This is a genomic window from Streptomyces sp. NPDC005266, from assembly GCF_040607655.1.
Lineage (GTDB): Bacteria > Actinomycetota > Actinomycetes > Streptomycetales > Streptomycetaceae > Streptomyces.
Window position 1 is genome coordinate 155,486 of the sequence record NZ_JBEXHC010000010.1, and the last position, 57,671, is coordinate 213,156.

44 protein-coding genes and 4 pseudogenes (2 of these 48 running past the window's edge) are annotated in these 57,671 nt (G+C 70.1%); 34 read left to right on the forward strand and 14 right to left on the reverse strand.

The features are described from left to right. The 6 genes from ABZU99_RS20225 to ABZU99_RS20250 form a co-directional block, all read left to right on the forward strand. Window positions 1-709: the 3' portion of an ABC transporter permease gene (locus ABZU99_RS20225; protein ID WP_355944319.1), read on the forward strand. 245 nt of this gene lie to the left of the window's left edge; 709 of the gene's 954 nt are visible here — the last part of the coding sequence; its start codon lies beyond the left edge, outside the window; the stop codon is at window positions 707-709. A 67-nt stretch (window positions 710-776) separates the two neighbouring features. Then, window positions 777-2,132: an LLM class flavin-dependent oxidoreductase gene (locus ABZU99_RS20230; RefSeq protein WP_356046149.1), complete on the forward strand. Its 1,356-nt coding sequence runs from the start codon at window positions 777-779 to the stop codon at window positions 2,130-2,132. Continuing rightward, window positions 2,129-3,724, forward strand: coding sequence for an FAD-binding protein (locus ABZU99_RS20235; RefSeq protein ID WP_356046151.1), 1,596 nt, complete (start codon window positions 2,129-2,131; stop codon window positions 3,722-3,724). Before ABZU99_RS20230 ends, ABZU99_RS20235 begins: the two co-directional genes overlap by 4 nt. Further along, window positions 3,721-4,089, forward strand: coding sequence for a ferredoxin family protein (locus ABZU99_RS20240; RefSeq protein WP_355944325.1), 369 nt, complete (start codon window positions 3,721-3,723; stop codon window positions 4,087-4,089). Before ABZU99_RS20235 ends, ABZU99_RS20240 begins: the two co-directional genes overlap by 4 nt. A gap of 26 nt (window positions 4,090-4,115) precedes the next feature. Continuing rightward, the gene (locus ABZU99_RS20245; RefSeq protein WP_355944327.1) at window positions 4,116-5,015 is read left to right on the forward strand and encodes a TauD/TfdA family dioxygenase; all 900 of its coding nucleotides are present in this window, start codon (window positions 4,116-4,118) and stop codon (window positions 5,013-5,015) included. A 104-nt stretch (window positions 5,016-5,119) separates the two neighbouring features. Then, window positions 5,120-5,740: an L-threonylcarbamoyladenylate synthase gene (locus tag ABZU99_RS20250; protein WP_355944329.1), complete on the forward strand. Its 621-nt coding sequence runs from the start codon at window positions 5,120-5,122 to the stop codon at window positions 5,738-5,740. Between the two features lie 36 nt (window positions 5,741-5,776). Here the strand turns inward: ABZU99_RS20250 and ABZU99_RS20255 are convergent, their stop codons facing one another. After that, window positions 5,777-6,223 (reverse strand): DUF4231 domain-containing protein, encoded by a 447-nt coding sequence (locus tag ABZU99_RS20255; RefSeq protein ID WP_355944331.1) that lies wholly within the window; start codon window positions 6,221-6,223, stop codon window positions 5,777-5,779. Beyond that, window positions 6,223-10,695, reverse strand: a complete 4,473-nt coding sequence (locus tag ABZU99_RS20260; RefSeq protein ID WP_356046154.1) for a hypothetical protein — start codon at window positions 10,693-10,695, stop codon at window positions 6,223-6,225. Before ABZU99_RS20260 ends, ABZU99_RS20255 begins: the two co-directional genes overlap by 1 nt. Before the next feature lie 150 nt (window positions 10,696-10,845). Between ABZU99_RS20260 and ABZU99_RS20265 the strand changes: the two genes are divergently transcribed. The 3 genes from ABZU99_RS20265 to ABZU99_RS20275 all read left to right on the forward strand — a co-directional run bounded on the left by ABZU99_RS20265 (window position 10,846) and on the right by ABZU99_RS20275 (window position 16,668). Then, the gene (locus tag ABZU99_RS20265) at window positions 10,846-12,168 is read left to right on the forward strand and encodes a hypothetical protein (RefSeq protein ID WP_356046156.1); all 1,323 of its coding nucleotides are present in this window, start codon (window positions 10,846-10,848) and stop codon (window positions 12,166-12,168) included. Between the two features lie 497 nt (window positions 12,169-12,665). Continuing rightward, on the forward strand, window positions 12,666-13,556 hold the full coding sequence (locus tag ABZU99_RS20270) for a hypothetical protein (RefSeq protein ID WP_356227916.1): 891 nt from the start codon (window positions 12,666-12,668) through the stop codon (window positions 13,554-13,556). 553 nt (window positions 13,557-14,109) lie between these two features. Then, window positions 14,110-16,668, forward strand: a complete 2,559-nt coding sequence (locus ABZU99_RS20275; RefSeq protein ID WP_356046160.1) for a polysaccharide lyase family 8 super-sandwich domain-containing protein — start codon at window positions 14,110-14,112, stop codon at window positions 16,666-16,668. Between the two features lie 30 nt (window positions 16,669-16,698). On the opposite strand, the gene ABZU99_RS20280 is transcribed toward ABZU99_RS20275, so the two are convergent. Then, window positions 16,699-16,839, reverse strand: coding sequence for a hypothetical protein (locus tag ABZU99_RS20280; protein ID WP_356046162.1), 141 nt, complete (start codon window positions 16,837-16,839; stop codon window positions 16,699-16,701). A gap of 101 nt (window positions 16,840-16,940) precedes the next feature. After that, window positions 16,941-18,620 (reverse strand): helix-turn-helix domain-containing protein, encoded by a 1,680-nt coding sequence (locus tag ABZU99_RS20285; RefSeq protein ID WP_356046164.1) that lies wholly within the window; start codon window positions 18,618-18,620, stop codon window positions 16,941-16,943. Window positions 18,621-18,791: 171 nt separating this feature from the next. Here ABZU99_RS20285 and ABZU99_RS20290 point away from each other — a divergent pair, with 171 nt between their 5' ends. Then, window positions 18,792-19,031, forward strand: a complete 240-nt coding sequence (locus ABZU99_RS20290; RefSeq protein WP_355944345.1) for a hypothetical protein — start codon at window positions 18,792-18,794, stop codon at window positions 19,029-19,031. 26 nt (window positions 19,032-19,057) lie between these two features. Here ABZU99_RS20290 and ABZU99_RS20295 read toward each other — a convergent pair whose 3' ends face one another. Both ABZU99_RS20295 and ABZU99_RS20300 read right to left on the reverse strand, forming a co-directional pair. Beyond that, window positions 19,058-19,624 (reverse strand): GNAT family N-acetyltransferase, encoded by a 567-nt coding sequence (locus ABZU99_RS20295; protein ID WP_356046166.1) that lies wholly within the window; start codon window positions 19,622-19,624, stop codon window positions 19,058-19,060. Between the two features lie 127 nt (window positions 19,625-19,751). Beyond that, the gene (locus ABZU99_RS20300) at window positions 19,752-20,261 is read right to left on the reverse strand and encodes a hypothetical protein (protein WP_355944411.1); all 510 of its coding nucleotides are present in this window, start codon (window positions 20,259-20,261) and stop codon (window positions 19,752-19,754) included. A 493-nt stretch (window positions 20,262-20,754) separates the two neighbouring features. Here ABZU99_RS20300 and ABZU99_RS20305 point away from each other — a divergent pair, with 493 nt between their 5' ends. The 6 genes from ABZU99_RS20305 (at window position 20,755) to ABZU99_RS20330 (ending at window position 26,101) form a co-directional block, all read left to right on the forward strand. Then, a complete protein-coding gene (locus ABZU99_RS20305) occupies window positions 20,755-22,140 on the forward strand; it encodes an FAD-binding oxidoreductase (protein WP_356046168.1) in 1,386 nt (461 codons plus the stop codon). Between the two features lie 31 nt (window positions 22,141-22,171). Further along, window positions 22,172-23,473 (forward strand): SUKH-4 family immunity protein, encoded by a 1,302-nt coding sequence (locus tag ABZU99_RS20310; protein WP_355944350.1) that lies wholly within the window; start codon window positions 22,172-22,174, stop codon window positions 23,471-23,473. A gap of 273 nt (window positions 23,474-23,746) precedes the next feature. Further along, window positions 23,747-24,382, forward strand: a complete 636-nt coding sequence (locus tag ABZU99_RS20315) for a ParA family protein (protein ID WP_355944352.1) — start codon at window positions 23,747-23,749, stop codon at window positions 24,380-24,382. Continuing rightward, on the forward strand, window positions 24,379-24,648 hold the full coding sequence (locus ABZU99_RS20320; protein ID WP_355944354.1) for a hypothetical protein: 270 nt from the start codon (window positions 24,379-24,381) through the stop codon (window positions 24,646-24,648). Before ABZU99_RS20315 ends, ABZU99_RS20320 begins: the two co-directional genes overlap by 4 nt. 162 nt (window positions 24,649-24,810) lie before the next feature. Then, complete coding sequence (locus ABZU99_RS20325; RefSeq protein ID WP_356046171.1) at window positions 24,811-25,752, forward strand: NAD-dependent epimerase/dehydratase family protein; 942 nt, start codon at window positions 24,811-24,813, stop codon at window positions 25,750-25,752. Between the two features lie 154 nt (window positions 25,753-25,906). After that, window positions 25,907-26,101 (forward strand): DUF4236 domain-containing protein, encoded by a 195-nt coding sequence (locus ABZU99_RS20330; RefSeq protein WP_355944358.1) that lies wholly within the window; start codon window positions 25,907-25,909, stop codon window positions 26,099-26,101. A gap of 347 nt (window positions 26,102-26,448) precedes the next feature. Here ABZU99_RS20330 and ABZU99_RS20335 read toward each other — a convergent pair whose 3' ends face one another. Beyond that, a complete protein-coding gene (locus ABZU99_RS20335) occupies window positions 26,449-26,859 on the reverse strand; it encodes a Fur family transcriptional regulator (protein WP_355944360.1) in 411 nt (136 codons plus the stop codon). Between the two features lie 290 nt (window positions 26,860-27,149). On the opposite strand from ABZU99_RS20335, the gene katG reads away from it, so the two are divergent. Next, entirely contained in the window at window positions 27,150-29,381 is a 2,232-nt protein-coding gene (gene katG / locus ABZU99_RS20340; protein ID WP_356046173.1) for a catalase/peroxidase HPI, read from the forward strand. A gap of 238 nt (window positions 29,382-29,619) precedes the next feature. Beyond that, window positions 29,620-31,068: an FG-GAP and VCBS repeat-containing protein gene (locus tag ABZU99_RS20345; RefSeq protein ID WP_356227918.1), complete on the forward strand. Its 1,449-nt coding sequence runs from the start codon at window positions 29,620-29,622 to the stop codon at window positions 31,066-31,068. 54 nt (window positions 31,069-31,122) lie between these two features. Here ABZU99_RS20345 and ABZU99_RS20350 read toward each other — a convergent pair. After that, window positions 31,123-31,617, reverse strand: a pseudogene (locus ABZU99_RS20350) (transcriptional regulator); the annotation flags it as partial. Between ABZU99_RS20350 and ABZU99_RS20355 the strand changes: the two are divergent. Further along, window positions 31,615-32,220, forward strand: a pseudogene (locus ABZU99_RS20355) (SDR family NAD(P)-dependent oxidoreductase); the annotation flags it as partial. The pseudogenes ABZU99_RS20350 and ABZU99_RS20355 sit on opposite strands and share 3 nt — an antisense overlap. Before the next feature lie 442 nt (window positions 32,221-32,662). Here ABZU99_RS20355 and ABZU99_RS20360 read toward each other — a convergent pair. From ABZU99_RS20360 to ABZU99_RS20370, 3 genes and pseudogenes are all read right to left on the reverse strand, one after another. After that, window positions 32,663-33,064 carry a hypothetical protein gene (locus ABZU99_RS20360; RefSeq protein ID WP_356046179.1) on the reverse strand — a complete coding sequence of 134 codons (402 nt, stop codon included), beginning with the start codon at window positions 33,062-33,064 and terminating at the stop codon, window positions 32,663-32,665. A gap of 353 nt (window positions 33,065-33,417) precedes the next feature. Next, window positions 33,418-33,603: pseudogene (locus ABZU99_RS20365) on the reverse strand (lipase); the annotation flags it as partial. A 183-nt stretch (window positions 33,604-33,786) separates the two neighbouring features. After that, window positions 33,787-33,914 (reverse strand): annotated as a pseudogene (locus ABZU99_RS20370) (D-2-hydroxyacid dehydrogenase family protein); the annotation flags it as partial. A gap of 202 nt (window positions 33,915-34,116) precedes the next feature. Here ABZU99_RS20370 and ABZU99_RS20375 point away from each other — a divergent pair. From ABZU99_RS20375 to ABZU99_RS20385, 3 genes are all read left to right on the forward strand, one after another. Next, the gene (locus tag ABZU99_RS20375) at window positions 34,117-34,428 is read left to right on the forward strand and encodes a hypothetical protein (protein WP_355944369.1); all 312 of its coding nucleotides are present in this window, start codon (window positions 34,117-34,119) and stop codon (window positions 34,426-34,428) included. Between the two features lie 176 nt (window positions 34,429-34,604). Beyond that, the gene (locus tag ABZU99_RS20380) at window positions 34,605-35,015 is read left to right on the forward strand and encodes a hypothetical protein (protein ID WP_356046181.1); all 411 of its coding nucleotides are present in this window, start codon (window positions 34,605-34,607) and stop codon (window positions 35,013-35,015) included. After that, window positions 34,997-35,632: a cytochrome P450 gene (locus ABZU99_RS20385; RefSeq protein ID WP_355944373.1), complete on the forward strand. Its 636-nt coding sequence runs from the start codon at window positions 34,997-34,999 to the stop codon at window positions 35,630-35,632. Before ABZU99_RS20380 ends, ABZU99_RS20385 begins: the two co-directional genes overlap by 19 nt. A gap of 25 nt (window positions 35,633-35,657) precedes the next feature. Here ABZU99_RS20385 and ABZU99_RS20390 read toward each other — a convergent pair whose 3' ends face one another. Next, window positions 35,658-36,512 (reverse strand): calcium-binding protein, encoded by an 855-nt coding sequence (locus ABZU99_RS20390; RefSeq protein ID WP_355944375.1) that lies wholly within the window; start codon window positions 36,510-36,512, stop codon window positions 35,658-35,660. Window positions 36,513-36,876: 364 nt separating this feature from the next. On the opposite strand from ABZU99_RS20390, the gene ABZU99_RS20395 reads away from it, so the two are divergent. From ABZU99_RS20395 to ABZU99_RS20425, 7 genes are all read left to right on the forward strand, one after another. Then, the gene (locus tag ABZU99_RS20395) at window positions 36,877-37,515 is read left to right on the forward strand and encodes an HAD family acid phosphatase (protein WP_355944377.1); all 639 of its coding nucleotides are present in this window, start codon (window positions 36,877-36,879) and stop codon (window positions 37,513-37,515) included. Window positions 37,516-38,068: 553 nt separating this feature from the next. Continuing rightward, on the forward strand, window positions 38,069-38,803 hold the full coding sequence (locus ABZU99_RS20400; RefSeq protein ID WP_355944379.1) for a hypothetical protein: 735 nt from the start codon (window positions 38,069-38,071) through the stop codon (window positions 38,801-38,803). A 194-nt stretch (window positions 38,804-38,997) separates the two neighbouring features. Next, window positions 38,998-39,927: an ATP-binding cassette domain-containing protein gene (locus ABZU99_RS20405; protein WP_355944381.1), complete on the forward strand. Its 930-nt coding sequence runs from the start codon at window positions 38,998-39,000 to the stop codon at window positions 39,925-39,927. 29 nt (window positions 39,928-39,956) lie between these two features. Then, on the forward strand, window positions 39,957-41,030 hold the full coding sequence (locus ABZU99_RS20410) for a pyridoxal-phosphate dependent enzyme (protein ID WP_355944383.1): 1,074 nt from the start codon (window positions 39,957-39,959) through the stop codon (window positions 41,028-41,030). After that, on the forward strand, window positions 41,027-42,511 hold the full coding sequence (gene argH / locus ABZU99_RS20415) for an argininosuccinate lyase (protein ID WP_356046185.1): 1,485 nt from the start codon (window positions 41,027-41,029) through the stop codon (window positions 42,509-42,511). Before ABZU99_RS20410 ends, argH begins: the two co-directional genes overlap by 4 nt. After that, window positions 42,508-43,779 carry an ATP-grasp domain-containing protein gene (locus ABZU99_RS20420; protein ID WP_356046187.1) on the forward strand — a complete coding sequence of 424 codons (1,272 nt, stop codon included), beginning with the start codon at window positions 42,508-42,510 and terminating at the stop codon, window positions 43,777-43,779. The genes argH and ABZU99_RS20420 overlap by 4 nt, the downstream gene beginning before the upstream one ends. Then, window positions 43,776-47,027, forward strand: a complete 3,252-nt coding sequence (locus ABZU99_RS20425) for an amino acid adenylation domain-containing protein (protein WP_356046189.1) — start codon at window positions 43,776-43,778, stop codon at window positions 47,025-47,027. The genes ABZU99_RS20420 and ABZU99_RS20425 overlap by 4 nt, the downstream gene beginning before the upstream one ends. A gap of 163 nt (window positions 47,028-47,190) precedes the next feature. Here the strand turns inward: ABZU99_RS20425 and ABZU99_RS20430 are convergent, their stop codons facing one another. Both ABZU99_RS20430 and ABZU99_RS20435 read right to left on the reverse strand, forming a co-directional pair. Then, window positions 47,191-48,135: a TauD/TfdA family dioxygenase gene (locus ABZU99_RS20430; RefSeq protein WP_356046191.1), complete on the reverse strand. Its 945-nt coding sequence runs from the start codon at window positions 48,133-48,135 to the stop codon at window positions 47,191-47,193. A gap of 55 nt (window positions 48,136-48,190) precedes the next feature. Next, window positions 48,191-49,021, reverse strand: a complete 831-nt coding sequence (locus ABZU99_RS20435; RefSeq protein ID WP_356046193.1) for an ABC transporter permease — start codon at window positions 49,019-49,021, stop codon at window positions 48,191-48,193. A 395-nt stretch (window positions 49,022-49,416) separates the two neighbouring features. Here ABZU99_RS20435 and ABZU99_RS20440 point away from each other — a divergent pair, with 395 nt between their 5' ends. The 5 genes from ABZU99_RS20440 to ABZU99_RS20460 all read left to right on the forward strand — a co-directional run. Then, the gene (locus ABZU99_RS20440) at window positions 49,417-51,192 is read left to right on the forward strand and encodes a fatty acyl-AMP ligase (protein WP_356046195.1); all 1,776 of its coding nucleotides are present in this window, start codon (window positions 49,417-49,419) and stop codon (window positions 51,190-51,192) included. After that, a complete protein-coding gene (locus ABZU99_RS20445) occupies window positions 51,189-52,955 on the forward strand; it encodes an acyl-CoA dehydrogenase (RefSeq protein WP_356046197.1) in 1,767 nt (588 codons plus the stop codon). Before ABZU99_RS20440 ends, ABZU99_RS20445 begins: the two co-directional genes overlap by 4 nt. Further along, complete coding sequence (locus ABZU99_RS20450) at window positions 52,952-53,869, forward strand: hypothetical protein (protein WP_356046199.1); 918 nt, start codon at window positions 52,952-52,954, stop codon at window positions 53,867-53,869. Before ABZU99_RS20445 ends, ABZU99_RS20450 begins: the two co-directional genes overlap by 4 nt. A 44-nt stretch (window positions 53,870-53,913) precedes the next feature. Further along, the gene (locus ABZU99_RS20455; RefSeq protein WP_356046201.1) at window positions 53,914-54,186 is read left to right on the forward strand and encodes an acyl carrier protein; all 273 of its coding nucleotides are present in this window, start codon (window positions 53,914-53,916) and stop codon (window positions 54,184-54,186) included. Between the two features lie 95 nt (window positions 54,187-54,281). Then, window positions 54,282-57,671, forward strand: partial view of an amino acid adenylation domain-containing protein gene (locus ABZU99_RS20460; RefSeq protein WP_356227920.1) — the beginning only. The gene runs 6,498 nt beyond the window's last position; the window shows 3,390 of its 9,888 coding nt (coding positions 1-3,390); it begins with the start codon at window positions 54,282-54,284; its stop codon lies off the right edge, out of view.

Here is a 57,671-nt window from a genome sequence, read left to right on the forward strand (position 1 = left end):
CGTATGGGAGATCGCGCCCCGCGCCGGCCTGGTGGACGGCACCTTCCTGCCGCCCTTCAACGAGGTCGCCCGCGCCTGGTGGGAGTTGCTGGCTGACGGGCAGCTCGCCGACAACGCCAAGGCCAGCCTGTCGCGTTCGTTCACCGGATTCGGTCTGGCCGTCGCCATCGGCGTCCCGCTCGGGCTGCTGATCGGCCGGTATCGGCTGGTCGCGGATCTGCTGGGACCGCTGCTCGAACTGTTCCGCAACACCGCCGCCCTGGCGCTGCTTCCGGTGTTCGTCCTGCTGCTGGGCATCGGCGAGACGTCCAAGATCTCCATCGTGCTCTACGCCTGCACCTGGCCGATCCTCCTCAACACCATCAGTGCCGTGCGCCAGGTGGATCCCACGCTGCTCAAGTTGGCGAAGTCCATGGATCTGTCCGCGCCCCGGCTGTTCCAGAAGGTGATCCTGCCCGCCTCCGTACCGACGATCTTCACGGGGATACGGCTGGCCGGAGCCTATTCCATCCTGGTGCTGGTGGCCGCGGAGATGGTCGGCGCCAAGGAAGGGCTCGGCTATCTGATCAACACGTCCCAGTACAACTTCGCGATCCCGCAGATGTACGCCGGGATCCTCACCATCTCCGTCATCGGCGTCGCCTTCAACCAGCTGCTCGTGACCGTGGAACGCCGGCTCGGCTCCTGGCGCGTCCCCGCACAGAGCTGACCCGCGCCCGGCGCCCCCCGGCACGCCTTCGCATCCCCCTGCTTGTGACGTCACCCGAGAGGTCCTCATGGCCAGCAGACGCCGCCAGTTCCATCTCAACGCCTTCCTGATGAACGCGGGCCACCACGACGCCGCCTGGCGGCACGCCCGTACGCAGCCCGAGCGCATCACCGACCTGAGCTACTTCCAGGAGCTCGCGCGGACCGCCGAGCGCGGAAGACTCGACTCGCTCTTCCTCGCCGACGGCCTCACCCTGTGGGGCAACGCCCGCTACAACGCGGTGGGCGGATTCGAACCGCTCACCCTGCTGTCCGCGCTCGCGGTCACCACCGAGCACATCGGGCTGATCGCGACCGTCTCCACCACCTTCGACGAACCCTTCCACGTCGCCCGCAGGTTCGCCTCGCTCGACCACCTCAGCGGCGGTCGGGCCGGCTGGAACATCGTGACCTCCGGCAACGTCGCCGAGGCCCGCAACTTCGGGCGCGAGGAACACCTCGCACACCGGCTGCGCTACGAGCGGGCCGCCGAATTCCTCGACGTGGCCACCAAGCTGTGGGACAGCTGGGAGGACAACGCGGTCGTGCTGGACCGGGAAGGCGGCGTCTACGCCGACGGAGACAAGGTCCGCGCCATCGGCCACCGCGGAGTCCACTTCCGGGTGGACGGCCCGCTCAATGTGCGGCGCTCACCCCAGGGCCACCCGCTGCTGGTCCAGGCCGGGTCCTCGGAGGACGGCAAGGAGTTCGCCGCCCGGCACGCGGAGGCGGTCTTCACCGCCCAGCAGAACCTCGCCGACGCGCAGACCTTCGCCAAGGACCTGACCTCCCGGCTGGCACGGCACGGCCGCACCCGGGACCAGCTGAAGATCCTCCCCGGAATCTGCCCCGTCATCGGCTCGACCGAGGCCGAGGCCCGCGCGCTAGACGCGGAGCTGACCGAGCTGCAGGTTCCGGAATACGGGTTGCAGCAGCTGTCCGGAATGCTCGGCATCGACCTGACCGGCCTCCCGCTCGACGGTCCGCTGCCAGAGCTCCCGGAGGAGCGGGACATCAACGGCAACAAGAGCCGCTTTACCCTCGTCGCCGAACTCGCCCGCCGCGACAACCTCACCCTGCGTGAGCTCATCGCCCGGCTCGGCGGTGGCCGCGGCCACCGCGTCTTCGCCGGCACCCCGGAACAGATCGCCGACGAGCTGGAGGAATGGTTCACCGAAGGCGCCGCCGACGGATTCAACATCATGCCGCCCCATCTGCCCGGCGGACTCGACGACTTCGTGGACCACGTCGTCCCGATCCTCCAGCGGCGCGGCCTGTTCCGTACCGAGTACACCGGCCGCACCCTGCGTGACCACTACGGCCTGCCCCGGCCCGCCGGCGCACCGGCATCGGCAGCCGCCGGAAGCGAGAGGGGCACCGCGTGACCACGCTCGATCTGACCACCGACGTCCTTGTCGTCGGCGGCGGCCCGGCCGCCACCTGGGCCGCCCTGAAAGCGGCCCGGGCGGGTGCCGATGTCGTCCTCGCCGACAAGGGGTACTGCGGTACCAGTGGCGCCACCGCCTCCGCGGGCACCGGCGTGTGGTACGTACCGCCGGAGCCCGCCGCTCGCGACGCGGCCATGGCGAGCAGGGAGGCACTCGGCGGCCACCTCGCCGACCGGCGCTGGATGGCACGTGTCCTGGACCGGACGTACGAGGGGGTCAACGAGCTTGCGAGTGAGGCCCGTTACCCCTTCCCGACCGGGCCGGACGGGCAGCCGCTCAGGAACGGCCTGCACGGTCCCGAGTACATGCGGCGGATGCGCGTCCGCGTCCGACGCGCCGGCGTACGCGTGCTGGACCACAGCCCGGTCTGCGAACTGCTCACCGACACCTCGGGCGCGGTGGCGGGGGCCGGCGGCTACCGGCGCCAGGCCCGGGAGCCCTATCGGGTCCGCGCGGGGGCGGTGGTCCTGGCCACCGGCGGCTGTGCGTTCCTCAGCGGCGCCCTCGGCTGCAACGTCAACACCGGCGACGGCGCCCTGTTCGCCGCCGAGGCCGGAGCCGAGCTGTCCGGCATGGAGTTCTCCAACGCGTACGCCATCGCGCCCGAGCACACCTCGGTCACCAAGACCGCCTTCTACACCTTCGCCACCTTCTTCCACGAGGACGGCACGGTGCTGGAGGGCGCGGCGAGCCAGGGCGGACGCTCGGTCATCGCCCGGGCGCTGCTGCAGGAGAAGGTGTACTGCCGCCTCGACCGCGCCGACGCGGACGCCCAGGCGGCCATGCGCCTCGCCCAGCCCAACTTCTTCCTCACCTTCGACCGGCTGGGCATCGACCCCTTCACCCAGCGCTTCGCCATCACGCTGATCGCCGAGGGCACCGTGCGCGGCACCGGAGGGATCCGCGTCACCGGGACCGACTGCTCCACCACGGTGCCCGGCCTCTACGCGGCGGGGGACGCCGCAACCCGCGAGCTGATCTGCGGCGGCTTCACAGGCGGCGGCAGCCACAACGCGGCCTGGGCCATCTCCTCCGGCAGCTGGGCAGGTCAGGCGGCGGCGCGCCACGCGCGCTCGCTGTCCGCCGGCGCCCGCACCCGGCGTACCGCCCCGGTGGGCGGCGCGGGACTGCGTCCGACCGGCACACCGGGCCCCGCCGACGGCTTCCGCGAGGTCGTCGCCGCCGTCCAGGGCGAGGTCCTTCCGTACCAGAAGAACTATCTGCGCCACGGAGACGGGCTCGCGGCCTCGCTGCGGACGCTGGACGACACCTGGCAGCGGCTGCGCGCCACGCTGCACGCTGAGGAGGGGGACGTCGTACGGGCCCGGCAGGCCGCGGCGATGGCGGCGCACGCCCGCTGGATGTACACCGCCGCGCTCACCCGCACCGAGACCCGGGGCATGGCCAAACGGCTCGACTTCCCCGCCCAGGACCCGGAACAGCACCACCGCATCGTGACGGGCGGTCTCGACCGCGTGTGGACCCGCCCGGAGCCCCTGACGACCGCACCGCTGGAGGTGGCCTCGTGATCGAACTGGTCTCGGCCGAGCGCTGTATCGCCTGTGACAAGTGCGTCGCGGTGTGCCCGACGAATGTCTTCGACCGGGGCCCGGACGGCGTACCCCTGCTCAGCCGCCAGGAAGACTGCCAGACCTGCTTCCAGTGCGAGGCGAACTGCCCGGCGGACGCGCTGTTCGTCGCGCCGGTCACCCACCCCCTGCCCGACGACCACGCGGCGCGCGACGAGGGCCACCTGCACCGCACCGGCCTGCTCGGCAGCTACCGCCGCCACATCGGCTGGGGCCGCGGCCGGACGCCCGCGCCGCTGCGGGCCGTGGGTCCGCCGCTCCCCGCACCGGGCGCCACCCGCCCCTCACCGCCCATCACCTCCTGAAAAGACCACCGAAGGGACAAAGCCCCATGACCACCAGCACTGGATTCGACATCCGAAGGATCGGCGGCCGGATCGGCGCCGAGGTCCTCGGCGTACGACTCTCCGACGACCTCGACCCCGCGCTCGTCTCCGACATCAACGCCGCGCTCCTGGAACACAAGGCGCTCGTCTTCCGTGACCAGCATTTGGACGACGCCGCCCAGCTCCGCTTCGCCTCCCTCTTCGGAGAGCTGACCACCGCGCACCCCACGGTGCCGTCCGTCGACGGGCAGCCCAGCATCCTGCCGGTCGACGCCGAGGAGGGCATCCGCGCCAACCACTGGCACACGGACGTCACCTTCGTCCGTACCCCGCCGAAGGTGTCCACCCTGCGCGGCATCGTGGTCCCGCCCTACGGCGGCAACACGCTCATCGCCAACGCGGCCGCCGCCTACCGGGACCTGCCCCAGCCGCTGCGCGAGCTGGCCGACGAGTTGTGGGCCGTCCACACCAACGACTACGACTACGCGGCCCCCAGGAACGAGAAGGCGGCCGAACACCGCAAGCGGTTCGTCTCCCGGAAGTACCGGACCGCCCACCCCGTCGTCCGCGTCCACCCCGAGAGCGGCGAGCGCGGGCTGTTCATCGGCGGCTTCGCCCAGAGCCTCATCGGCCTCGGCCCGTCCGAGTCCCGTGATCTGCTGCGGATCTTCCAGTCCTATGTCATCCGCCCGGAGAACATCGTGCGTATCGCCTGGTCCCCGGGCGACGTGGTGCTCTTCGACAACCGCATCACCCAGCACTACGCCCCCGACGACTACGGGGACCTGCCACGCCTGCTGCACCGGGTGACCGTCGCGGGCGATGCCCCGGTCGGTGTGGACGGCGAGCGCAGTCACGTCCTCGAAGGGGACGAGGCCGGCCACTACACCCCGGCCGCCGCCTGACGGACCACCGTCCTCCTGCGCCAGGAGAGTGCCCGCCCGGTGTGCCCGCACACCGGGCGGGCCGTCGCCTGAGCACGGGCGTTCCGATCACGTAGGCTCGGCGGATGGCGAAGTACTTCGACGTGCACCCCGAGAATCCTCAGCGGCGCACCATCAGCAATGTGGCGGACAGCATCCGCTCCGGCGCGCTCGTCGCGTACCCGACGGACTCGTGCTTCGCACTGGGATGTCGGCTGGGCAGTCGCGACGGCATCGACCGGATCCGGTCCATCCGTGACCTCGACGATCGTCACCACTTCACCCTTGTGTGCCAGAACTTCGCGCAGCTGGGTCAGTTCGTGCACGTCGACAACGACGTGTTCCGCGCGATCAAGGCAGCGACACCCGGTAGTTACACGTTCATCCTCCCCGCCACCAAGGAGGTGCCGCGTCGGCTGCTGCACCCGAAGAAGAAGACGGTCGGAGTCCGGATCCCGGACCATGCCGTCGCTCAGGCCCTTCTCGCCGACCTCGGTGAGCCGCTGCTCTCCAGCACCCTGATCCTGCCCGAGGAGGACGAGCCGATGACTCAAGGCTGGGAGATCAAGGAACGGCTCGACCATGTGGTGGACGCGGTGATCGACTCGGGGGACTGTGGCACAGAGCCGACCACGGTCATCGACTTCTCCGGCGGCGAGGCCGAGATCGTACGCCGAGGGGCAGGCGACACCGCGCGATTCGAGTAGCCGCGCCGATGGCATGACGCCCGTGCCCGGCGCAGATCAGAAGATGTTCCGCTCCCGGTGGCGCTGGCGCAGTTTGAGGAACCTGGCCCGTACCTCGTCGCCCGGTAGGCCGGCCTCGGCCTGTACCAGCAGGTCGGCCAGCGCGTCACGCGACTCCATGAAGCCCCGCCACTTCTGCTGCGGTTTCAGCCAGGTGTCGACCGCCGTCATGATCGCGACAGCAAGCGAAAGGGTCGGTATCCACGTGAGCAGCCAACTGCCCCTGGCCCCTCCCAGATTCTGATCCGCGGCCACGACGGCGCTGGTGACGATCAACACGATGCGGAGACCGTAGTACGTGCTGCCGTAGGCGTTCGTACCCACGCGCCAGCGGCGCAACTCCCTGCGCAGTTCGCGCTGCAGGACGGGCGATAGTGCATGGAGGCCGTCCGGCGAGGGGGAGTCGGGCGCGTCGGGCGCCGATTGCCGGCCCGTAGCTGTCATTATGTGCCCTCTCTGCGCGGGGCGTTGGTCGACTGCAGCAGTTCCACGACGTGGACCGTCGGCCCGGCGCCCACCGCGAGCAGTGCTTGGGCGGAGCCGTTCGGATCCCGGATCATGCTCACGGTCGACACCTCATGGGGAAATCCGCGGACGACGGTGAGCCGCTCCGCGGCGTGCGCGTCCCAGACATCCACGGAGCGATCGGGCGTGGCCGCGGCGACCAGTACCCGCTCGTCGGCGGTGGTCAGGGCGGCGATCTCCTTCGCAGGGCCGCAGCCGAGGTCGGCCCGCGCCGTTCGGGAGGTCAGGTCCCAGACTCGAACGGCGTCGTCTCCGGCGCTTATCAGCAGGGGGCCCTCGATGCCGCGGACGGCGGTGAGGCTGTGCACCGGCCCTTGGTGTGCTTTGCCGGTGTCACCGGGACCACGTAGTTCTCCAATGTGCTTGCCGGAAGGACACTCCCACAACTTGATCCGGCCTCCTTCGTCCGCGCTGGCCAGCCAGAGCGTGCCGTCGGTGAGTCGGAGGAAGGCCACGGCACGGACAGAGCGGCGATGGCCCAGCAGTCTCATGCGGAGGGCGGGCTGGGTCGGCAATGTGTGGCCCATGCCGGTGCACAGGGCGATGGTGCCGTTTGTCCGACCGATCGCTGTGAGGCCGTGGCAGGCACCGGGCCCGGGGCCGGTTGTCGCCAGGGCGGTCACCGAAAATTCAAGCGGGGCGACCCATGAAGAGTTGAGTCTGAGCAGAGGGTGGCCGCTGTCGCTCCAGATCTGGATGGTTGAGGACCGGCTGCCAGAGATCAGTCTCATGCGGTCCCCGTCAGTCGCGGGCGCCCAGCGGACTCCGACGACGCGCTGCTCGTGACCGGACAAAACCTCCCGGCGCGTATAAACAGTAGGTGGTGACATGTCGTTCGGGGCCACATAGGTGCGGTATGCCCACTTGGCCGTGCGCCGAGCGGTCCTGCGTCCTGTTGTTCCGTCCCAGATGCGTACCGTTCCTTTTGCGCTGCCCGTGGCGAGCAGGACCCGACCGCTGGGAAGCGAGGCCAGAGCCGCTTTGGTGACGTGGTCGTCATGGTGTTCGTCGCGGGCTTCGAGTTCGGTCTCGGCGGAGACGGCCGTGTTCCACAGCCGCACGGTTCCGTCCTTGCTTCCGCTGACGGCGAGGATGTCTCCGCTCGGGTTCCGTGCCCCCGCCACGGCGCGCACATGGGCGGAGTGACCGGTCCATCGGCCCGCGCAGATGCTTCCGCGTCTGAGGTCGACCCTCCCTTCCTTCCCGCCCGTCACATAGGCGGTCGGATCGTCCTTGACCCAGCCGACGGCCTCGGCCGCGGACGCGTCGTCGACCATGTCCTCCTCGGTCAGCTTTCCGGTTGCCAGGTCCAGATAGCGCACCGTGCCTGACTTGCCGCGACGGCGGCCCACTACGACGGGACGTCCACCGATTTCCGATACGGCGATGCCGTGAGCGGCCCTGAGCATCCTCCGCCCGCTGCGCCACCAGACAGGCGTGGCGGAGGCACGTGCCGAGCGGCCCAGTTTCCAGACGCTCACCCGTCCCGCGGCATCGACGCCGATGAGCAGGCCTCCGCTACCGGGCATGTCGGCCAGGGCCAGAGCGCGCGTGCGGCGGGACCTGCTGGGCCAGGTCCTCAGCGATGTGCCGCGCTCGGCGTCCCAGAGGTGGATACGTCCGTCACCGGAGCCGGTCGCGAGCAGCAGCCCCCCTTCGGCGGTGGCAGTGAAGGCCATCGCCGTCACTTTCCGGCGGTGCCGGCAGGGTGTGGGCATTGGTCGGCCGTTGGCGCAATCCCAGAGGCGGACCTCTCGCTCCGAAGTGACGGCGAGCAGCAGTCGCCCATCGGTGCGGGCCAACTCCACCGAGCCGACGGGGTAGCGGCCGGTGGAGAGCCTGTGCAGCAGTTCACCCGAGCCGCCGTCCCAGAGGTAGACCCGGCCGTCGTCGGTGCCGGCCGCCACGGTGAGCGAGCCGTCGGGGTCGATGTCGATCGCGACGGATCCGACGGAGCTTGTCGGGCCGTCGGCGAGCACCCCGTGGAAGTTCGTCCTGCGGCCGTTGCCCCACAGGACCCGCCAGCCCAGCTGGGAATCGGTCTTCAACTGGGGGAGTGCGTCGGGTTCGTCGATGCCCGCGCGGATCTGCAGGACGGCCGCCCGGTCCCCAGGCGACGACAGGCCACGCAGTTCGTCCCAGACCCGCAGATACAACCGCGGTAGCGGGAGGCGCTGCTGCGCGGGGTTGTTGAGGACACGCAGCAGCCGGATCGGATCCGCGTGCGTGAGGATGCCGCTCTCCTGTACGAGATGATCAAGCCGACCCGCCGCGACGGCGTACGCGGGCAGATGACTCAGGACGTACGGATTGGCGCGGGCCCAGTCCCGCCGGCCGTCGGCGCGGCAGGGGACGGTTTCCAGCACCGCTTCGTAGAGCAGGGCGGGCGCCCGGTCGGCGCCGGTGGCGGTCTCGCGCAGATGGTCCGCGTAGGCCTGGTGGTAGAGGCGGTAGACACTCTGCCCGTCCTCGCCGGTCTCGATGAGATGGGCGCCCGCCTCAGCCATGACCCAGGCCAGGTCCTCCGTGGTGTAGGTCCTCTTCCCGCCGTTCAGAGCCGTGGCCGCGGCAGCCCACACCGTACGCTTGGGAAGGCCCGCCCCCTGCGCCCAGGCGAGGGGCATGAGCAGGTCGCGCACTTTCCGCTCCCGCCCTCCGTAGCGGGCGAGGTCGGCAGCGAAGACCTCGGCCACATCGCGGCTGCGGAAGATGTCGCCGGCCTCCGGGCTGTCCATGTCCAGGAGGTCGTCGCGGCGGGCCAGCGCCCGGGTGAACAGCCGCGCCATCAGGAACACCGACTCGCTCTCCCGGGCGACGCGCCGTGCGGCCCGCCGGACGAGTTCGTCGTCGCCCAGGGAATAGGGGGACCCCTCCAGGTCGGTGAGACGCTTGTGTGCGTATGCCTCGATGTCCCTGGAGACGTCGGCGTCCTGGTCGAGGTGGACGAGCCGGCCCGGTTCCGGAGCGAGGGCCGAGAGCAGGGACCGGGTGCTGGAGTCCGCCCCGACGGCACGCGGACGGGTGCCCACGAGCACCTTCACCCCGGGCTGGTCGGCAAGTGGGCGCAGCAGCCGCTCGGCGATGACGCCCGCCTCGCCGGGGAGGGCTTCGTCCAGCGCGTCCAGGAGCACGGTGAGCTTGACGTCCGTCCGGCCGATGGCGGCGAGGAGCTGCTCCGGGTCACGCCAGCCGCCGCGGGGGTGGCGCAGCTTCAGAGTGTCGGTCAGCTCCTCCACGCACTCCAGCACACCTTTGCCACGTGCGTGGATCCCCACGTTGATGTCACCGACCTCGGGCAGTGTCATGGGGTCGGCGGCGCGGATGGCATGCGCGTCGCATGCGTCGATGGCCTTGCGGTGGTAGGCGTCGGACAGGACGGCGATGCGCCCGAGCAGTGCCGACTTCCCGCTCCCCGGCGGTCCTGTGACCACGAACATGCCGGAGCCCTCCGTGCGCAGCCACGTGACGATCGACCGCAACGGGCGGACGCGTCCCTGGAAGAAGTAACCGCTGTCGTCGGCGGTGTCGATGCCCCTGAACTTGAGCATGAAGTGCTCACGGACATCTTTGGGCTTCAGCGCGGGTACGGTGCGGCGCCGTTCGAGGTCGTGGTCCGGGGCCTGGGGATCGTAGAGCGGGTTGGGGAAGAAGGGAGTGCTGATGACGCCGGTCGTCATCACGTCGGGGGGCTGGCTCGCCCCGAGCCGAGCCTCCAGTGCCTTCGTCAGTTCCTCGACGGTGATCCACCGGTCGTGCGGCCCCCAGCCCCGGTGGGCAGCCACCTTCTCATCCTCGTCTGCAAGGAGGGACCGCAGCGCTTCGCTGAACGTCCGCTCTTCCGCGACTCGCTCCGGGGCAGCGGAGCCCATCACGACCAATCGAGGGGGGTCGGTGGTCCGGCGCCCCGCTGCCGCATTACGGAAAGCGACCACCGCGTCCTCCGCCCCGCCACCGGCGCCGCACGCGTCCATGATGAGCACGATGTCGCGGGCGCCGCAGAGTGCCAGTCGCTCGCCCAACACCGCGGGCGCGATGGCGTTGGTCTGGCTGATCGCGGAGTCGTGCTCGGAGCTGTAAGGGGTGTCGGAGCACAGCAGGAACAGGCCTCGGGGGCGGTCGGTCCACCCGTGTCCTGCCCAGTAGAGCAGTAGCCGCTCGGTGCCGGACGGCAACCGCAAGCCACCGATGAGCTCGCGCAGCTCCCGACTGCGCAGGGCTCCCACGTCTGCCGGGGGGCTGGGTAACCGCCCGAAGCCGCCCCTCTTCAGCAGCCCGGCCACCATGCCCACTTGGGCACGCATGTGCGCCAAGTCCAACAACCTGTCCGACTCGTAACGGTCCACGACGATATCCAGGACCGTTCCCCATTCCGCCCCCGTTACCTCCGGCATACCTCTATTTTGGTCTCTCCCGGTCTTCAAGACCAGGTCATTTCATGGCTTCGACGGGTTTGGCCCGTCATGGAAGACCGAGGCGGTATTGTGCCTGCGCAGCGTCAAACGCGTGACCTCGTGGTGGTGGTACCAGGCATTCTCGGTAGCGTGCTGCGCACCCGGGACGGCCGTCGCGACGCGTGGAACGGCTCGCTCGCCATGGCCTCCGACGTCCTGCTGCGCACCTGTGAGGTGCTGGAAGCCCTCAAACTCCCACCCGATCTGGGAGAAGGCGCGCCGACCGGGCGCCACGCCCTGCGGCCGACGGGGTTGATGCCAGGCTGGCAGATCTGGCCCGGTTTCTGGGCAGGGGCCGGATACCCGGCTCTGGTACGTGCCTTGCGGGGCTGTCTTCCCCACCCGGACAAGCAGCTGGTGATTCACCCGTACGACTGGAGGCTGTCGAACAGGTGGAACGCGCAAGTGCTCCTGGATCGACTGGAACCGCGTCTGGCTGAATGGCGCCGTGACGGCGGTGGCCCCGGTGCCCGACTGCAGCTCGTCTGCCATTCCATGGGTGGCCTGATCGGCCGCTACTTCCTGCATGCGCTGGGCGGTAAGGAACTCACCCGACGGGCGTACACCGTGGGCACCCCCTACAGCGGTTCAATGAGAGCGCTGCGCGTACTGACCGGTTGTCTGGTCCCGTCCGCCTTCGGCCGGTTCAACGAGCGGCTGCGCGAGGTGGCGCAGACCTTCCCCTCGATCGCGGAGCTCCTTCCGGCCTACGCCTGCGTCACAGGAACCGATGACAGCGGACACACCGACGCCGGCCGCCTGCTGGATCACGTCGTTCCGGGCCTCGACCAGCAAGCGGTACAGCGCTCTGCCGACTTTCACGCCGAACTGGCAGCGCAGGAGGAGAGCGCACCGCACGGGCTGCTGCACGTGTTCGGCGGCGACCAACAGCCGACGGAACAGGGCGTAGTGATCGCCCCACCGGAGATCCGCTTCGTCCGGCGCCAGCGCGGCGAGGACTTCGGCGGGGACGGTACGGTGCCCCGGTTCAGCTGCTTCCCACCGCACTGGGAGGACGACTCCGCGGCGACCTTCTACCCGGCCAGCCATATCGGACTGACGCGCCACGAGGACCTGCTGCGGAACCTGGTCAACAAGATCAACGCAGTACGTCCCGGGAGGGCCCTGAGCCCGCCCCGCCCGCTCTCCCTCCTGCTGCCACCGGTCGCCCCGGCCGGTCGCAAGGTACCGATCCACGTCCGCGCGGACGACGCGGAACTGGTGCTCGACGCCCGTCTGCGCAGGGCCGACGGAACCCCCTACGGCCACCCGGTGGCGCTCCTGCCGGACGGTGCGGGGAACTACACGGCCGACCTCGCCCCGCCGCCCGGTGTCTGGCATGTGACCGTGGAAACCTCGACCGAGGACCCCAGCGGCCGGGTCGACGACCTCCTCGTCGTCGCCCAGCCCTGATCCGGCGCCGAACTCCCTCAGGGCCCCGGTACGCGGCGGCCCCGCGGCACCTTACGAGCCAGAGCCTCAGCGGCAGGCTTCGGAGATCCCTTCGAGCCAGTCGCGGATCGCGCCTCGCTGCTCCGGTGTGAACGCGGCTTCCGATGCCGATCGCGTATCGACGCGGGATCGAAGCCTCGCTGCACGGTGTGCCCGGCCCAGTGCGGGACCAGGCGCGGGTCTCCGCGGAACAGGCCCGGCAGGCCGCCACCGCGATCCACCGGCCCGCCCTGGCGCACGCCGCCGACGACGCGTTCATTCACGCCATGCACGTCAGCGCGGTCTCGACCATGCTGATCGCACTCTCCGGAGCAGTCCTGCTGGTGATCGCCTTGCGCCCTACTCGAAAGCACATGGAGCGCAGGGATTCCCCGCCTGTGCACACGACACAGCATTTATCTCGCTATACGGTAAAAGCGGGGCATACGAAGCATTCACCAGCGCTCTCAAGGGGCAGCATGCACGACGACGCCGAGAGCACGCATGAGCCGGATGAGACATACGCGTACGACGAGAGCGACGAGCGTGTGGATCAGCCATCCGCAGAGCCGGACGTCCTTCTCGACGTACCGCAGCTCAAGGTCGACGAGATCGCTCTGGATGTCGAGGATCTACGGGCACGCGTGTCGTTGCGGGCGGATGTGCTCGACCTGCTCAAGCTCAGCGTGGGAGCGGATGTGTCGCTGGGCGGCGTCCACCTGGACATCAAGGGTGTGGAAGCTCAGGCGCTGCTGAAGGTCCGGCTCGACAACGTGGCGGAGGTCATCGGCAGGGTGCTGACGACAATCGACCGCAACCCGCAGATCCTGGAGCAGATCACCTCTGGCCTCGGGGCCGCCGCGGAAGAGCTGGGAGGCGGCGCGGGACGTGCCGTCGGCGAACTCGGTCGCGGTGCGGGGGCAGCGGTGGAGGGCGTGGGGGAGGGTGCTGGACGGGCGGTCGAGGACGTGGGGGAGCGTGCTGGACGGGCGGTGGAGGGCGTGGGGGAGGGTGCTGGACGGGCGGTCGAGGACGTTGGTGAGGGTGCTGGACGGGCGGTGGAGGATGTTGGGGAGGGTGCTGGACGGGCGGTGGAGGATGTTGGGGAGGGCGCCGGACGGGCGGTCGAGGACGTTGGAGAGGGCGCCGGACAGGTGGCGGGGGAGGGCGCCAGGAAGGCGGTCGGGGGCGTCGGAGAGTCCGCCAGGAGGGCTGCCGGGCCGGGGCGGAAGACCGCGGGTGGAACCGGCGCGGCCAAGCGGGCCCGGGAACGCCGCGAGAAGGCCGACCGAGCCAGGGGCGACGCGGCACCGCGTCGCCCGCTGCGCAAGCGGGCGGGAGAGGACAGGTCCGAGGGTCACCCGCCGTGAACGTCGGCGTCGGCCTCCCCCGGCCGGCTGTCCGGTGAGATGGGCGGCCCGCCGTCTCGGCGGCGGCCGGACCCGGGCCTCGGCTCCGCGGACATCGAGATCACCTGCACCGTGAGCGCCGCTCACCTACGCTTTCGCGCACCACCGCACTCGGACGTCCGATTGAGCGGCATCCCCGGCAGGCGGTCTGAGACGAGCAGCAGCCGCATCAACCTTGGCGACCCGGTGTCCCAGGGAGTGGGCTACCGCGACGTGCGGGCCACATACACACTGGCGAACCGTCTCAAGCATGATGAGTGCCCCGGCGGCGATCACGCGGGCCCGCCCCGCCCCGCCGCGTCACCGGAACCGCCGCCCGACCGGGATCGGCCGGTCCGCAACCGGTCGCAGCCTGATCGCGGCGGTCGCGGTCGGTGACAACGACCCTTGGCTCTGTCGGGTCGCGGACCCGCCGCGAGCGCCCATGCGGCGTCTCCTAGTGACACGGGGAGTCGGGGTTGCTTCAATGCTGAAAGCGCTTTCCGGTCGAGCCTTCGAGCCTTGGAGCGTCCCCGTGCCGATCTCGCGTCGTGCCCTGTTGTCGACGGTCCCGGCAGCGACGCTGCTGGCGGTGGCGCAGCCGCTGCGCGGACGGGCGGCGAGCCGTCAGGGCGCGGTGACCGCCGGGGCGGCCGCGAACCGGGCCGTGCTGATCGGGAACACCATCGCGAACTTCGCCGGCACTGCCGCCTCCAACGCCCGGCCCGAGGCGGCCCCCAAGCTCGCGGCCATCGACGCGATCGCCAGGGCCCGGCTCACCGCGATGGACCAGGCTGGCGAGGGCGAGCTCTTCCGGGGCGTCCCGCTGGGCACGAGTGATCCGAACCTGGCGACATCGTTCCAGTACCTCTACGAGATCGCCCTCGCCACCCGGACTCCCGGCGATACCGCGTCCGAGCTCCGCGACAACGCGACCGTCCAAAGACGGGTCCTCGACGGTCTGGTCCGGCTCCACGAGGGCTACTACGGCGACCAGTCAACGGGCTACTACGGCAACTGGTTCACCTGGGAGATCGGCATCTCGTCCCACGTGAGCAAGATCCTCGTCCTGCTCAAGGAGGAGCTCGCGAAGTACAGACCCGACCTCGCCGCCACCTACATCGCCTCGATGGACGCCTATCTGCGCAACGGCAAGGCGGGGGACGTCGATCTCGACTCGCGTTTCCACACCGGCGCCAACCTCGCCGACATCACCACGAACCGGATCCTCCAAGGTGCCGTCCTCGCCGACGACACCCGCATCAGCAAGGCGGTCGCCGACCAGCTGACGGTCCTCGCGACGGTCGACCCCTACCACCTCCGGCACGGCGTCACCGACGGCTTCTACGACGACGGTTCCTTCATCCAGCACGCCTCCGTCGCCTACACCGGCTCGTACGGCAAGGGTCTGCTCACCCGCGTCGTCCAGACCATCAAGACGCTCGAGGGCACGAGCTATGTGCAGGGCGACGATCTCGTCGGCGTCGCGCAGGGCTGGATCGAGGGCGGCTTCGCCCCGCTGGTCTTCGAGGGCTGGATGATGGAGATCGTCAAGGGCCGTGGGGTGTCCCGGACCTCGACGGGATACGCCGATGTCGCCGAGATCGTCGAGGCAGTCGTCGACCTTGCCCGATACGCACGGGGTTCCGACGCCATAGCCCTCAAGGGCTATGTGAAGTTCGTACGGCAGACATCGCGGGCCGCCCTCGATCCGACGAGGTTCGTCTCACCGGTGAGCATCGTCCACTACGCCGACATCCTCACCGACTCCTCGGCCCCGGCGCGGGACCTCAATCCCCCCGAGCGCAACGTCGCCTTCAACGCGATGGACAAGACGGTCCACCGGCGCCCCGGCTACGCCTTCGCGCTGGCCCGGAGTTCGACGAGGATCAGCAAGTACGAGTACATGAGCGGCGAGAATCTCATGCCGTGGTTCCAGGGCGATGGTGCTCACTACCTCTACCTCTCGGGCGAGGACCAGACCCAGGCCTTCGGCGTCGACTACTTCACCACGGTCTCGCCCTACCGCCTCGCCGGAGTCACCGCCCCGGTGGAGACCCGCCGTACGGTCCCCGAGCTCTACGGCACCGCGTGGTACGACAACCCGGAGCGCGGGTTCACCTCCTCCTCCAAGGCACAGAACACCTATGTCTACTTCCCCCGCGGCACCAACACGTTCTCCGGCGGTGCCGGCCTCGGCGCGTACGGCGCGGCCGGGCTGGTCCAGGCCGGCGATGCGGCGTACGCCGCCAAGCAGGCCGGCACGCTTCCCCAGGACTTCGTCGTCTACCGCAACGCCGAGGCCACCAAGTCGTGGTTCATGCTCGACGACGAGATCGTCGTCCTCGCCGCCGGGGTGGGCGACTCGGCGGGCCGCGCGGTGAGCACGACGATCGACAGCCGGATCGCCGACCCGTCGGACGCCATCACTCTGACGGGGCAGCTCCACAGCGGTGCGGCCTGGTCAGGGACCGGCACCGCCCCTTTGACGTGGCTGCTCCACCGCAATGCCACCCGGTCGACCTCGGTCGGATACGTCCTCCTGGACCACCAACGGCCAACCGTCGCCCTCGACACGGTCACACGCAGCCGCCGCTCCATCCGCACCGCCAACCCCGACACCATGGTGGCCAAGCAGGTGTTCTCCCTCTCCGTCGAGCAACCGGCCGCCGCCCCACGCACCTGCATGGCCTACGCCCTGGTCCCGAACGCCACAGCACGACAGCTGAAGGCGTACGCCCACGGGCCGGTGTCCGTCCTGGCCAACACCACCCGGGTGCAGGCCGTGAATCACCAGGGCTTGGGCATCATCGCCGTCAACGTCTTCGCCCCCAGCACCCACCGTGCCGGGCGGCTCTCGCTCGAGGGCCCGGCATCGGTGATTCTCCGTGAGGCATACGACGGCACCGTGTCGATCGCGGTCTGCGACCCCACCACGAAGCGGGACAGGGTCTCGATCCTCGTCCACGGCCGCACGATGAGGGCGCTGTCGGCGGACGACGGTGTCCGGGTCAGCCGGGCGCCTGGCGGCACGCGTATCCACGTCACCACGCATCATGCCTACGGCAGGAGCTTCACGGCGACGCTGCGGTGAGACACGGCCCACGGGGAATGGTCCGTTGAGTCAGACGATCACCGCCCGCCTCCCGGTCTGCGCCAGGACGTTGGTCCGCGCGGCGGGTGCGTCCTGCGGGCACGGCCAGTGAAAGACCAGGCGCGAGTGCCGCGTCGTCGCGGTGGACAGCGCGTCCACGATCCGTGCCATGTACCGAGGTCCCGGCCGCCACGGGTGGGCCGTCGAGCAGACCATGTCGACCGGCTACCGCAGACTCAACCACCGCTGCGAACGCCGCGCCCGCAAAGGTCTCAGCCCGGTACGGGGGCCGGGGCTTCCTTTCTTCTTCTGGTCCGCCGGGGTGTCGCCCGGGCCCTGCGGAACTGCTTGAGCGCCTCCATGCGGAGTTCGGCGTGTTCGGCGCGGTATCTGATCAGGCGCAGGCCGACGTTCTGCCTCTGCTCATCGGGAAACGTCGGGACGAAAGGCCGGAAGACCCGGCAGGAGGCGTTCTCGGGTCGATTGCGGAAGCTTCCTCCGACCAGGCGGAGGCTGGTCAGGGTGGGCTTTGCGCGTTGCAGACCGCCCAGTTGCCACTCGACGACTTCGTGGACGTTGCCGCAGCAGTCCCAGACCCCGGCAGGTGACTTCCCGGCGTGGAGCAACCCCACCGGCCGCACTTTTTGGGAGCGGCCTGGGAAACGGAGGTTGGCGTGTTGGGGTGTGGGCGGCTCCGTTCCCCAGGGATAGGGGCGGCCGTCGGCCGCACATCCGGAGAGTGCCAGCCATTCGGGCGCCGTGGGCACGGCCCAGGTCCAGTCCTTGTCGGGTTCGGAGTCGGTCTTCATCAGGCAGCGGCCGATCAGATCCAGGAGGAAGCTCCCCAGGGCGTCATCCCTCTCGTCGCCCAGCCCCCCGAGGACGTAGGGGAGGCGGGGATCGGCGCCTTTGGGCACCCTGTCGGGCCAGAGGATCGCCATGTCGCCGACGGTGAGTGGGTGGCACATCGCCTGGAAGGAATAGCGGCGGGGTTCATCCCCGGGGGCGGGGACGGCCAGGGGGCCGATGGTCACGAGCTGAGGGTCGAACGACCGTGAGCCGGCGTTGTGCAAGCCCGGAAACTTCGCGGACACGTACCGCTCCCACGCCCGTCGCAGGCTGCTGCTCACGACGCGGTCGTCGGAGAAGACGTCAAGAAGCCAGTCGATGATCCTTCTGCTGCGTTTGGGGCTCGAGACGGTACACGTGTCGACGTCCTCGACCAGCTGTCGCGGCGGCCAGTCGCACCGCTCCGGTGTGTCGGAATGGAGCAGCAGCTCGAACAATGCCAGCCAGACCAGCCGGAGTTGTTCCAAGTGTTCTTGGTTGTCGTCCCTGATGATTTTCTCGGTCTGTTTGAGCAGCCAGTGACGGGTACCCTCGAACCGCCGGAGCACGATATCCGCCGCCACCAAGGTCCAGAAGCGCTCCGAAGACTCGACCAGCACGGTGATCCCGCGGTAGTGGGTGACGACCTCGACCGTCACCAGGCAGTCCGTCAGCTGCTTCAGGACCAAGGGGAATTCGCCCAGGTGGCCACCGGTGGCCTGGCCCTCCGTCAACGGGTTGGGTACACGCCGGAGCAGATCATTGGAGTATGGGCTTCGGCCGTAGAACGTCACCCACGGTTTGAGCCTGATGGACACGTCCGCGCCGGAGCGGGCGGGGTGCGGAGTCGGCTCGCCCCGGGGTCGCCTGGATGTGACTCGCCTGAGGGCCTCGGCCCATGCGACCGGATCCGCGCCGCAGGTCTCGGTGAACGCCATCAGTGATTCCCGCCGGGGGAGCGCCTGCCCGCTACACATGCTGTGCACCGTCGACGGGGACAGATTGGCGATCTGAGCGATGCGGACGTAACTGAGTCCTCTTCGCTCGTACAGCTGCCGCAGGCCGAAGGCCAGTTCGGCTGGGGTCTGGATAATTTCCGGATCCGGCGACGGCTCGCTCCCCACCGCTCCTCCAGCCCGTTCGGTATGCCTTCCGTTCCATTCGGAACCGTACTGACTTCACAGGGTCCGCGAGCCCGACTTCCGAAGATTTCCCCATTGCGCGATGCAGTCGAACGGCCGCGCCCCCCATGGTGGTTGGAGAACCGCGCCGAGCTTGCGCAAAAGGAGCACACGATGAGCCACCCAACGCCCCAGCCCCCGAACGACCACCAGCCTCAGCGTCGGCCGCCGTCAGGGCCCGCGCTCTTCAGCGTGCGCACCGCGGTGGTGCTCCTGATCTCCGCACTCGCCGGGCTGGGAGCCGGCGTGCTTCGGCTCCGCACCGGCCCTTCCTGGCCCGAAGCGGTGGAGGCTGCCGCGGTCACGTTCGGCGGGACGCTTGTGGTGGTGGATCAGCTCATCAAGAAGGAGTGACGGGGCCGGGCCGGGCATCGGCGGCGTCAGGGGCTTGGTGAGGGGCTTGGTAAGGGGCGGGTCTGCAGGCGCCAGATCACATCAGTGCCCGTCTCACGCGGGGCCGCAGGCCCTTCCGGCACCTGCACGCGCTCAACGTCGGTGAAACCCAAGCGCCGGGCGACGGCTCCGCTGGCGGGGTTGGCCTCGTCGTGATGGATCTCGATGCGATCGATGTCAGGCATCCGGCGTCCCGCCTTCACCAGGGCAGCGGCAGCCATGGTGGCCAGCCCTTTCCCCGTCCACGCCTGGTGGAGCCAATAGCCGATATCCAGCCCGCTCGGGCCGATCCGGCGCATCAGACCGCAGCTGCCGATCACCACACCGCCCGAGGTGATCGCGTAGTAGTACGCCTGCCCCGAGGCCCACTCCTCCTCGCACCGGGTCAGAAACGCTTCACCCCGCTTCCAGTCGTGGCTGGCCGCAAAGGGCATCCAGGGGATCAAGTGATCACGTGACTCGGTGATCAACCGGTGCAGGATTTCGATGTCTTGTACACGCCAACGGCGCAGCTCGACCTGGTCCGAGCGGAGGATTTCAGCGGGCTGTTCCATGGCCAAGAGCCTGACGAAGCCACGTCGGATCGACAACGCGATTACCAGTGCTCAAAGAGCCGGTCCCGCTGCCTCCGTCATCGCGTGGCCACCGACGCTGTCGTCCTGGGCCGCCCGCTCGGACGGGTCAGTGCTGGAGCGCGACCTTGAAGACGACGATGACCAACCCGAGGAGAAGGTTGACCGCACCCGCGACCAGGATCAGACGGCGTGAGGCGCCGGCGCGAACGGCGGCCAGGGTCGCCCAGCCGACCTGCCCGGCCAGAGCGACAGTGAGCGCCAGCCATGCCGTCCCCTGAAGTCCCAGTCCGAAGAGTGGGCTGATCACCACGGCGCCGGCCGGTGGGACGGCCGCCTCGAGGATCGGCCGCTCGTCGGCGCCCACGCGGCGCACCTCCTCCCGGCTCACGGGCTGGTGCACCATCCGGGCCCCGAAGAGGCGGGAGAAGACGTGCGCGGCCCAGAACACCACGGCGGTACCAAGCAGCAGCACCACGAGTTCCAGCCGCGGATACGAGCCGAGCGTCCCGGCGCCGACCACCACGGAGGCGGCGAGCAGCGAGCCGTATACCGCGCCGCTGTAGTCGACGCGGGCGGCACCGGTCGGCGGTCGAGGCTGCGAGTCCTGCGCGCGGATCCGGTGTGTCACACCCCCAGGGTCGCCGAGCAGACCGCGCTTCGCATGGTCACAGCCTGTGACAGCCGGTGGAGCGGCCGACGCTGATCGGCCGGTGTTACGCCCCGCCGCGGCCGGTCCCACCGCCAGGGCGGCCCGTCCCACCCGCCAGGGCCGGCCTTCCCGCGCCGATTGGTCGGCGGCGTGCCGCGCGGTACGCCGGGACGGTGACAGGGCAGCCGGGGGGCGTAACGCGCAGGGTGCCTGGTCGATCCGGCAGCGTACCGGGGGCGGGCACGCACCGCGAATTGCATGGCTACGTAGCCGGCGCGATCCTGGTGATGTCAGACCTCCGGCGTCCGTTCGCCCCTCGGGCCGATGAAGGGTGCCCGGGTGCTGACACAAACAGACCGTCGGCGGCTCGGACCCTGGAAGGTGACCCTGCCCCCATCCAACCGTTGAGAACGCCGGAGCCGGGTGGGATGTGGTCCGCGCCTCCCGTCAGGAGATCGTCATGGACGCCGCAATTTTGGAAGCGATGCGGACCACGCTGCGCGGGCCGGTCCTGGGTCCCGAAGACGTCGAGTACGCCCAGGCCCGCAAGGTCTACAACGCAATGATCGACAAGCGTCCCGCCGCGATCGTGCGGTGTGCGGACGCCGCGGACGTGATGGCTGCGGTCACCTTCATCCGCGACAACGGACTGGAACTCGCCGTCCGGGGCGGCGGACACAGCGGCCCAGGCCTCTGCCTGGTGGACGACGGCGTCACCATAGACCTTTCGCCGATCGACCGGGTACGTGTCGACCCTGCCGCCAGGACCGCCGAGGTCGGCGGCGGCAGCCGACTCGGCAACCTCGACCACGCCACCCATGCCTTCGGGCTCGCCACCCCCACCGGCATCGTCTCCATGACCGGCGTCGGGGGCCTGACCCTCGGCGGCGGCCACGGCTACCTCACCCGCAAGTACGGCCTGACCGCGGACAACCTGCTGGCCGCGGACGTCGTGCTGGCCGACGGCAGCTTTGTCACCGCGAACGAGACCGACAACCCGGATCTGTTCTGGGCACTGCGCGGTGGCGGCGGCAACTTCGGCGTCGTGACCTCCTTCACCTACCGGCTCCACCCGGTGGACACGGTCGGGTCCGCGATCACTGTGTGGCCGGTCGATCGCACCCGCGAAGTACTGGCCTGGTACCGGGACTTCCTCCCGCAGGCCCCCGAGGACGTGTACGGCTTCTTCTCGCTCTTCACCATCCCGCCCGGACCACCGTTCCCCGAAGAACTCCACGGGCACAAGATGTGCGGCATCGTCTGGTGTCACACCGGTGATCTGACCCGCTTCGAAGAGGCATTCACCGCGGTGCGCGAGCCCGGACCTCCGGCCTTCCACTTCACGACACCGATCCCCTACCCAGCGTTGCAGAGCCTGCTCGACCTCGTGATCCCCGCCGGGTACCAGTGGTACTGGCGCGGCGACTTCTTCGACCGGATCCCGGACGCCGCGCTGGACGTGCACCTGAAGTACGGGGAGAACCTCCCCACCCCGCTCTCGCTCATGCACCTCTACCCGGTCGACGCGGCTGCCCATCGGGTGGGCCGGGACGACACGGCGTGGGGCTACCGCGATGCCGTCTGGTCCGGCGTCTTCGCCGGTGTCGACCCCGATCCGGCCAACGCCGAAACCATCAAGCAATGGTGCGTCAGCTACTGGGAGGAGATGCACCCGCATTCGATGGGCGGCTCGTACGTGAATTTCATGGGTGCGGGAGAGGGCCAGGAGCGGGTCCGGGCCACGTACCGGGATCACTACGACCGGCTCGCACAGGTCAAACGGACCTATGACCCTGACAACCTCTTCCACGCCAATCAGAACATCGAGCCGGCCCATCAGCCATGACCATGTCCGCCCATCCTGCCAGCATGAGCACATGAGCGGAGAGATGGTTGACGTCCTGGAAGACCCGGCACGGCTGCTGAGCACCGAGCGGTCGGTGGTGCGAGCCGCAGAAGGCGCGGGAGGGGTGCGCGGCGTGGGCTGGGAGGTGTTCCAGCAGGCCGAGGCCACCTTCGGCGGGCAGGAGGTGCCGCGTGCCGAGTTGGCGTCCTGGTTGCATTTCGCGGCGACCGTGCTCGGTCATGACGCGTACGCCCGACGGATCGAGGCCGCCGAGCCGGGCATGCCGTGGCGAGCGGTGTGGGCCTGGTGGCGACCGGTGGGCCGGTGTGTCGCGCACCCGAACCTGGGCGGGAACGGCTCGGCCGAGCTCCATGTGCACGAGGGCCGGGGGATCATCCGGGTCACGGCCTACTGGGAGAACACCTGGCTCGACCTGGAGACGGGCAGGCAACTGCCGGCCCCGGCCGAGGGCAGCGCGGCACCCCTGGAGCGCGGGGGGCCGCGGGACAACGTGGACCACTTCCGCGACCGGCAGCTCTTCGCGCCCGAGAGCTGGGCCAACGCCGAGCCGCTCGTCGGCGAGGACGGCCGGACCCGGTACCTGGTGACCGACGTGCACGGCATCGCCTTGCTCGACACCGATCCAGCGGTGCTCCGCGACTGGCCGCGCGGCATGATGAACCACGAATCGGCGGAAGGCGGCTCGCCCGGTAGGACGCCGGTGTACGAGGACGCGGACGGGCCGCTCACCGCCATTCGGCTCGACGAGGCGTTCGCGCCCGTCCCCGTGGCCCGCATACCGGAGGACGAACTTCCGTCCGCTCTCGCACACGCCCCGAGCAGAGCGCACTTGCGAGACGTCGGGCTGCCGAAGTGGTGGGCGTGCGGCTGGACCACCTTCCAGCCGCACCCGGCCGACGAGATCACACCGCTGAACGCCCCCGACGCACGCGGCGTCCAGATGCCCGACGGCCTCGAAGCCGCCGACCTCCTGGCCTTGGGTACCTGCGAGCACGGTGACATCTATCTGCACCGGCGCGACGGCACGGTCCACATCAGCGCGTCCGTGCACGAGAGCGACGCGGCGGGTGCGGCCATCGTCCTGCTGGCACCGGACCTCGACTTCTTCACCCGGTGCCTGGAAGGCGTGCGCCGGTATATGAACGCCAGCTGGCACCCGTATCCGGGTGAGGGGCACATGGGCGAGATATTCGTCATGGAGATGGACGGCCTCGCAGCACCGTTGGAACTGTTCGATCCGGACTCCCCGAGCGGCACCATCTGGGGATATTTCCTCGCCGGTATCACCGAGCTGGACGAGGAGGGCTTCTAGCGGGTGCCGCCGTCCCGCAGCCGCCTCCGCGTAGGGTCGGCAGGGCGTTGAGGCGGCCATCCCCTATCTGGGTGTCCTCCCGCTGGCCCTGGGCGACAACATCGGCGTGTATGTGGGGGTGCGCGCGACGATCGATGACTGCCAGGGGGACGATGACGGCGACCGTGCCGAGCGGGTGACCGGGCTCGTTTCTGACTACGTACGAGTGAACGACGAGACTCCACCCTGGCGTCGTTCAAAAATATTTGATCACACCCATTATCGTTGGCTCTCGTGTCGCTGAGCTTTGCGTTTGTGAACCTCAAGCCCGGGGTCGGAAAGACGACCAGTGCCGTGTGGCTGGCCCATGCGCTTCACGAGTCGGGCTTCTCGCCGTTACTGGTTGACGGTGACCCTGCCGGCTCCGCGTTGCGCTGGAGCGAATTGGCCGATGGCTTTCCCTTTCCCGTCATCGCTTTGCCGGTGGGCGACGTGCACCGTCGTGTGAACGACTTCCTCGGGAATCGGCAGGCCGTCGTGCTCGACGCGCCGCAGTTGGAGGACCATCCACGCATCGCCCGCAGCATCATGAGGTACGCGGGGGAGTGGATCGTACCGGTGACTCCGGCTCCTATCGAACTGGACCGGATGGCACCCATCCGGTCCGAGATGGGCGACGTGCAGTCCTTGCGCGCGACGCCGGCCCGCACCGCGGTCCTGCTGAATCGGACCAACCGCCCCGACGCCACGCGCACCGGCCCCGACGCCGACGCTCGCGAGGCGCTCACCGAGCGAGGCTTCGAAGTACTCGACACCCAGATCGCGCGACTCGACCTGTACGCCCAGTCGTTCGGGAGCCCGGTGAAGGCCAAGGGCTCGGCGTACATGGAACTCGCCGACGAACTCATCAAGCGTCAGGACGCGGCATGAATCAGCGCAAGGACAAGTACCGCGCGGCGTTGCAGCGCGAACAGGACCTTGGCGAGCCCCAGCCCGCCACGGTCACCACCCTGCACGGCAGATACTTCCGGGTGACCATCGAGGTGGCCCCGGACCTGCAGCTCGACCTGACGCGGTGGGTGAGCCTGCCGATTTCCGCGCTTGTGCTCGCGGGCGCGAGTGTCCTGCGCGCCCTGGCCGAAGCCGCCGCCGGGGTATCCCGATCCGTTGAAGGCGCCGGACGGGCGGCGCCATAGACGATTCGCCCGTGCCGGTCCCGTACCAATGCACCGAACGCGACATCGTCACCTACCTCAAAGGCGACGGCCCGCGCGCGAGGTCAAGCGACAGGACCCGCGTCTCCGAGTTCGAGGAGCGGCCGCAGCTTCGGTCCGGCCCACTCGCGCTAGTGTTCGCATGTGAGCCTTCATGTCGTTTTAGGATTCGGGCCCGCCGGGGCGGCCACTGCTCGACTGCTGGCCGAAAAGGGTCATACGGTACGGGTTGTCACCACGTCGGGCCGAAGCCCGGAGCCCGGCATTGAGCACGTCGCGTTGGACGCGAGGGACCGCAGGCGACTGAGCGCGGCCACGCGGGCCGCGGCCGCGATCTACAGCTGTGCCGCACCGCCCTACCATCGCTGGGCGAGTGAATGGCCACCGCTGGTCTCGTCGGTCTGCGCGGCGGCCGAGGCGACCGGGGCCGTCCTGGTCATGCTGGGCAACCTCTACGGCTACGGTCCGGTGGACGGTCCCATGACCGAGGGGCTGCCGCTCGCGGCGACCGGCCCCAAGGGGCGGGTGCGCGCCGCCGTTTGGGAGCAGGCGCGGACCCTGCATGAGCAGGGTCGTATCAATGCGGTGGAGGTGCGGGCCTCGGACTTCTTCGGGCCCGGCGTGACCGTCGGCGGGCACCTGGCCGCTCGGGTCATGCCACGACTGCTGCGCGGCAAGCCGGTCTCCACGCTCGGGGATCCGGACGCCCCGCACAGCTGGAGCTATCTCCCCGATGTGGCCAGGGCCCTGGTCGAGGTCGCGGGCGAGGAACGGGCCTGGGGGCGGGCCTGGCACGTCCCGACGGAGCCCGCGCTGTCCACGCGGGAGATGGTTGACCGCCTTGCCGCTCAGTCGGGAACGGCGCCGGTCGCGGTGCGCGGGCTGTCGCCGGCCTTGCTGGGTGTCGTGTCGGTGTTCTCCCCGCTGATCCGCGAACTGAAGGAGATCCGTTATCAGTTCGACCGGCCGTTCATAGTTGATTCGAGCGCCTACGAAGCGGAATTCGCGGTGCGAGCCACCCCCATCGATGAGCAGGTCAAGGCGACGGTGGACTGGTGGCGTGAGCCGCCGCCCGCCACCGGGTGACATCTGTGACAGGCAAAGGCACGGTGGCCCACGGTGCCGCCACCGCCCCCCCAGCAGCGACACGGGCCGCACCGCCGGTCGAGCCGTCACTCCCGTCCGGGCCGCGTACCAACGCGCGGGTGGGGCAGGCGGAGGGGCAACGAAAGGAGTCACCGTGCCCGTTACCTTCCGCAAGAGCTTCCGCATATGGCCCGGCGTCCGGCTCAATATCAACCGAAAGTCCGTCTCCGTCACGATCGGAAAGGGCGATGCCAAGCGCACCTACTCCTCCACCGGCCGCAGGACGACCTCGATGGACCTCCCCGGACCCTTCGGCTACCGCAAGACCACCTCACGCCGCCGTGGCTGACCTCTCGGATATGGCGAACGGTGCCTGGTAGGGCTTGGTCAGGTTCACTCGCTGGTGGCGTGTCCGTTTGATCGGGTGTGCCGTTGACCTGTTGTGATGGGTGGGGAGTTGGCTGCGGTCCGGTGTGATCTCGAGGACTTCGCGGCGGAGGTGTTCGAGCCGTTCGCGCGGGCGGATCAACGCCGGTGGGGCGAGGCACCTGTCATCGCAACCGCCAGAACCCCGTACCAACCTGACCAAGCCCTACTAAGCGGATGCGGTGAAGTTCGCCGCTGATCCCTCGTCGTTCGGCCTGGCCGAGGGCTTGGACGCCGAGAAGGATCAGCACTTGACTTCGCCGTAACCGCTTAGGCGCAGGCTGGGCACAGCCCGCGGTAGGTGACCTCGACCTCGGACACCGTGAAGCCGAACCGTCCCTCCGCCGGGAGGTCGGCCAACGGATTGCCGGTCGGGTGGACATCGCGGATGGTGCCGCAGTCGCAGCACACCAGGTGCTGGTGCGGCTGGTGTGCGTTGGGGTCGTAGCGCTTGGCGCGGCCGTCGATGGGGACCTCTATGACCTCGCCGAGAGCGACCAGTTCGCCGAGGGTGTTGTAGACGGTCGCCCGGGAGATCTCGGGCAGTCGCCGTGTCGCGCGGGCGTGCACCTCGTCGGCTGTGAGATGCACGTGATCGCCGTCGAGGACCTCCGCAACGACACGCCGCTGGGCGGTCAACCGCCAGCCACGCCCTCGCAGTCGCTCCAGCAGGTCACTCATATCGGTTCACCCATTCAGGTTCGGTGCGGCACTCGAAATTTACCAGGGGATGTCCGGGCTCCGATTGGCTACGGATTTGGCGTGGATCTTGACTTAGACCCTGTCCATCGTAGGATCGGTTCCGGCGATAGCCAAGGGACAGGAACACTCCAGTACGGCAGGAGACAGATCGCCTCCGAGGTGCGCGATCGCCTGGGCCATGTCTCCCTTCACATCGTGACCTGTGCCCCGACTGTTCCACCGCCCGCAGTTCCTGAGCACCGCGATCCGCCTGTTCCGGAAGGATTCCCATGTCTGAGAACCATGATGCAATCGTCGTAGACGCGAAGACGGAGGGCGGAGGTGGCTGCCCGGTCGCGCACGGGCGCGCCCTGCACCCCACTCAGGGCGGCGGAAACCGCCAGTGGTGGCCGGAGCGGCTCAACTTGAAGATTCTCGCCAAGAACCCCGCCGTGGCCAACCCCCTCGGCGAGGAGTTCAACTACGCCGAGGCGTTCAAGAGCCTCGACCTTCCGGCCGTGAAGCAGGACATCCTGGAGCTCCTGACTACCTCGCAGGACTGGTGGCCCGCCGACTTCGGCCACTACGGCCCGTTCCTCATCCGGATGGCATGGCACAGCGCGGGCACCTACCGGATCAGCGACGGCCGCGGCGGCGCCGGGGCCGGCCAGCAGCGCTTCGCCCCCCTCAACAGCTGGCCGGACAACGGGAACCTCGACAAGGCCCGCCGCCTGCTGTGGCCGGTGAAGAAGAAGTACGGCCAGAGCCTCTCGTGGGCCGACCTTATGATCCTCGCCGGCAACGTCGCCCTGGAGTCGATGGGCTTCGAGACGTTCGGCTTCGCCGGCGGCCGTGAGGACGTCTGGGAGCCGGAGGAGGACGTCTACTGGGGCCCCGAGTCCACCTGGCTCGACGACGAGCGCTACACCGGCGACCGGGAGCTGGAGAACCCCCTCGGCGCGGTCCAGATGGGCCTCATCTACGTCAACCCCGAGGGGCCGAACGGCAACCCTGACCCGCTCGCCGCGGCCCGCGACATCCGTGAGACGTTCCGCCGGATGGCGATGAACGACGAGGAGACGGTCGCCCTGATCGCGGGCGGTCACACCTTCGGCAAGACCCACGGCGCCGGCCCGGCGGACAGCGTCGGCCCCGACCCCGAGGCCGCCCCGATCGAGGAGCAGGGCTTCGGCTGGAGCAACTCCTTCGGCACCGGCAAGGGCGGCGACACGATCACCAGCGGTCTCGAGGGGATTTGGACGAACACCCCGACCGCATGGGACAACAGCTTCTTCGAGATCCTGTTCGGCTACGAGTGGGAGCTGTTCAAGAGCCCCGCCGGCGCGCACCAGTGGCGGCCGAAGGCCGGCGCCGGAGCGGGTACCGTCCCCGACGCCCACGACCCGTCGAGGAGCCACGCCCCGACGATGCTGACGACCGACCTCTCGCTCCGGTTCGACCCGGCCTACGAGCAGATCTCGCGGCGCTTCCTCGAGAACCCCGACGAGTTCGCGGACGCCTTCGCCCGCGCGTGGTACAAGCTGACCCACCGCGACATGGGCCCGATCGCCCGCTACCTCGGCCCGGAGGTCCCGTCCGAGACGCTGCTGTGGCAGGACCCCCTGCCCGAGGTGACGCACGAGCTCATCGACGCCGGGGACATCGCCTCCCTCAAGAGCCAGATCCTCAGCTCGGACCTGTCGGTGTCTCAGCTCGTGTCCACCGCGTGGGCGTCGGCCTCGTCCTTCCGCGGCAGCGACAAGCGCGGCGGCGCCAACGGTGCGCGCATCCGCCTCGAGCCGCAGCGCGGATGGGAGGCAAACGACCCCGACCAGCTCGCGACGGTGCTGCGCACCCTGGAGGGCATCCAGAAGTCCTTCAACGCCGCCCAGACCGGCGGCAAGCAGGTCTCGCTCGCCGACCTGATCGTGCTCGCCGGCGGTGCGGCCGTCGAGCGGGCCGCCAAGGACGCCGGCTTCGCAATCGAGGTCCCCTTCACGCCGGGCCGCGTGGACGCGTCACAGGAGCAGACCGACGAGGAGTCGTTCGCCGCGCTCGAGCCGACCGCCGACGGGTTCCGCAACTACCTCGGGAAGGGCAACCGGCTGCCCGCCGAGTACCTGCTGCTCGACCGGGCGAACCTGCTGACCCTGAGCGCCCCCGAGATGACGGTCCTCGTCGGTGGCCTCCGCGTCCTGGGCGCGAACTACCAGCGGTCGCCGCTCGGTGTCCTCACCACGACCCCCGGGGCTCTGACCAACGACTTCTTCGTCAACCTGCTCGACCTGGGCACGACGTGGAAGGCGACGTCCGAGGACGAGACCACCTTCGAGGGTCGCGACGCCGCCACGGCCGAGGTCAAGTGGACCGGCAGCCGCGTCGACCTCGTCTTCGGGTCGAACTCCGAGCTGCGTGCGCTCGCGGAGGTCTACGCGAGCGATGACGCGAAGGAGAAGTTCGTGAACGACTTCGTCGCGGCGTGGGACAAGGTGATGAACCTGGACCGGTTCGACCTCGCCTGATCACGAGGTCCAGGTCGGCCCGGGCGGGCCGACCTGGACCTCCTGGGGGCCTCCTCCTGCCCTCCGCGTACGTACGCGGGAGGGCAGCGCTGTCATCGAACAGGAATCGCCGGTTCAGGACACCACAACCGTTTACCGGGCTCGACGGTCAAGGTGAACGACTGTCGTCCGCAGGCCCGACTTCCGGTACGTCGAAGTGCTGTGACCACGGGCGAACCGACGTAATGGAGAACCATCGATGTCCCACCCCACCCGCCACCGGGGCGTTGCCCTCCCCCCTCGCCTCAAGGGCATGGAAGGCGCCCCCGTCGCCGCCGTGGCCACCCTGCTGATCGCCTCCTTGGCGGTGTCCGGCGGCCTCGCCGCACCAGCCGCCGCCACCACGAGCGCGACGCCCGTCATCGACTTCAACGGTGACGGCTTCGCGGACCTCTCCGTCTCCGCGCCCGGCGGCACGGTCTCGGGCGCCTTGGAGGCGGGGTACATCGCGGTCGTGTACGGCTCCGCGGCCGGTACCGACACCGCGCACCCGAAGCTGATCACGCGGGCGACCAAGGGTGTGCCGGGCGGCATCGAGCAGTACGGCGCCTTCGGGCGCACCACGGCCGCCCGCGACCTCGACGGCGACGGTTACACGGACCTCGTCGTGGGCGACTTCGCCGCCCCGGCGGTGCTCTGGGGCTCCGCGAAGGGTCTGAGCGCAGGCACCGCGCTCCCCGCGCCCGCCTCCACGCTCGCGGCGGGCGACATCGACGGCGACGGCCACGCCGACCTCGTGACCAAGAGCGAGGAGGGCCTCCAGGTGCGCTATGGCCCCTTCTCCCGCGCCGGCGTTCCCGCCTCCACTCAGACCGTCCCCTTCGCGGAAGGGGACCACCCCAAGGCCATCGCCGTGGGCGACATGACGGGCGACGGCGCCGACGACATCGTCACGACCCACAGCTTCGACGACGTGCAGGGCACGTCCCGCTTCCGGGCGGGTGGGAAGGACGGCCTCAGCGACACCTTCAAGACCACCGGCCACTTCACGACCGGCGGGGTCATCGCCGACGTGAACAAGGACGGATACGGCGACCTCGTCGCCCAGGAGGTCACCCAGGTCTCGGAGGACCGCGACTGGGACGCGGGCGCGATCCGCGTCGTCTACGGCTCGGCGTCCGGCCCCTCCACCCGTACGACGAAGATCACCCAGGACACGCCAGGCGTCCCCGGAGTGAGCGAGGCAGGCGATCACGACCTCAACTCCGGTGATCTGTTCGGCTACTCCCTGGCCGCCGGCGACGTCACCGGCGACGGCTACCCGGACATCGCCGTGGGCGTGCCCGGCGAGGACATCGGCGCGGTGCGCGAGGCGGGCGCCGTCGTCCTGCTCAAGGGCGGCGCGGCAGGCCTCACCGGCAAGGGCGCGCAGGCCTTCCACCAGTCGACCCCGGGCGTGCCCGGCATCTCCGAGCAGGGCGACTACTTCGGCCGGACCGTGCTCCTCGCCGACATCAACGCCAACAACCGCGCCGACCTGGCGGTGGCCACCCCCTACGAGGACGGGACCTACGCGGATTCGGGCGCCGTGTGGGTCCTGCGCGGCTCCACGTCGGGCCTGACAACCGCCGGCGCCACATCGTTCGGCCCGCGCGCGCTGGGCACACCGGAGAAGGAAGCGCGGTTCGGGGACGACTTCGCGCGGTAGGAGGGAGCTGCGTGCCCGGGCTTGAGACCGGCCGAGGCGACGATGGGGTGATGACTCGACGCGTGTCCGGGTGCCGAGCACGGTGAGCAGTGCGAGGCGTTCGGCCTCCTCGGTGCCGCGCTCGGCCGTACAGATCATGATGCGCGGATCGCTGTCCGCCACGGTGAGCATGTCGCAGTCCAGCGTCAGGGGGCCTACCTACGGGTGATCAATGGTTTTGCGCGCGGCCTCGCTGCGGCCGACGGCGCCGGAATCCCACAGCCCCGGCGAACCGGTCACTGGTCGCGCGCAGTTCCGCGACCAGCCGCTGTAGTCGCTGGTCGGCCGGATAGCGGTCGGCGGTCGTGTGCACTTCGGCGACCAGTGTGCCTCGAAGGCGCGCTCGGACTCCGGCGTGTGCCGGACCCGGGTGCCCAGGCCGAGCAGGTTGCGCCACACGGCGTTGCGCTCGTTGCCACGCCATCCGGACGGGTCGCCCATCAACGCCGCGTACGGCGGGTTGGCCAGGGGCAGGGTCCAGGACGCGTCGTAGACGGCTTCGGGTGTTCCGGTCGCGGGCGCCGCGCCGCCGAGCGGCTGGGGGCGTGGATGGTCCCCATCGACGTCACTGACGACGCGTCCGTGGCCGCCGCGGCGAAGACCATCGAGGCCGACGGCGGACTGGACGTGCTGGTCAGCAACGCCGGCATCGAAGGGCGCGGCGAAGGGAACGTGGTGATCGGCGCCGCGGATGTGACCGCTGACACGATGCGGCAGGTACTTGAGACGAACGTGGTCGGCACGGTGCGCGTCACCCACGCGTTCCTGCCGGTGCCGGAGCGGTCCGCTGCCCCGGTCGTGGTCAATGTCAGCAGCGGCCTGGCCTCCTTGGCCCGGGTCAGTGCCCCGGATAATCCGGCGTACGTCTACCCCGGTGTCGCCCATCCGGGGTCGAAGGCAGCGGTCGACATGATCACCGTGCAGTACGCGAAGTCGTTCCCGAACATGCGGATCAGCGCGGTGGAATCCGGCTTCACCAGAACCGACCTGAACGGAAACACCGGCATTCAGACCGTCACGCAGGGCGCCGAAATCATCGTCCGTATGGCCCAGGTGGGCTCCGACGGCCCGACCGGAGGTTACTTCGACGCCGAAGGCCCTCTCCCCTGGTAAGAGGAGACGGAATGAAGGTGGACAGCAGTTGGGCATCTCCTGTTGTGGCTGCTTTTTTATCCAGGCTGTCCATCGGAGAAATCCGTGTGTTCACCAGGCGTGGTGTACACAGCGCTATCACTGCGCCAGTTCTTCTGTGCTCTCGGTGACCTTCCGGTTGTCATGTGGTGACGGCGCCGGATTCTCTGAAGGCGGCCGTCCCTGCCGAGCGGCCGCCATGACGAGGTGGCCGCATCGTTCTCAGCGTCAGGAGGCCGGCGAGTGTTACTCGGGCCCAGAGGAGTGCCGTTCAGCGGCGATGGCGGATGAGTGCGCGGAGGTCCTGAGCGGCGCCATGGACAGTGCCGATGACTGCCGGGCATGCCTTCCCGCAGGAGGAAGGCATGCCCGGCAGCGGACGCATCCAGAGCGGCACGTCCCGGAGATCGGCGAAGCGCGAGGGTCAGAGGCGCCGCACCCATGCGGCGGCGCCGTGTCCGACCGCGAGGTAAATCAGCGCGGGCAGCCCGTAGTTGAAGAATACGCGTACGCCTTCGGGCTTCATCATAAAGATGTCCTGTGACCAGCCGGCGAGCCAGTCCGCCATGCCGTGCACGAAGTCGACGAAGACATTCGCCTGGTTCGCGTCGAGCAGGTACAGCAGGATCCACAAACACAGAAAACCCGCCGCGATGTCTGCGAGGGTGTGAATGACCAATGCTGTCCGCTCTGCCCCGAGACCCCTCGAGTTGCCTGCTCGGCGTCGATTGGTTTCGTAAGGCGCGCTGGTGCCCTCCTGGTAGGGAGGGTTTACGTTGGGGTTGTACGGGGCATTTTGTGCTATGTGATCATGGGGGTTGCTCATGGGGCGTCTCATTGCCTGGCCCGCTCCGCGGAAACGTCCTTCACACCCATTTCACACCGATGTCCTCGGCGCGTGACCGAATTGCAATGAAGCCGAGCCTTTTCGAGGGGCTGTCAGTTCTTATGCGGTTCCTGGCGCCCCTTCCAGCGCACCTGACGGCGGTGTCACGCTCTCGTTCACCTGGTGACCGCCCCGGCGGCCGGGGCGGTCACCAGGTGGAGAAAGCCCTTGCTCGGGTAGCGCCGCGGTCAGCCGTTGGCGTTGGGGACGGGGTAATAGCCGCTCGTATGGCCGGTGGCAGTGGGGTGGTACGACTCCCAGCTCGGGGAGACGACCAGTGAGTGGAGCGTGTTGGCGAACGAGGACGGGGCGTGGGCGTTCTTCCACAGGTAGGGGTAAGCGCTGAGACTGCGATGACAGTTGCCGCTTGAGCTGTCGTAGTTGCCCGCGCCGTTGCCGGCCGAGTACGAGTCCCCCAGTGCCACATACGCGGGTCCGGCAGCATGTGCCGGACCGCTCATCACCAGGTTGAACACCATCGCGACGATCAGCGTGGCGAAGGCCGACAGCGACGTTCTCGGTCTCACTGAACCTCCCTGGCAGGAAAGCGTGTTCATCACTTGGTAGCAAGCGATCACCAACCATGGAAGTGTTCATGTCAAGAATTCTCTTCGCGTAGACACCGGGGCCCTGGTCGCCCGGGTCCCGGTCGCCCATGGCGGTCAGCCGAGGAGACGGATCGGCGCGCCCGCGAGGAACGCCTGGATGTCCTCGACGCCTGGCCGTGGTAGCGCTCGTAGTTGACCCGGGACACATGACCCAGGTGCGGGGTGGCCGGCAGCCGCGGCGCCGAGGCCTTCCCGGTCCACGACGGCGTCGGCGGGGGTCGCACCCGAGGTCCTGGCTGGTTTACCCCTGGGATGCTGGCGTGTATCCACGTGGGCACGCGATACTGCGCCCGGCGCCACCCGATGTGATTGCCGCGCTCGCGACGGTCTGGAAGTCACCAGAAATGGAGCAGACGTGAAGTCCGCTAGGCGTTTGGGGGAGCGATGCGCACGTCGCGGTGGTCGCCCCGCCGGCTCGCCGCCGATGCCGGCCTGGAGGAACTCGAGCGGCAGACCGTAGTGGACGCCGCGGTGCCGGCCGCCGCCTTGCACGCCATGTACCTGGACACGCCGGTGAACGGGGCTGACACCGTGGAGCTCTCGACCACCAGCGGAGACCTCACCGAGGAGATCGCCTCATTGGCCGCGATCGGCCACGCGTTCGCCACCTCCGCTCTGGTGGCCACCGTTCTGGCGCGAACCACGGCCCACTACCAGGCCGTGGCAGACGCTCCGTCGACGGCGCCTGCGTCATGACCGGGGAAGCTCTGCCGGCGCATGAGGGTCGCTGCCCGCTGGACGCGGACTTCGTCAAGGACCCACACGGGTCGTACGCGGCGCTGCGCCGCACCGGTTCCGTTCACCAGGCTGCCGACCCCGATGGGGTTCCGCTCATCCTGGTCACGAGCTACGAGAGTGTGCGTGGTTGCGCCATGAGCCCGGCGCTCTCGGTCAACAAGCGGCATGCCCGCTCGGCCGACAGTCATGGCCCCTCCTTGCCGCCCGAACTCGACGCGCATCTGCTCAACAGCGACCCCGCAGTCCACGCGCGGCTGCGCCGTCTGATCAGCAAGGCGTTCACCCCGCGCCGCACCGAAGGGCTTCGGGACGCGGTGCAGGTGGCCACGGATCAACTGCTGGATCGGATCGCCGTGAAGCGGCGTGCGGACATCGTGGCCGACCTCGCCACACCGCTGTCGATGACGGTCATCTGCGACCTGCTGGGTATCCCGGTGCACAACCGCCCGATTTCCGCAGGTGGACCGATACCTTGCTCAGCGTGGCGCCCGGAGCCCCGGAGCACTCACGCAAGGCGATGCGGGAAATGCACCGCTTCCTGGTGAGACTCATCGATGACAAGCGACACGCTCCGGCCGATGACCTTGTGTCCGCACTCATCGCCGCCCGCGACCGTGACGACCGCCTGAGCGAGAGCGAGCTGGTGGGCATGGCGTTTCTGTTGCTGTTCGGCGGCTACCACAACGCCTCGAGCCTCATGGCCAGCACCGTACTGGCATTGCTCACCCACCCGGGCCACTTGGCGGCTGTCCGCGCCGGCGATCTGCCCATGGACGCCGTGACGGAGGAGACGCTGCGCTGGGAAACCCCGGCGATGCTCGCTGTCAGGCGCTTCGCCACCCGCGATATGCGCATCGGCGACACGACTGTTACCGCTGGTGAGCGGATCTGGCTGTCGTGGGCGTCGGCGAATCGCGACCCCGACCGTTTCGTGGCGCCGGAGGTGTTCGATCCGACGAGGGAGGACAACGCGCATCTCGCATTCGGCCACGGCACGCATTACTGCCCTGGCGCGGCCCTCGCCCGGCTGGAGAACGCGATCGCCGTCGGCTCGTTGACGCAACGCTTCCCGAGGCTGTCCCTGATCGGCAGCCCCAGCACGCTGAGGTGGACCAGCTCGCTGCGAAGCCGCAGCCTGCTGGCATTGCCGGTTTCCCTGTGAAGGCTGAGGCCGCCGAGGGACGCCGTCAGTCCTGGTAGACCTTGTTGTTGCCCGGGCCGCCGGAGAGTGTGTCGTTGCCCGGGCCGCCGTGCAGCACGTCGTCGCCGCTGTTGCCGTACATCGTGTCGTCGCCGGCTTCGCCGTAGAGCGTGTCGTTGCCCCGGCCGCCGTAGACCTGGTCGTCACCGGCCCCGGAGTGCAGGGTGTCGTTGCCGTCGTCGCCGTACAGGGCGTTGTCGTCGCTGGTTCCGGTGACGGAGTCGTTTCCGGAACCGCCGCGGCATATGTACTGGCAGGCGCCGGTGAGGATGTCGTCGCCGCTGCCGCCGTCGGCGCCGAGGCCGTTGCCGCCGTCGATGCGGTCGTTGCCGTCCTCGCCGTCGAACTGGTTCTGTCCGGTGCCCTTGAGCACATCGTCGCCCGAGCCGCCGTGAATCGCGGCGATCGCGCTGGTATCGGAGGTGATCGTCGCCGTGTCGTCGCCGTCGCCGAGGTCGACCTCGTAGGTGGTGGAGTCGTCGGAGCCCAGGGGGGCGGCGATCGTGCACTGGACGACGGTGTGATCGGTCGCCGAGGGGTACGTGCAGCTGTCCCACTCGCTCGCGGTCGCGTCGATGGTCATGTCGACCTGGTCGCGGAAGGTGAGGAGGTAATCGGACCCGAACCGGGAAGGGTCGACGTCGACGCTCGTCACGGAGACCGTCAGCTGGTCCGTCTGTCCGTCGGCGGCCTTGTACCAGAGCGCGCCGCTGTCGTGGGCGAGGGTGGCCCGGGCCGCCGCGGCCGCTGTGTTCGCCTGGGCGGCGGGCGCCGCGAGCACGGCCCCGCCCAAGGCGAGGGCGAGGGTGGCGGTGGTGGCGATGGTCTTGTGCGTGCGCATGGAGAAGTAACCCTTCGTGGAGTCAGTGCTGATCAGGGCGGCGGAGAAGCCGCCGGTGAGGTCGTCACGCTGTCACCGCCGTCGTCGCGGCGGTACAAGCGGTTGTTGTTTCCGATCGCCTGTTGGACACAAGCCCGGGAGCGGGGGTTGTACCGCGGATGCGGTTCAACCGGTCCGTGGCAAGTAGATGCCAGGAAATCGGCCGGTCAGGCAAAAAGCGGGGGGTTGCGTTCGCGGTTTCGGTATGCGGTCAGAGTGGCTCGCTCCGGTTGCGGCCACGGGCTCGCCGAAGTATCGGTGGCGGGCTTAGCTTCGAGCCGAATCGTGGCCGTCGGCCACGGCCTGTCGAAACGGAGGAACCAACGTGAAAGTGGGCTTACGGAAGGCGCGGGTGGGAGTGGTCGTCGCCACGGCGGCTGTTCTGGGCCTGGCGGGGTCGGTCGACGCGCAGGCACTTGAGGCGGACCGGGCGCGTACCCCGGCGGTCGCCAAGGCTGCCGACGCCGCCGCCGCCGTCGACTACGAGACGTGGAAGCGCGACGTCGGCAAGGTGATGGCCGAGGCTCGTCCCTACGTCGAGCAGCGCATCCAGAACGGTGGGGGACAGAAGCAGGCGATCGTCCTCGACATCGACAACACCTCGCTGGAGACGCACTTCCAGACGTTCCCGCCGACCCCCGCCGTCGCCTCGGTCCTGGAGCTCGCCCGCTACGCGCACGACCGCGGCGTGGGCATCTTCTTCATCACCGCGCGCCCGGATGTCATCGAGCAGGTGACCCGGGGCAATCTGGTGCACGTCGGCTACCCCATCACCGGTCTGTATCAGCGGTCACTGGGCGAGATCTTCGGTGACCCGGCCGAGTTCAAGACGGCGAAGCGGGCAGAGATCGAGTCCCAGGGCTACACGATCATCGCCAACATAGGAAACAATACGAGCGACCTTGTTGGCGGCCACGCCGAGCGCACGTTTAAACTGCCCGACTACGACGGTCAGTTGTCCTAACTGGAATGATGGGTTCCGGCGGTCCTCGCGAAGGGGCCGCCGGAGCCCGTCGTACGGCCGTCGTACGCCAAAGAGGCTGGAACGGCACTGGTGGTACGGGTTCCCCTACCGTCCGGTGGCGAGAATCCGCACCGTGCAATGAGGTTTTCCCCATTGTGTTTAGGGATTCGACTATTTTCCCCGTGCGGAGGCGGTAGGTATAGTCCGGCGCTATGGACGGTCAAGGTAATATCGTTTCGTGTCCTCGGGGGGTGAGGTGGACATGGAAACTATGAGCCACGTTCCAGGCGCGAGCAGTACGGCCGAACAGCGAGCTGCTCATTCCTCTCCGGACTGCCTTGATCCCATGGCGCAGGCGTGAGCCGCGACCCTTCCTTCCGGTGGTGACGCCGGGTCTGGGACGTCAATCAAGCTTTCAGGGGGAGCTGTGCCAACCTCATGCAACGAAGCGTTCATCATCGCCAACACCTCTACTGGCCCTGGCCACCAAGCTGATCCCGATTCCGCGCCGTTAAGACTGAGGGGCGGGTTATCCAGCGGCGAGATAGAACGCATGCTGCTGGAGGCCGGCAGGCTCGTCAAGTCGGCCGTCGACCGCCATCGCGACGAAGAACGGCTGCTGACCGCGATGGATCCGGGGGAGGGCGTGGACGCCGCCGAGCGCGTCATCGAGTCGGCGGAGCGCAACCTGGCCGTCGTGCTCGCCGGGGGAAACGACCAGGGGACCGCCAGGCTGGTCGCGCGGCTCGGCAGAGCCGTCGCGCGCGGAGTCGACGTCCGTCTGCTGGGGCGGGTGGGGCTGGTGGAGGAGCGCTACCTCCTGAAGTCCCTGGAGAAGTACGCGGCCGGAGTCGACGTCAGGCTCGTCGGGGCGCCGCTGCACGAAATGGTGCTCGCCGACGGCTCGGTGAGCGTGGTGTGGTCCGGTTCCGGCGCGTCGCCAAACGAGGCGGTTCTGGTGCGGGCGCCGGCCGTGCTGCGTAATCTGGGCACCCTGTTCACGGTCTCCTGGAACGGCAGTGCGGCGCTCGCGGACCACCGCCGTCTCAGCGGCCGGACCCGCAGTGCGATGGCCCGGCGGATACTGCTGGCCCTCAGTTCGGGGCGTACGGACGAGGCCGCCGCGCGGGACATCGGGATGTCGGTCCGTACCTATCGCAGGAACGTGGCCGAAATCACCCGTGAACTCGGCGCGAATTCACGATTTCAGGCCGGCGCCCGGGCGATGGAGCTCGGCCTGCTGCCCTACGTGGACCCCGCCGAGGACGAAGACCCGCAGTCCGCATAATCACCCGGCCGCGGTCAGAACCTGTCACGCCGAGTCGATCATCCTGAGCGCCCCGGCATCGCCTGGCAACTTGTTGTAGGACTCCTTGCCGCGGAAAGAGCTGCGAATGTAGGAATTTCACAGCCTCTCACTGCAATGCCCGATCCGCTCCCTGCGAGGAATGACATCCGGTGAACAGCGTGATGATTGAAGTGATGGAAATCAGCCGTTCCTTTGGCGGCACGCGCGCCCTGGACGGTGTCAGCTTCCGGATCGGGCAAGGCGAGGTCCTCTGCCTGCTGGGCCACAACGGAGCGGGCAAGAGCACACTGGTGAGCATTCTCGCCACCGCGCTCCCGCCCAGCCGGGGCACGGCGCGGGTGGCGGGATTCGACGTGGTGCGCCAGGCCCCCCAGGTACGTCGGCGCATCGGTCTGACGGGTCAGTTCGCCGCGGTGGACGAGAACCTCTCGGGCCGGGACAACCTCATCCTGGTGGCCCGGTTGCTCGGCGCGAGCCGTACCGAGGCCCGGGCCAGGGCGGAGGAGCTCCTGGAGAGCTTCGCCCTGGCCGGCGCGGCCGACCGGGCGGCCGCGACGTACTCGGGGGGCATGCGCCGCCGCCTCGATCTCGCCAGCAGCTTCCTCGGCCGCCCGCAGGTGCTGTTCCTAGACGAGCCCACCACCGGACTCGACCCGGTCAGCCGCGGCGTGCTGTGGGACTCCGTCCGATCGGCGGTGGCGGGCGGCACCACCGTCCTGCTGACCACCCAGTACCTCGAAGAGGCCGAACAACTCGCGGACCGCGTCATCGTGCTGGGCCGCGGCCGGACCATCGCCGACGGCTCGGTGGCACAGCTCAAGGCACAGCTCGGCGTCAGCTCGGTCCGCGCCACCCTCGCCGAACCGGCGGCCGTACCGGCCGCGTGGGCCGCGCTGCGCCATGCGGGCCTGGAGCCGCAGCCCGGCGAGCCCGCGGGCACGGTCTGCGTCCCCGTGCGGGAGTCCGCGGCCCTCGCCGCCGTCGTACGGGCCCTCGACGACGCGGGAGTGGCGATCAACGGGATCTCGCTGTCCGAGCCGACCCTCGACGACGTCTACCTGGCCCTTGCCGAGGACCTCCCCGATCTGCCGGTCCTCTCCTGATGCCCGCCTCCGGATTCCGAGGAGTCTCCATGCCGCTGTCCACTTTGACGTACCGCTCCATCACCGAGGCCCAGATGCTGCCACGTCTCATCCGGCTCGGCCCCAATCTGTACGGCGCGGTCTTCAGTCTGATGAAGCTGGTGCCCGCCCAGTACATCCTGCGCCGCGCGCTCCAGCGCGGCGAGCTGACCGACGACACGGTGATCGTCGAGACCACCTCGGGCACCTTCGGGCTCGCCCTCGCGATGCAGGCCGCGCTCATGGAGCGCGACCTGATCCTGGTGAGTGACCCCGCCATCGACGACAACCTCCACCGCAGACTGGCCGACCTCGGCGCGAAGGTGGAGATCTGCACGGAGCCCGCGCCGGTCGGCGGATACCAGGGGGCCCGACTGACCAGGCTCGCCGAAATCCGCGCCGCGCTGCCGTCCACCTTCTGCCCCGAGCAGTACAACAACCCGGACAACGCCCGCTCGTACCACGTGGTGGCCGAACAACTCGTGCGCACCTTCGGCACCGTCGACTGCCTGGTCGGTACCGTCGGCACCGCCGGATCGATGTGCGGCACCGCGGGGGGCCTGCGCGAATACAGTCCGCACACCCTGGCCATCGGCGTCGACAGCCACCGCAGCGTGCTGTTCGGCCAGCCCGACGGACCCCGCTCGCTGCGCGGCCTGGGCAACAGCCTGTGGCCTGCCAACCTCGACCACACCCTCTTCGACGAGATCCACTGGTGCTCCGCGGCCGAGGCATACGCCCAGACCCGGGCCCTGCACGCCGAATCCGCCCTCTTCCAGGGCCCGACCAGTGGCGCCGCCCACCTGGTCGCCCAGTGGTGGGCGGCCCGGAACCCGGACGGGCTCTGTGTGGTGATGCTGCCCGACGAGGGGTACCGCTACCAGGCCACGGTCTACGACGACGCGTGGCTCGCCGCGAGCGGCCATCTGCTGGCCGCGCGTCCCACCGAGCCCGTGACCGTCGCGTCCCCCGCGGAGGCCGGTGACCGCTGGACCCGGCTCGTCTGGGGCCGCCGCTCCTACGAGGAGGTGCCCGGCGTCGTGCCCAGGGTGACGCACCCCCTCGCCGAGCGGGTCCTGTCGTGACCTCCACCGGACGGCTCACCCGCACCCTGGGTCCGCGCACCCGCCGCGTCGTCTACGGGGAACCGGACCCCGAGGCCGTACGCGGGGAACTGGAGCCCATCAGCACCATCGACATGGCGCACGTGGTCATGCTCACCGAGTGCGGGCTGCTGCCCGCCGACACGGCCGCCGCGCTCCTGGACCGCATCACCCGGCTGCGGGCGGAGGGCTTCCGAAGGCTGTACGGGCTGCCGGCGCCGCGTGGCCTGTATCTGATGTACGAGGGCCACCTGGCGGACGAACTGGGCGCGGACGTGGGCGGGAAACTGCACACCGGACGCTCCCGCAACGACATCAAGGCCACCGTCACCGCGATGCGGCTGCGGGCCGAACTGACGGACCTGCTCGGCGAGGTGCTGCGGCTCCAGGCGGTCCTGCTCTCCCGGGCCCGGGCCCACCGCGACGTGGTGATGCCCGTGTACACCCACTTCCAGCCCGCCATGCCGGTCAGTTACGGCTACTACCTGGCCGGGATCGCCACCGCGCTCGACCGCGACATCACCGCGCTGCGTCAGACGCTGGACGAGCTGGACCGCTGCCCGCTCGGCGCCGGGGCGGTGTCCGGTACGGACTTGCCCATCGAACCGGCGCGCACCGCCGCCCTGCTGGGATTCGCCGGTCCACCGCTGCACGCCACGGACGCGGTGGCCGCACGGGACACGCTGCTGCGAGCCCTCGCTTCGGCGGCCTCGGCCGGGGTGACGCTGAGCCGGCTCGCGACCGATCTGCAGCTGTGGAGCACCCAGGAGTTCGGGCTCGTCCAGTTCCCGGAACGGCTCGTGGGCGGCAGCTCCGCCATGCCCCAGAAGCGCAACGCGTTCCTGCTGGAACACGTCAAGGCCAAGGCGGGCGCGGCCATCGGCGCCTGGACGGCCTCCGCCTCCGCCATGAAGTCGGCACCGTTCACCAACTCCATCGAGGTCGGCACCGAGGCGGTGGCCCCGGCCTGGTCCGCGCTGGCCGCCGTGCGGGACTCGGTGCTGCTGGCCCAGGTGCTCGTCGGTGGTGCCCGCCCGGCCACGGAGCGGATGGAGCGGCGCGCGCGGGAGAGCTTCGTGACCGCCACCGTCATCGCCAACAGGCTGGTCGCCCAAGGGGTTCCGTTCCGCACGGCGCACCACATCGTGGGCGCCGCCGTGCGCGAGGCGGTCGAGAGCGGGGCGACGGAACTCACCAAGATCGACCTGCCCGACGGGGCCCCCACCGACATGGCCACCGAACTGCCCTCCCTGCGTGAGGTCGTCGACGCACACGACCGGGGCGGCGGCCCCGGCCAGTGCGACGCGACCGTGCGCGTCCTGCGGGAGCGGCTCACCGCCCACGGGCGACGGCTCGCCGGCCACCGCGGCCGGACCCGGGACGCGGAGCGGAGGCTGGGCGCGGCGGTCGACGCCCTCCTGGCGGGCCACGCGTCCGCGGGCCGAAGGGAAGGAGAACGGTGAACGGGCACGAGAGGACGAGCGGGCGGTGGCTCGCGTTCGTCGAGAGCAACACCACCGGGACGGGGCGGGAGTTCTGCGCGGCGGCGCGGGCGCGAGGACTGCGACCGGTGCTGCTGACCGGGGACCCGGGCCGCTATGTGTACGTCGAGCAGGACGGCATCGACACCAGGCGGCTCGACACCGGCGACCTGGCCGCCGTGGTGGACCACTGCGCCGGACTCACGCAGCACGGGGGGCTCGCCGGAATCGCCTCCAGCTCCGAATACTTCGTGGCCACCGCCGCCCGCGCGGCCGCCAAGCTCGGCCTGCCCGCGGCGGACGGGGACGCCATCGCCCGATGCCGGGACAAGGAGACGCAAGTCCTCGCGCTCGCGGCCGCCGGCGTCCCGGTGCCCGCGTCCACGGCCGTCAGCGCGGTGGCCGACGCGGTGCGCGCCGCCGACGGGATCGGCCACCCGGTCGTGCTGAAACCGGTCCGCGGATCCGGCTCGGTCGGCGTCCGGCTGTGCCGCGACCGTGAGGAGACCCGGTGGTGGGCGGCCGAACTGCTGAGCCGCTCCACCGACGAACGCGGCAACCCGGTGCCCGCCCGGATCCTCGTCCAGGCGGCCGTCGAAGGGCCGGAGTTCTCGGTCGAGACCTTTGACGACGCCGTCGTCACCGTCGTCGCCAAACACATCGGGCCCCCGCCGTACTTCGTGGAGACCGGGCACGAGGTGCCCGCACCCGTGCCCCGCGCGACCGCCGCGTCCCTCGGCGACACCGCGCTGCGGGCGCTCGCCGCGCTCGGCCTCGGCTGGGGAGCCGCCCACACCGAACTGCGGCTGTCCCCGGACGGCCCCGTCGTCATCGAGGTCAACCCGCGGCTCGCGGGCGGCATGATCCCCGTCGCCGTACGGGCCGCTCTCGGCGTCGACCTCATCGACGCCGTGATCGCCCGCGCGGCCGGACAGCGCCGGAGGCCCGCGCGGCCGGGCCAGCGGCACGCCGCGGTCCGCTTCCTGCACAACGAGCGCGAGGGGCGGGTCACGGGCGTCGAGGGAGTCGCGGCCGCGCGGACGGCCCCCGGCGTCGTGGCCGTCGCGGTCGGCACCGCCCCCGGACGGACGGTACGCGTGACGCACTCGTTCCAGGACCGGCTGGGCTGCGTGGTCGCCACCGGGACGGACGGGGAGCAGGCCGGACACCGCGCGGCGGCCGCCGCGCGGCTGATCAGTATCGAGCTTGAGGAGCCGGCGATGCCGGAAGAAGGAGTCGCGGGCCGATGAGGGACGACGCGAAGACCCTGGCGTTCACCCGGGTTCCCCGGTGGACGCCACCGGCCGCCACAGACACGGGCCCCGGGGTCCACGGCACCCGGCTGCACACGGAGCTCACGGACGCGCTGGAACGTACGGCCAGGGAGCTGGACGCCCCACTGCCCGCCCTGCTGCTCGCCGGCCACGCCCGGGTCCTGGCGACCGCCGCCGCCGAGCGGGACCTGCTCATCGGCTGTGTGCCGCAGGACGGGCCGGGCCCCGCACAGCCGCTCGGCCTGCCCGTCGCCGACTCCACGTGGGCGGAGCTGGTGGCCCACGCGGCCGAGGCGCTGCGGGGCCTGTCGCACGCCGATGGCATACGGCCCGAGGCCGTGCTGGACCTGTCCGGGCTGGCGGAGCGCCAGGACACGCGGGACCGGGCCCCGGCTCACGACCACCGCCCGCCCGCCGCCTTGGACGACGGCGTCGTGCTGCACGTGGCCTGGACGCGCGACGACCACGGTCTGGCGCTGCGCGTGCTGCACGACCGTGCCGCGGTCGACGGCACCTACGCGCGGCGCCTCGCCGGATACCACCTCGCCGCGCTGCGGCTTCTGGTGGCCGATCCGCACGCCGGGCACGAGCGGGCAAGCCTGCTGTCGGCCGAGGAGACCGAGAAGCAGCTGTACGGGCTCGCCGGACCGCGCGTCGAGCTGCCCGACCGCACCTTCGTCGACCTGTTCCAGGAGCGGGCGCGCCAGTGCCCCGAAGCCATCGCGGTCGAGCACGGCCCCGTCCGGTGGACATACCGGGAGCTGGAGCAGCGGGCCCACCGGATCGCGCACGCGCTGCTCGCGGCCGGGGTGGGTACCGAGGAGGTGGTCGCCGTCGTCATGGACCGCACCCCGGACTGGATCGCGGCCGCCCTCGGCGTCTTCACGGCGGGCGGCGTCTACCTGCCCGTGCGACCGGACTTCCCGGCCGAACGCGTCGCCGCCCAGCTGGAGCGCAGCGCCTGCGCCGTCGCGTTGACCGAGCCGGGCAGCGAGGCGCTGGTGCGCGCGGCCTCAGCCCGGCTGGCCGCCCCGCTCACGACGCTGTCCGTACCGCGGATCCTGGCGCGGGGCGGCCACACCGAGCCTCCCCGCGTGACCGTGACGCCCGGGCAGGCCGCGTACATCTACTTCACCTCGGGCTCCACCGGAAGCCCCAAGGGGGCCCTGTGCGAGCACGCCGGCTTTCTCAACCACCTGTACGCGAAGATCGAGGACACCGGGATGACGGCGGGCGCCGGGGACGTCGTCACCCAGATCGCCTCGCAGTGCTTCGACATCTCCCTGTGGCAGTTCGCGGCGCCGCTGCTGATCGGCGGCAGCGTACGCATCGTGGACACCCGCACCCAGCTCGACGTCGGCGGCTTCGTCGAGGAGATCGTCGAGGGCCGGGTGACCGTGATGCAGGTCGTCCCGTCGTATCTGGAAGTGCTTCTCACCCACCTGGAGCAGCACCCCCGCCCGCTCGGTGCCCTGCGCTCCGTGTCGGTGACGGGTGAGGCGCTCAGCCATGAGCTGGTGCAGCGCTGGTTCGCCGCCTACCCGGACATCCAGCTGGTCAACGCCTACGGCGCCACCGAGACGTCGGACGACCCGATGCACGAGGTCCTGCGCGGCGTGCCGGAGCGCGACTTCGTCACCGTCGGCCGTGCGCTGCGCAACGTCCACACCTATGTGCTCGACGAGAACCTGGCGCTGGCGCCGCTGGGCACGCCCGGCGAGATCGCGTTCTCCGGGGTGTGTGTGGGCCGTGGCTACATCAACGACGAGGAGCGCACCCGGGAGGCATTCGTTCCGGACCCGTTCCGGCCCGGCAGCCGGATGTACCGGACCGGCGACTTCGGCCGGTGGCTGCCCGAGGACCGCCTCGAGTTCCTGGGGCGCCGCGACGCACAGGTCAAGATCCGTGGCTTCCGCATCGAGATCGGCGAGATCGAGAACAAGCTGCTGACCATGGCGGGCGTCCGCGAGGCGGCGGTGGTGACCGAGGGCGACACGGGTGAACAGCGTGTCCTCGTCGCCTTCTTCGGCGGCTCGCCGGAGGTGTCCGCGGGACGCGTCCGCGATTTCCTCACCACCGTCCTGCCCGGCTACATGGTGCCCACCCACATCCACCGGGTGGACCGGCTGCCGCTCACCGAGAACGGGAAGGTCGACAAGAAGGCGCTGGCACGACCGGCCGGTGAGACGGCCGGAGGCGGCGCACACATCCCGCCCGCCACCCCCGCGGAACGGCGCATGGCCGCGCTGTGGGCCGATGTCCTCGGCGTACCGCTGGAGCGCATCGGCCGGTCCGACGACTTCTTCGAACTCGGCGGCACGTCGCTGGCCGCGGTGCGGCTCCTGGTCCGGCTCGACCGGGCGCTGTCGCTGAAGGACCTGTCCGCCAACCCGGTGCTCGCCGACTGCGCGGCGGCGCTCGAACCCCACGGCCGCGGCGCCTTCGCACGCCCGCTGGCCACCCGGCTGCTTCAGCCGCTGTCCGCCGTGCGCGATCCGCACCACACCCTCGTGTGCTTCCCCTTCGCGGGTGGCAACGCCGTCAACTTCCGGCCCCTGGCCGCCGAACTCCAGAGCGACGGCATCGCGGTGCTCGGTGTGGAACCGCCCGGCCACGACTTCGCGGGCGACGGCGAGCCGATGCAGGATGTCCCCACCCTCGCCCGGTGGGTACGGGACGAGATCGCCGCGCACATCACCACGCCCTTGGCTGTCTGGGGGCACTCCGCGGGCGCGGCCGCCGCGCTGGAGACGGCGCGGCTGCTGGCGGAGGCGGGCCGGCCCGTCGAGCGCGTCTTCATCGGCGCGCTGCTGCTGGGGGACGCCGAGACGCTCGCCGCCGAAATGGCCCAGGCGGCCACGGCGGACAACCAGAGTCTGCTGTCCCGGCTGCGGGCCGGTGAGGTGTACGCGGAGCTCGACGAGCTGGGGCCGGAGCGCGCCGAGGTGGTGTCCCGCGCCTACCAGCACGACGTACTCACCGCGGGCAGCCATCTGCGCGTGGTCCGCGAGGACCCGGAGGCGTACCGCCTCGATGTTCCGGTGGAGGTGGTCGTCGCACGGGACGACGCCGCCACGGCGGCCTTCGCCGAGGAGTACGGCGACTGGAAGGCGGTCTCCGACCGGATCACGCTCCATGAACTCGACGAGGGCGGCCACTATTTCGTCCGGACCAGGCCGGCGGAGACCGCCGCGCTGGTACGGCTGGGCTGCGCGCTGGACTGACGAAGGTTCAGCAAAGGGGGGGCGTACCCGGGCCCGGGTACGCCCCCCCTTCTGACTGGAGACTCAGCGGATGCGGTGAAGTTCGCCGCTGATCCCTCGCCGTTCGGTCTGGCCGAGGGCTTGGACGCCGAGAAGGGTCAGCACTTGACTTCGCCGTAACCGCTTAGAGGCGGAACGGCTCGCCCAGGCCGACGACGATCTCCCGGGCGCCCCGGTAGGGCTCGCGGCTGTGCGCCATGCGGACGTTGTCCACGACCATGAGGTCACCCCGCTGCCAGGGCTCGCGCACCGTGTGCTTCTCATAGACCTCGTTGACGAGGTCGACGGTGGCGCGGTCCAGGGGCGAGCCGTCGCCGTAGAAGGTGTTGAAGGGCAGCCCGTCGGGGCCGAACTCCGCGGTGAGGAATTCGCGTACCTCGGGGGCCATCGTCCACTCGTTGAGGAACGCGATCTGGTTGAACCAGCACCGTTCGCCCGACTCGGGATCCGATATGACGGCCGGGCGGATCTGCCGGGTGCGCAGGCCGCCGTCGGCGTCCCAGCGCGCCTCGATGCCGTGGTCGGCGCAGTAACGCTCCACCTCGGCGGGGTCCTTGACCCCGAAGGCGTCCTCCCAGCCGATCCCGACGAACGGGTTGTAGTGGCGGGTCAGCAGCCAGCCGTGGCGCTCGAAGCGCTCCACGAGCCCGGCCGGCAGGTCACGCAGCACGGCACGGGCGTCGGCGACGGCCGTGACGCCGCCACCGGACGGGGGGGTGACGCAGGCGAAGACCATCAGCCGGGGCGTCTCGGCCGCGTAACTGAGCTCGTGATGCATGCACATGGGCTGGTCGGCCGGCCAGTGGGAGGACGAGTACAGTCCCGGCCCGTACTCGTCGCGGGGAGCGAACCCCTCGCGCTCGGCCATGCCCTCGCCGATGATCCGGCGGACCACGGAGACGGCGTGGCCGGGGCCGTCCAGGTGCAGCCCGCGCACCAGCACGGCACCGTGCCGTGCCACCAGGGCCCGTATCTCCTCGCGTTGTTCGGTGACCCAGGTCGCGGCGTCGGTGCCGGGCTCGGGGGCGGCGTCCAGCCGCCGCAGGGACTCCGGTCGCGGCTCAGGCATGGGGATCTCCGTTTCGTCTCGGGAAGGGTGGGGGGTGTGGGAAGAGGGGGCGACGTCAGACCGGGGGTCGGCGGAACGCCCACACCGCCGCGCTCGACCCGAGCAGAGCGACGAGGGCGCTCGCGGCCAGAGCGGACCACACCTGGGCACCCAGCGGCTGGTCGAGGCAGAGGGCGCGCGCCGCGTCCATCGCGTACGACAGCGGGTTGAGGGTCGCCATGACCTGCAGCCAGCCAGGCATGCGGCCCACGGGGACGAACGCACTGGAGGCGAACATCAGCGGGAACGTCACCAGATATGCCGCGCTCTGCATCGCCTCCGCGCTGCGCAGCCAGGCCGCCAGTGCCAGGAAGATCCACGTCAGCGCCCACACCACCACACACGTCAGTAGCAGCGCGGCCAGCAGTCCCATGGCGCCGCCCGCCGGGTCGGCGTCCATGAACACCACGGCCACCACGAGCAGAATCGCCAGCTGCGCGGTGGTCCGCAGCAGGTCGGCAAAGCTGCGGGCGAACAGCAGCAGCGATGCGTGGATGGGCAGGGTGCGCAGCCGCGCCACCACCCCGTTGTCCATGTCCCGGACCAGGCCGATGCCCGAGGCGATCGCGGGGCCGATGCCCGTGGTCACCAGCAGTGCGGGCAGCAGATAGTCCAGGTAGGAGACACCGTCGGGCAGATGCCCGAGGTCGACGATGCTGCCGAAGACCTGGCTGAGCAGGAGCAGCATGAAGACCGGCTGCAGCAGAGCGAGAACCAGGGTCCGGCGGTGCCTGAGATGGGCCTTGACCGACCGCTGGGTGAGGATCAGCAGCTGCGCCGGGCGGCTGCTGCCGTGCCAGGCGGGGGCGAAGGCGCCGCCATCGGGTAACGACGTGGTACGGGGCATGGAATTCCTCCGGGAGTCGTGCGCCCGCTTGCGCACGGCACGGTGCGCCCAATTCCTGGAGCAGTAATGAATAAAGGCAGCATGCAAGAATCCGCCGCCATGCCGGCTATGCGATGACTGGGCGCGGATGTGTCATAGCTGTGTCGTCCACACGGACGCGCTTCGACTCTATCGCGCGGAAATGATCCCGACGGGACCTTTCCTGGCCGGTACTGGCCCGCCCACCCCATGCCCTATGGGGGTTTGGGCCGATTCGTCCATGGAGGGCGGGATGCGCGGTGCAATTTGTTGTCAGCGCCTTTCCTCCGTGCCGGTGGTCTCGGTAGAAATGCACGACAGTGCCGACAAGGCGCACGGAAAATCAGTTCGCGGACACGAAGGGCAGGGCATCGGATATGGCGGGAATCGTCACCGCCCCCAGCGTTGGCGCAGTGCTCCGGGAGCATGCGGAAAACCGCCCGGAAAAGGCAGCGGCCGTATTCGTCACGGACCCGTTGCACACCGACGGAGCGCGCCGGCTCAGCTATGCGGAACTCGACGAGCAGGCCAGGAGCGTCGCCGTACGGCTCCGCGCCCATGTACCGCCGGGCGGCCGCGCCGTCCTGCTCTACCCCGCCGGGCTCGCCTTCCTCACCGCCTTCCTGGGCTGCCTGTACGCCGGCGTCGTCGCGGTCCCCTCCTCCCTGCCCGGCCGGTACCGGCACGAGCGCTACCGGGTCAGGCGCATCGCGGACGACGCGGGCGCCGCGGCGATCCTCACCGACACCGCCACCCGCGCAGGCCTCGAGGCGTGGACCGCCGAGGAGGGCCTCGACACGCTCCCCCTCCTGGTCACCGACGACGACGCCGGACCCGGCCCCCACGGCTGGACGATGCCGCCCGCCGGACACGACACGCTCGCCGTGCTCCAGTACACCTCCGGCTCCACCGGCGATCCCAAAGGCGTCATGATCAGCCATGGCAATGTGCTGCACAACAGCGCCAACCTCGCCGCCGCCCTGGAACTGGACGACACCACCCCCATCGGCGGATGGATCCCCCACTTCCACGACATGGGGCTGATGGGCTCGATACTCCCGCCGCTGCTGCTCGGCTCGACGACCGTCCTGATGAGCCCCGGCACCTTCCTCAAACGCCCCCACCTGTGGCTCCACATGATCGACCGCTTCGGCATCGAGGCGTCCGCGGCGCCGGACTTCGCATACGACCTGTGCAGCCGCCGGGTCACCGACGCACAGAGCGAGGGCCTGGAACTGTCCCGCTGGCGGCACGCGCTGGACGGTTCCGAACCCGTACGGGCCGCCGTACTCGAACGATTCCACGCCCGCTTCTCCGGCAACGGCCTGCGCGCCGAGGCCCTGACCCCCTGCTACGGCATGGCCGAGGCGACCTTGTTCATCTCCGGGGCCGTCGACACCCCGCCCCGGGTGCGCCATGTCTCCGCCGAGCTTCTGGAACGCCACGAATTCCGGCCCGCGGCCCCCGACGAGCCCTCCCGCGCCGTCGTGGGCTGCGGCCCGCCGCTCGGCGCCGAGGTGCGCATCGTCGACCCGGACACCCTGCGCGTCCTGCCCGAAGGAGGCGTCGGCGAGATCTGGGTACGCGGCGACATCGTCGGCCAGGGCTACTGGAACCGCGAGGCCACCAACGAGGCCGAGTTCCGCGCCACGACCGACGACGGTGACACCGGCTATCTGCGCACCGGAGACCTCGGGGTCCTGGACCGGGGCGAGCTGCACATCACCGGCCGCATCAAGGACGTCCTCAACCTGCGCGGCCGCAACCTCTACCCGCAGGACATCGAGCACGAACTGCGCACGCAGTGGCCCGAGCTGGGCAACCTCGTCGGCGCCTGCTTCGCCGTACCGGGTGAGGGCCCCCAGGGCGACGACGTGCTCGTGGTCACCCACGAGGTGCGCGGCATCAGGGACGAGGAGCGGCTGCGCGAACTCGCCGCCGATATGCGGCTCACCGTCGCCCGCGAATTCGGCGCCCCCGTCGGCGCGGTCCTGCTGCTGCGCCCCGGCGGGGTACGCCGCACCACCAGCGGCAAGATCCAGCGGTCGGCCATGCGCGAACTGTTCCGCACCGGCGCGCTGCGGCCCACCTACGCCGTCTACGAGCCAAGCCTGCTGAGCCCCTTACCCGAGCCCCAGGAGGCCTCCGTATGACCACCGCCTCCCCGACGACCCGGACCCATGACCCCGCCGCCGGGGCCGTGGAGCGGCTCACCCGGCTGCTCGACGAGCTCACCGGACCCGGACTGCCCTTCTCACCCGAGGCTCTCGCCGCGCTCGACCGAGCGGAGGCGTATCCCGTCGAGGCATGCCAGGCACTTGACGCGTTCGGGCTGCGGCGCTTCTACGTGCCGGCCCAACACGGCGGCGCGCCGGCCGACTTCGACGTCGTCATGCGGCTGCTGCGGGCCGTGTCCCGGATCGACCTGACCGTGGCCGCCTCGCACGGCAAGACCTATCTCGGGGCCGTCGCCACGTGGATCGCGGGCGACGCGGAGGCCGCCCGGCTGCTGGGACGGCGGATATCAGCGGGGGCGGTCGTCTCCTGCGCCCTGACCGAACGCCACCACGGCAGTGATTTGCTGGCCGGTGAGGTGGTCGCCAGGCCCGCCCCGGGCGGCGGCTGGCTGCTGTCCGGCGAGAAGTGGCTGATCAACAGCGCCACCCGGGCCGGTCTGGTCACCGTCCTCGCCCGCACCGACGACGAAGGCGGACCGCGCGGCTTCAGCCTCTTCCTCGTGGACAAGGCCCTGCTCGCCCTGGAGCACTTCACCCACCTGCCCAAAGTGCCCACGTACGGCATCCGGGGCGCGGATATCAGCGGCATCGCGTTCCACGACGCGCCGCTGCCCGAGGAAGCGCTCATCGGGCGGCCCGGCGAAGGCGTCGAGATCATCGTGAAGGCGCTTCACCTCACCCGGACCGGCTGCGCCGCGATGTCGCTGGGCGCGGGAGACCACGCGCTGGCCCTGGCCGCCCAGTTCGCGGCCCAAGAGGCCGACGGCGGACCGCTCGCGGAGAACCCGTACGTGCGGCGGGAGCTGGGCGAGGCCGCCGCGGGTCTGCTGCTCGCCGACGCGACCGGCCTGGTGGCGGCGCGCTCCCTGCACGCGCTCACCGGCGAGATGAGCGTCGTCTCCGCCGTCGCCAAGGCATATGTGCCCACCGAGGTCGACGACCTCATCGCGCGCCTGCTGCATCTCCTCGGCCCGTACGGACTGCTCGGCCCGGGCGACCCGCACAGCGGATTCGCCAAGATGGAACGCGACCACCGCATCATCGGCATCTTCGACGGCAGCAGCCTGGTCAACCGCAACGCCCTCATCGAGCAGTTCCCCCGCATCGCCCGCGGTTACGCAAAGGGCCGGTGGGACGCGGCGGGCCTCGCCGAGGCCACCAGCCCGCACGCCCCCCTGCGTCCGTTCCGGCCCCGTGCGCTCGGCCTGGTCTCCAGTGGCGGCTGCTCCGTCGTCGCCGGCCTGCCGGCGGCGGTCGCCGAGCTGCGCGCCCTGGCCGTCCGCGGCCACGCCTCCGCGGCGCTCGCCGCCCTGGCCGGGCGCGTCCTCGGCGTGGCCGACCGGCTCCACGAGGACATGGCGGCGATCCGGTTCTCCCCCCGTGCAGTGCCCGGCCACGCCTTCGAGCTCGCCGAGCGGTACGAGCTGTGCTTCGCGGCCGCCTCGGCGCTCCACCTGTGGCTGCGCGCCGCCGCCCGCGCCGAGAGCCCCATCCCGGAGACCTGGCTGCTCGGCTGTCTTCTCAGGGCGCTCACCGACCTCGACGAGCCCGTCGACGACGCCGACCGCGTCGTCCTCGACGACCTCGCCGACGCGGTCCTCTCCCACCTGTCCGCCCCCTTCCGCTCGCTCCTCGACCACATGGAGCCCACTTTTCGCCAGGAGGGGACCGCCTCGTGAACACCACCATCTCCGGCCCCGCCGCCCACGCCTCCGCCCTGGAGGAGCGCCTCGGCGACCCGTACGACATCGCGAACCCGTACGGCTTCCGGGCGATCCTCGCCGCACGGGAAGCCGGACAGCCGCTGGACGGTGAGCCGTTCGACGCCGTCGGCACCGAAGACCACGGTGCCGAACCCGAGACGGTGCTGCACGCCCTCCGCGCGGTGTACCGCAGATCGCCCATGCTCACCCGGCCAGGCCAAGAGGCCGAGCGGGGGAGCGGCGCCGTGACGGCCGGGGCGGCGGTCGGCGCACTGGACTCCGGCCTGCGCATGACGCTGCGCCACCTGCGGGCGCGGCGCCTGTACGGCGCGACGGCCATCGACATCCCTCAGCTGCGCGCGGTGCTCGCGGGGGCCTACGCCGACCTGCTGCTGTGCGACGCGCTGACCACACTCGCGGCCCGGGGCACCGACGCCGTGCCCGCCCGGCCGGGCGCCCACGAGCGAGTGGTCCGGGCCCTGGTACCCCGCGTGCTCCAGGGCGCGATGGACCGCCTCTCGATGGCCATGGGGTCGCGCTTCTACATCAGGGAGGGCGAACACGCGACCTTCCACCTGCTGCTGAACGAGATGCAGCGCGCACTCTTCGCCCCCGATGGCCGTCCGGGCCGACCGCCGGCACCCGTCGACGCCGCCGTTCCCCTCACCGGCATCACCATCGCGGACCTCGCCACGGCACCGGCCGTCACCGCCCTGTGCGACCCAGAACTGCTCGCCGCGGCGCCCGGCCGCGCCCTCACCACGCGTGCGCGACGGACACCGCAGCCGTCGGGCCCCGCCCAGGAGCGTCTGTATGCGGAGCTCAACCGCCGCTACGACACCGGCCGCTCGTTCGACCTGGCCGAACGCCCCCTCCCCGACCGTCCCTAGCCGCCGCACCCGGACACCCGACCACCTTTCCAGAGGAGACACCCATGTCCGATCTCCACGTCGAGCCGCACACCCTCGACAGCCTGCGGGAATGGCTGACCAACTGCATCGCCTCCCACCTGCAGCGGCCCGCTGACGCCATCGACACCAGCGTGCGGCTCTCCGACTACGGACTCGACTCGCTGTACGTCCTGTCCGTCGCCGGAGAGCTCGAGGACCACCTCGACATCTCCCTCGACCCGACGCTCCTGTGGGACAACCCGACCATCGACGCACTCAGCGAGGCCCTGGTCAAAGAACTGGCCCAGTACGCCTGACGAGCAACCCCGCACCGCGCACCGCCACCGCATCACGCCTCCGTACCCCGCCACGGCAGTCCGCCACTCCGCAGAACCGAGAGGACCGCTCCGTCATGTCCGACGCCGCCCGTACGCTCCGTCGACCCGTAACCGCCGCCCAATTGGGCATCTGGGTCGCCCAGCAACTGCAGCCGGACAGTCCCCTGTACAACTGCGGCGCCTACCTGGAGATCGACGGCCCCGTCGACACCGGCGTCCTCGAAGAGGCGGTACGGCGGGCCGTCGAGGAGACCGAGGCGCTGCGGTCGTACTTCGCCGAGGACGCCGAGGACGCCGAGGACTCCGAGGGCGCCGCGGCCGGGGAGGCCCGGGTGCGACAGATCGTCGTGGCCGCCGAGCCGAACCCCCTGTGCGTGCGCGACCTGCGCGACACCGCGGACCCGGAAGCCGCGGCGCACCAGTGGATGAGCGAGGAGATGGTCAAGCCCTTTGACCTCGCCCACGGTCCCCTGAGCGATCAGACCCTGCTGCTCCTCGCCGACGACCGGTCCTTCTACTTCCACCGTTACCACCACGCCGTCCTCGACGCGTTCGGCCAGTCGGTGTACGCCACCCGGGTCGCGGCCCTCTACACCGCCCTGCTCACCGGTGCCGAGCCGCCCGCGACCAACTTCGCCACCCTCGACCGGGTCATCGCGGAGGAGGCCGCCTATCCGGGCTCACGCCGCCATGCCCAGGACCGGGATTACTGGCTCGACCTGTTCGACGACCTGCCCGACCCGGTGGCGCTCGCGGGACGTTCCGCCGGCAGCACCCACAGCAGCATGCGTCGCATCCTCACCCTGCCGTCCGCCCTGGCCGATCGGCTCACCGCGCTGGGCGACCGGCTCCAAGCACAGTGGCCGGCCCTCGCCACCGCCGCCACAGCCGTCCTCTACCACCGTATGACCGGCCGGACGGACCTCACCTTCTCGCTGCCCCTGGCAGGCCGCACCCGCCGCGTTTCCCTGACCACGCCGAGCGCGATGGTCAACGTCCTGCCCATCCGTGTGACCGCCACCCCGCGGACCACGTACACGGAGCTGGTCGCATCGGTGTCCCGCTCGCTGGCCGACGTCATCAGGCACCAGCGGTTCCGGGGCGAGGAACTCGTCAGGGGACTCGGGCTCTCGGGCGGCCGCCAGGCACGCCTCGGCCCGACACTCAACGTGGTGACCTTCGCCCATGAGCTCTTCTTCGGCGACAGCCCGGCCGTCGGCCACCCCTTGTCCACCGGGCCCGTCAACGACCTGAAGATCAACTTCTATGGCACGGCAGCCTCCGGCACGGGCATCCGCGTGGAGTTCGACGCCGACCCGGACCTCTACGACGAGCGGGAACTGGCCGCCCACCAGGAACGGCTGGTGCGGGTGCTGGAGTGGGTGGCGGGGCAGCCTGACAGCCCCATCGGTGAGGTGGAGTTGCTTGAGGCGGTGGAGCGGGAGCGGGTGCTTGTCGAGTGGAATGGTGTGTCTCGGGGTGTGCGGGGTGTGTCGTTGCCGGTGCTGTTCGGGGAGCAGGCGCGCCGGACGCCGGATGCGGTTGCCGTGGTGGGTGGCGATGCCCGGCTGACGTATGGGGAGTTGGACGCCTGGTCGAACCGGGTGGCTCGGTGGCTGATCGGGCAGGGGGTTGGGCCTGAGCGTTTTGTGGGGGTGGTGTTGCCCCGGTCAGTGGAGTTGGTGGTGGTCCTGCTGGGTGTGCTCAAGGCGGGCGGTGCCTATGTTCCGGTTGATCCGGAGTATCCGGCGGAGCGGAGAGCACACATCCTGGGTGACGCGCGGCCGGTGCTGGTCGTGGATGACCCGTCGGTGCTGGCTGAGGCGCAGGAGTACTCGGATGCGCCGGTTGAGGGAGTGCGGGAGCTGTCGCTTCCGGCCTATGTGATCTACACGTCGGGTTCGACGGGTCGTCCCAAGGGTGTCGTGGTTGAGCACGGATCGGTGGGGGCGTATCTGGAGCGGGCGCGGGAGGTGTATCCGGATGCCTCGGGCACGGCGCTGCTGCACTCCTCTGTGGCGTTCGACCTGACGGTGACCGCGCTGTACACCCCGCTGGTCAGTGGTGGCCGGGTGGTCCTCGGCGAACTCGATGAGCACGCTGCGTCTGCCGGACAGCCGTCGTTCATGAAGGTCACTCCCTCGCACCTGGGTTTGTTGGAGGCGCTGCCGGAGGGTGTGTCGCCGTCGGGGACGTTGATCACCGGTGGTGAGGCGCTGGTGGGGGAGGCCCTGTCCTCCTGGCGGGCTGCGCATCCGGGCGTGACGGTCGTGAACGCGTATGGTCCGACGGAGGCGACGGTCAACTGCACCGACTACCGGCTCGAGCCTGGTGCTGAGGTGGGGGCGGGCCCGGTGCCGATCGGGCGGCCGTTCTGGAACACCCGGGCGTATGTGCTGGATGCCTCGTTGCGGCTGGTGCCGCCGGGGGTGGCTGGTGAGTTGTATGTGGCCGGCGTGGTCCTGGCGCGGGGTTATTGGGACCGTCCGGATCTGACGGCGGAGCGGTTTACCGCTGACCCGTTTGGTCCGGCGGGGGCGCGGATGTATCGCACCGGGGATCTGGCGCGCTGGAACGCCGATGGGCAGCTGGTGTATGTGGGCCGGGTCGATGACCAGGTCAAGGTGCGTGGTTTCCGCATCGAGCTGGGAGAGATCCAGGCCGTAATCAGCGGTCACCCTGACGTGGCACAGACCGCGGTGATCGTGCGCGAGGACCGGCCCGGGGATCAGCGTCTGGTCGCCTATGTGGTGGCGGATCACAACAAGGTTTCCGAAGCGGCTCTGCGGGAGCATGCGGCCGGCCTTTTGCCGGATTACATGGTGCCCTCGGCGTTCGTCACCCTGGACGCGCTTCCGCTGACGCCGAACGGGAAGCTGGACCGGCGTGCCCTGCCCGCGCCCGACTACGGGCCCGACACCGCCACGGGCCGCGCTCCGCGCTCGCCGCGTGGGGAGATCCTGTGTGGTCTGTTCGCCGAGGTGCTGGGCGTGGAGTCGGTCACGATCGATGACGACTTCTTCCGCCTTGGCGGGCATTCGCTCCTGGCCACCCGGCTGGTGAGCCGGATCCGTAGTGTGCTGGATGCGGAACTGCCCATCCGGCAGCTCTTCGAGACCCCCACCGTCGCCGGTGTCTCCTCCACCGTCGACCGGATGGCCCTCGGCACCGCCACCACTCGGCCCGCCCTGACCCCGGCCCCCCGCCCGGCCCGCATCCCTGTCTCGTACGCGCAGGCGCGCCTGCGCTTCCTGGACCTGCTGGGTGACGGAAGCACCGCCTACAACGCGCCCGGCGCGCTGCGGCTGACCGGCCCGCTGGACCGGGATGCGCTGCGCCTGGCCCTGGGCGATGTGGTCGCACGCCATGAAAGCCTGCGCACCGTCTTCGCCGAGGACGAAGAGGGCTTCACGCAGGTCGTCCTGGAACCGCGCCACGCGGTGGTCGATCTCGCCGTACGGACG

Excerpts from the sequence above, each read along its gene's own strand:
- ABZU99_RS20230 (WP_356046149.1), top strand. The coding sequence starts at position 777 with ATGGCCAGCAGACGCCGCCAGTTCCATCTCAACGCCTTCCTGATGAAC.
- ABZU99_RS20245 (WP_355944327.1), top strand. The coding sequence starts at position 4,116 with ATGACCACCAGCACTGGATTCGACATCCGAAGGATCGGCGGCCGGATC.
- ABZU99_RS20250 (WP_355944329.1), top strand. The coding sequence starts at position 5,120 with ATGGCGAAGTACTTCGACGTGCACCCCGAGAATCCTCAGCGGCGCACC.
- ABZU99_RS20255 (WP_355944331.1), bottom strand. The coding sequence starts at position 6,223 with ATGACAGCTACGGGCCGGCAATCGGCGCCCGACGCGCCCGACTCCCCC.
- ABZU99_RS20260 (WP_356046154.1), bottom strand. The coding sequence starts at position 10,695 with ATGCCGGAGGTAACGGGGGCGGAATGGGGAACGGTCCTGGATATCGTC.
- ABZU99_RS20270 (WP_356227916.1), top strand. The coding sequence starts at position 12,666 with ATGCACGACGACGCCGAGAGCACGCATGAGCCGGATGAGACATACGCG.
- ABZU99_RS20280 (WP_356046162.1), bottom strand. The coding sequence starts at position 16,839 with ATGGCACGGATCGTGGACGCGCTGTCCACCGCGACGACGCGGCACTCG.
- ABZU99_RS20290 (WP_355944345.1), top strand. The coding sequence starts at position 18,792 with ATGAGCCACCCAACGCCCCAGCCCCCGAACGACCACCAGCCTCAGCGT.
- ABZU99_RS20295 (WP_356046166.1), bottom strand. The coding sequence starts at position 19,624 with ATGGAACAGCCCGCTGAAATCCTCCGCTCGGACCAGGTCGAGCTGCGC.
- ABZU99_RS20305 (WP_356046168.1), top strand. The coding sequence starts at position 20,755 with ATGGACGCCGCAATTTTGGAAGCGATGCGGACCACGCTGCGCGGGCCG.
- ABZU99_RS20310 (WP_355944350.1), top strand. The coding sequence starts at position 22,172 with ATGAGCGGAGAGATGGTTGACGTCCTGGAAGACCCGGCACGGCTGCTG.
- ABZU99_RS20320 (WP_355944354.1), top strand. The coding sequence starts at position 24,379 with ATGAATCAGCGCAAGGACAAGTACCGCGCGGCGTTGCAGCGCGAACAG.
- ABZU99_RS20335 (WP_355944360.1), bottom strand. The coding sequence starts at position 26,859 with ATGAGTGACCTGCTGGAGCGACTGCGAGGGCGTGGCTGGCGGTTGACC.
- katG (WP_356046173.1), top strand. The coding sequence starts at position 27,150 with ATGTCTGAGAACCATGATGCAATCGTCGTAGACGCGAAGACGGAGGGC.
- ABZU99_RS20345 (WP_356227918.1), top strand. The coding sequence starts at position 29,620 with ATGTCCCACCCCACCCGCCACCGGGGCGTTGCCCTCCCCCCTCGCCTC.
- ABZU99_RS20360 (WP_356046179.1), bottom strand. The coding sequence starts at position 33,064 with ATGAGCAACCCCCATGATCACATAGCACAAAATGCCCCGTACAACCCC.
- ABZU99_RS20375 (WP_355944369.1), top strand. The coding sequence starts at position 34,117 with ATGCGCACGTCGCGGTGGTCGCCCCGCCGGCTCGCCGCCGATGCCGGC.
- ABZU99_RS20380 (WP_356046181.1), top strand. The coding sequence starts at position 34,605 with ATGAGCCCGGCGCTCTCGGTCAACAAGCGGCATGCCCGCTCGGCCGAC.
- ABZU99_RS20385 (WP_355944373.1), top strand. The coding sequence starts at position 34,997 with ATGCACCGCTTCCTGGTGAGACTCATCGATGACAAGCGACACGCTCCG.
- ABZU99_RS20390 (WP_355944375.1), bottom strand. The coding sequence starts at position 36,512 with ATGCGCACGCACAAGACCATCGCCACCACCGCCACCCTCGCCCTCGCC.
- ABZU99_RS20400 (WP_355944379.1), top strand. The coding sequence starts at position 38,069 with ATGCTGCTGGAGGCCGGCAGGCTCGTCAAGTCGGCCGTCGACCGCCAT.
- ABZU99_RS20405 (WP_355944381.1), top strand. The coding sequence starts at position 38,998 with ATGGAAATCAGCCGTTCCTTTGGCGGCACGCGCGCCCTGGACGGTGTC.
- ABZU99_RS20410 (WP_355944383.1), top strand. The coding sequence starts at position 39,957 with ATGCCGCTGTCCACTTTGACGTACCGCTCCATCACCGAGGCCCAGATG.
- ABZU99_RS20425 (WP_356046189.1), top strand. The coding sequence starts at position 43,776 with ATGAGGGACGACGCGAAGACCCTGGCGTTCACCCGGGTTCCCCGGTGG.
- ABZU99_RS20430 (WP_356046191.1), bottom strand. The coding sequence starts at position 48,135 with ATGCCTGAGCCGCGACCGGAGTCCCTGCGGCGGCTGGACGCCGCCCCC.
- ABZU99_RS20435 (WP_356046193.1), bottom strand. The coding sequence starts at position 49,021 with ATGCCCCGTACCACGTCGTTACCCGATGGCGGCGCCTTCGCCCCCGCC.
- ABZU99_RS20440 (WP_356046195.1), top strand. The coding sequence starts at position 49,417 with ATGGCGGGAATCGTCACCGCCCCCAGCGTTGGCGCAGTGCTCCGGGAG.
- ABZU99_RS20445 (WP_356046197.1), top strand. The coding sequence starts at position 51,189 with ATGACCACCGCCTCCCCGACGACCCGGACCCATGACCCCGCCGCCGGG.
- ABZU99_RS20455 (WP_356046201.1), top strand. The coding sequence starts at position 53,914 with ATGTCCGATCTCCACGTCGAGCCGCACACCCTCGACAGCCTGCGGGAA.